The organism is Streptomyces sp. NPDC004051 (assembly GCF_053604275.1).
Genome location: NZ_JBSGHG010000004.1, coordinates 230,023 through 285,603 on the forward strand (window position 1 = coordinate 230,023; position 55,581 = coordinate 285,603).

Below are 55,581 nucleotides of genomic sequence, written 5' to 3' on the forward strand. Positions count from 1 at the left end.
ACGGTGTCAGACATCCGGTGGAACGGTGCATACGACAACGTGCGACTGACTCTTTGTCGACTCTCGGTAGTTCGGCATCAAGTGTCTCCGCCGATCAGGGGGCTTCGTCGAGCTGCTGAGGCCTGCCCGTACGGACGGGCCACAGGCCGCCCGCGCCGGATCGCTCGGTGGCCGTGAGGGCGTTGAACAACAGGGGGGTACATGATTCATCAGTGCGATCCGCGTGAGCAGGCGCTGTCCGCCGGACAGGCTTCCGCAGCGCGAGGAGGGGCACCGTGCCGGTGAACCTCCCTGCCCGCATCGGCCCTTACCGGCCGACCCGTCACCTCGGAACCGGCGGCATGGGCACGGTCTACTACGCGACCGACCCCGAGAGCGGACTCTCCCTCGCCGTCAAGGTCCTGCACCAGGACTTCGCCGCCGACCCCGCCCACCGGGCCCGCTTCCGGCGCGAGACCACCACGCTCCGCAAGGTCACGGGCCCCTATCTCGTCCCGCTGGTCGACGCCGACCCCGATGCCCCCCTGCCCTGGCTGGCGACCGCCTACGTCCACGGCAACACCCTGCACCAGCACGTCCGGGACACCGGGGCCATGAGCCCGGACAACCTGCTGACCTTCGCGGCGGCCGTCGCCCACGCCCTGGCCTGCATCCATGACGCGGGGGTCGCCCACCGCGACCTGAAGCCGACGAACGTGCTCCTCGCCGCCGACGGACCGCGCGTCGTGGACTTCGGCATCGCCCACCACCTGGACGCCACCGCGATCACCGCGACCTCGGTGATGACCGGCACCCCCGGCTGGATGGCGCCGGAGCAGCTCACCGACGGCACCACCCTCCCGGCCTGCGACATCTTCACCTGGGGCCTGCTCGTCGCCTATGCCGCAGCTGCCTCCCACCCCTTCGGGGCGCCCACGGGCATCACACACCGCATCGTCAGCGCCAAGCCCTCGCTCAGGGGTGTGCCCGACGCCCTGCTGCCCCTCGTGCGCGAAGCCCTGCACAAGGAGCCCGGACGGCGCCCGAGCGCGGCGGAGGTCGCCGAGCGGACGGCCGCCGTGTACGGGCCGACGGGCACCGCGGTCTTCCCGACCATCGCCTACACGCGATCCCTCGCCCGCACCCCGGGGCAGACCGGCGTCGACATCGGCACCGGTGTCACCGTGCCCCTGGACCGCGAGCGATGGAACGTCCCCCTGCCCGCCGGGCATCCCGTCGAGGAGGCGCCTGCCGACGGAGGGCCCGCGGGTGACGCCCCCGCTGTTCCGCCGGTGTCCCCGGGACCTTCGCCTTCGGCCCGTTCGGAGGTGTTCGGAGAACCGACGCCGCCGGTGACCGCGCGGACCGGACCGCCGGTTCCCCCGGCTCCCCTCCACTCACCGGTTCCCGCACCGCTTTCGGCCCCCGTGGCGTTTCCTGCTGGGCCCTCACCCGTCAGGCGCCGTACACGACGGCGGTTCCTCTATGTGCTGGCCGCCGCGGTCGTGAGTTTCACCGTCGGGGGCCTAACGGCCGTCGTGACCGCCGGCGACACCGGGACGGGAGCCGCCGACCGGAACACTGTCACCGACACGACGGCCGAGCCGGAACGGACGGCACCGAGCCCGGACGCGACCACCGCGACTCCCGCCGCGGACGAGGCGCCGAGCGCGCAGGAGGCCACTGCAGAAGAGGAGCAGGAACCTGTGCCGGTGGACGTCTTCGGCGGCCTGCGCATCACCGTTCCCGCCGACTCGGAGCTGATGCTCCAGTCGAGCGACGAAGAGGCGGACCCCGGATACGGCTGGCCCTCGGGACCGACCGTCGCGACCAGGGTCGACTTCTCCCTGCAGGACGACCCCGATACCGGCGTACGCATCCTCTACTCCCCGGCCCTGACCCTCGACCAGATCCGCGAGGGCCAGCTCGACTCCGGCCCCATGTGGTCCACCGAGAGCGAGGACGGCTTCAGCTCCACCGAGGAGTCGGTGATCTCGGTGAAGGAGCGGGCACTGGCCGGCATCGGCGGCAAGAAGGCCATGCACTGGACCATCGGCACCGACGTGCTCCCCGACTACGACGGCTCCCGCAGGAACAGCCACCGCGTGTGGTGGCTGCCGTACAGCAAGTACCTCCTCTACACCTACGGCAAGCACGACAAGTCCACCGACGCGGCAGTGGACGAACTGACCGAGGGGATCGGCTTCGAGGCGACGAAGATGCCGCGCGACTGCGCGGACGCCGTCGTGGCCCTGGACCAGGCCGCAAGGAGCGGTGAGACGGCGGACGACCACGGCAGTCTCGCCAACTGCCGGGAGGCCGCGGTGAACGGGGCCGAGCAACTGGACCCGGGGACGGTGGACACCGAGAGCGAGGCCGCGTGCGTCGCCCTTGCCGAGGCGCACAGCGGATACGGAGCCAACCTCTACTACGACCAGGCCAAGGCGTACAAGGAACTGCGCCCGTGGTGCGACCTCCCCGGAGCCGTGGGCAACCCGCGCCTGCCGGCCTACTGAGGGCAAGGACGAGGTTGCCGGTCCGCAGTCTCCCGTTACCGGGCGTCTCCGGGCTGCACCCGGTGCCGCGCCGCCCCGGGCCCAGGCGCGAAGGCTTGCGTCGGTGGGGGTCCGGGAGTTCACCGAGGCGCGTCCCGCGTCGCTTCTCCGCCCGCCGGAGAGGACCCCGGCCGCCGTCCCGCTCCGCCTGTCACACCTCGCTGGCCCGGTCCCCGGACCGCGCGCCCGTATCACAACCAGTCGTCGTACGCCTCATCATCCGCACCGGGCTCACGAAGCACCACGACGAGTTGCACCGGAGTATCGGTGTCGTCCTGTTTCACGCCCACGAGGAGTTCTTTGCCGGTGACCATCCATGCACGGTGCTCGATGTAGGAGTCCGCGTCCGTGACCTCGCCCTCCGGTTCCTCCAGTCGCTCCCCGAGGACTCCGGACCGGAGCTGTGCCGCGACCTCCGGGATCTTCGCGACGGCGATGGCATAGAGGTCGTCCAGGTAGGCGTCCGGGTCCGGCCTGTCGTCCTCGACCTCCTGGAACCACAGGGTGAACTCCACCTCGACCGGATTCTCGCCCTGAATCCACGCGCGGGCGTCATCACACTGCCACGTGGTGGCCCAGCTCTTCGACGCCTGGAACCGCTGCCACGGCAGGCGTGGCGCTCGACGTGTGATGTCGCGCCGGATACGGAGCTCAGCGGCCCGTGCCCTGCTCGCCGCTTTCGTCCCCTCGGGGGTGGAAGCGGCGGACAGGCCGGTCACAGGCCCATGACGACCACACGGTCCCCGCACAGCTTGCGCAGGTCGTCCTCGTCGGAGGTGAAGACCGTGACCGGCCCCGGCTGCCGCAGGGCGACGGCGGCCAGGGCCGCGTCGATGGCGTACTTGTGGCCGTGGAGGCCGGCTTCCTTGAGGAGCTCGACGGCGTCCTTGGCGATCTCCTCGGTCACCGGCTCGACGTAGATCCGGGACAGCGCCCAGTGCCAGGCCGGAAGGTAGGTCCGCACGTCGTACGCCTCGATCAAGGTCATGGACGTGGTCATCACGCGGATGCCGGAGAGGTGGGCCGTTTTGAGGCGCCCCTTCATCGCGGTGGCCCCCCGCACGGTCTGGGACAGGCCCTCGGAGTCGAGCAGATAGACGATGCGGTTCTTCACGCGACGTGCCGCTCCTGCCCGGCCTGCTGCTGCTCGGTGACACGCTCCGCACGAGCCCTCTCCGCATGGGCGTGCTCGATCTCCTTGCGTTCGGCCTCGGCTGCGGCCAGTTCCTCCTCGGTGACAGGGCCGTATTCCGTCTCCAGCCAGTCGACGAGTTCGCCGAGCCGGTCCTGCTCCCGCCGCCGCTCTATGGCCTGCGTGACATAGCGGCTGAACCCACCGGGGCCCACCTCTGCCCGGATGGCCTCGGCCAGCTCCTCGGGGAGCGTGACGGTGTACTTCTTGGTTGCCATACCGTCGACCATACTGCTCGCGTTCCTGAGGGGAGACCCGAACGACGGCGCCTCACCCCATCGAGTACATCGGTGAACATGACGGCGCTCAGCACGCGCACTCGGCCCACACGGTCTTGCCGCCGGGTGGATACGACTCAGTGCCCCAGCGGTCGGCTAGGGCGGCGACGATGAGCAGGCCGCGGCCCGACTCGTCGTCCGGCGGTGTGACGACGTCCGTCACGGGGGAGGGGAGCCGGTCCCCGCGAGCGTCGGTGACCGCGATGCGCAGGACGCCGGCGGCCGGATCGTGGGTGAGAGTGAGGCGGAAGTCGCGGCCCCGGACCCGGCCGTGCAGCGCCGCGTTGGCGGCGAGCTCCGCGACGATCTGCTCCGCGCGGTCGGTGACGCCGGGTGACGTCTGCCAGGTACGCAACTGCTCGTAGGCGAGCAGTCGGGCGAGGCGGGCACCGCGGCGGGTGGACGACAACTGCTGCGTGAACGACCGTGCGGCGGCGGGGAGCTGGGGGATGGTTGTGCTCATGGGACCACGGTGGCGGGTGCGCGGGGGCACGTTCCAGAGGTGCGGCCCGTACGCAGCGTGACCGTACGGGAGCATTCTGTGGGCGACGTGCGGATGGGGTGTCACTTTGAGTACGGATCGGCGACCGCTGCCCGCCCGGGCAACACGCGCCCGTGCCCGCCGGTCGCCCCGGCTCGACAGGAGAGTGCACGAGATGGGCGGCACCACACAACTGCGTACGTACACCGTCCGCGACGGGCTGCTCGACGAGTGGGTCGAGCGGTGGCGCAGCGACATCGTGCCGTTGCGGCTGGAGTTGGGCTTCGAGATCGGAGGGGCCTGGACGGACCGGGAGCGCAACCAGTTCGTCTGGTTGATCTCCTACGAGGGTCCGGAGACCTTCGCGGAGCGCAACGCGCTGTACTGGGCGTCGCCCGAGCGCGAGGCGATGGGCCTCGACCCGGACGACTACCTCGTGCGCACCGAGGACCGTACGGTCGAGCGACGCTACTGACCCCTGTCGGACCCGGCGGCCGGCGAACCCCTTCCGGGAGCGCGGCCCGTACGCCGTGTCAGCGTACGGGCACGTTCGGTGGACGGCTCGGATCCGCGTCGGCCACGCTGGGTGCCGGCGATCACAGGGCAGGGCCCCGCATGCACCTGAAGGTGGTTCCGAGTGCCGGGGCCGGAGGTGCGCGACTGTGTCCGGTGCGGTCGCCGCAGTGTCGACGAGAAAGAGGTGCCCGATGACGACGCCGACCACGAGGCCGTGGGGCCTGACCCGGATGAAGCCGTTTCCCGCAACGGCCGTACTGACCGCAGCGACGGTCGTGCTCGATGCGGACCGTCAGGTCGGGCGGTGGGTCGGGCCCGACGGCCTGGACGTTCCGGAGCTGGACCGGCACAAGCGCAGTGAGACCTGCAAGGAGACCAAGACGAAGACGTCCATGGACGGCAACAAGGACGAGGGAAGCGACCAGCAGGGAGACAGCGATTGAGCGGGGCATCACCGGTTCTCGTCGTCACACGGCTGGACGACGCGACGGCGGACGTCGTCATCGAGGAGTTGAACAGGCGCTCGGTGCCGGTGGTCCGACTCGACCCGGGCGACTTCCCGCAGACGGTCACCATGTCAGCGCGCGTGGAGAGTTCGTGGCTTACCGGTGAGGTGCGGACGGAGACCCGGGCCGTGGCGCTGGACGCGGTCCGGTCCGTGTACTGGCGCCGTCCGCGCCCCTACTCCGCGTCCGAGGGGCTGAACGGACCGGATGCCGACTGGTGCGCCCAGCAGGCACGCCATGGCTTCGGGGGAATCCTGACGTCTCTGCCGGGAGCGCACTACGTCAACCACCCGTGGTGCAACCGGGCCGCCGAGTACAAGCCGGCCCAGCTCACGACCGCGGCGCGGTGCGGGCTGCGCGTACCGCCGACGCTCCTCACCAACGACGCCGAGCGGGCGCGGCGGTTCATCCGTGATCATGGCCCGGCCGTCTACAAGCCGCTGTGCAACAGTGACTACACCGATCGAGACGGCCAAGGCCTGACGGTGTGGGTCGAAGAAGTCGCCACGGCGGACCTCGACGCCGGGATCGGCCACACGATGCACCTGTTCCAGAGCCGCGTGGACAAGGTCGCGGACGTACGGCTCACCGCAGTGGGGAACCGGCTGTTCGCCGTGCGGATCGACGGGTCTCCGGGCCTGGACTGGCGTCGGCACTATGACGACCTCCACTACACCCTCATCGACACACCGCCCGACGTGGCGAAGGGCGTCCACCAGTACCTCGACGCGTTCGGCCTGGCTTACGGCGCCTTCGACTTCGGGCTCGACGCCGCCGGACGGTGGCACTGGTACGAGTGCAATCCGAACGGGCAGTTCGCATGGTTCCCCGATCCCGTCACCGACCGGATCACCGCAGCCCTCGCCGACCGACTCCAGTACTCCGACCGCCGGGACCGCCGATGACCAGCAGCACGATCATCCGCCAGAGCCTCGCCGGCGAACTCGCCGCACAGGGCCTGCTCACCGATCCGGCATGGCGCGCCGCCGTCGAGGCCGTGCCCCGCGAGCTGTTCCTGGGAGGTGCCGTGTTCCGTTCCGACGGCGCCCGGTGGGAGCCCGTACGCCGTGAGCGACTCGGTGACGACGAGTGGCTCCGGACGGTCTACTCGGACACCACCTGGGTGACGCAGGTCGACGGCATCAGCGCCCAGGAAGCCGCGGGCCCCGTGTCGGGGCGGCCGACCTCCTCCAGCACCCTGCCGTCGCTCGTCGTGCGGATGCTCGAACTCGCCGATGTCCAAGACGGTGACAGGGTCCTCGAGATCGGCACGGGCACGGGCTACTCCACCGCCGTGCTCTGTCACCGGCTCGGGGATGAGACGGTGTACTCCGTCGAGTACGACGAGGAGGTGGCAGCCGCTGCCGCACAACACCTCCGAGCCGCCGGCTGCTCCCCGCACCTCGTCGTCGGTGACGGCCTGCGCGGGCACCAGGACGGCGCGGAGTACGACGCGGTGATCGCGACGTGCGCCGTGCGCACCATCCCGCCCTCGTGGCTGTGGCAGCTCCGTGACGGAGGCAGCATCACCACGACGATCAGCGGCTGGATGCTGGGCTCGGGCCTGATCCGGCTCGTCCTCGATGAGGAGGGCGTCGCGCACGGCCGTTTCGCCGCCGACCCGGTGTCGTACATGCTCGCCCGGCCGCACGAACGGCCGCCTCGCCCCACGTTCTACACCCATCCGGGCAGCACGCGGGACTCGTGGGTGAGCCCGGGCCTGCTGGACGACTGGACCGGGCTGTTCGTCGCGCAACTCGGCGCGCCATCCGCCGAGTTGGTTCGCACGGGGGACGGCCTCGCCCTGGTCGACGCTGCAACCGGATCGCAGGCATGGACCGAGCGTGACGGCGACGGCTGGACGGTGCACCAGGACGGACCCCTGCGACTGTGGGACCAGGTCGAGGACGCGCTCGACGTCTGGCAGAAAGCGGGCTCGCCCGACCAGTCCGCGTTCGGTATGACGGTCACCGAGTGGGACCAGGTCGTCTGGCTGGGCGATCCGGAGGGCCCTCGCTGGCGACTGCCGACCTGAGAAGGCCCGTAGCGAGCCTCGCCCTGGAAGAACGTGTGGCACGCCCTCTGGGTCCGCTCACCCCGTACGCTGCGTCAGCGTACGGGCACGTTCGGCGGGCTGTGCGAATTTGTTCCGGCCACTCTGGCGTTCTGAGAGTTGCGGGCTCCACCAAGGCGATCAGGAACCCAGCGTGATCACGTTGCCGCGTGAGACCGCCCCAGGCCGGCACTCTCCAAGAGAGCGCCGGCCTCGCCTCTGTCAGCGGCCCGCAGTGTGCTGCGCAGGTGATCCATGCCTCCCACCGCCCAGGCTCAGACCGCGTTTGAGATCTCGCCATAGGACAATCGATCGGTGACGCGACCCCTGAATCGTGACCGCTCCCTTGAAGAGCTTGACCGCGACCGCTGGCCGGACCCGTCAGCCGACGCCACCCGTCTTGTCGCTACCGCACACGCCTTGCGGCGTCGGCCGATCGGCGAGCTGACCGTCGAGGACATGCGCTTGTTGATCGGGCAGGACGTAGGACTGCCCCATCTCCTGCCACTGGCACTGGAGGTGCTGCGGGAGAACCCGATGGCAGAGGGGCACATGTACGAAGGTGATCTGCTGTCCGCGGTCCTCACCAGGAACCCAGTGGTCTGGACCGAGTCTTCCGGACTCGGCCGAGAGCTTCGCGCGATCGTCTCGGAGTTGACCGACCTGCCGCCTGACCTGCAACGGAAGGTCGAGCGGTTCCTGGCTCCCTAGAGCACTGACGCAGGACGTTTCCCATGGAAGGGAAGGCCGGCGTATCTATGGAACGTCTCGCCGGAGCAAGCGCGGGCCCGGCCGCGTCGCCGGTCGGCCGCGGGGAGTCGGCGGCCCATGATGCCGATCATTGCCCAGCGGATCATGGTCTCGGAGCGGGCCGGGCTGGTCTCGTAAGTCCCGCGCGAGGCGGCGGTGGGCGATGAGCCAGGAGAAGGTGCGCTCGATCGCCCATCGCTTGGGCTGGACCTGGAATCCGCGCCGGCCCGGGGCCTTGCGCACGATCTCCAGCTCGCGGCCGGGGATTGTGCGTGGCCACTCCACGAGGCGGCCGGCGAAGCCCCGGTCCGCCCAGATCTTCTGCACGCCCGGATGGTCCAGACGGGTCCACAGCAACGAACGCTTCGCGCCGTCGTCATGCCACCAGGTGAAGTCTCCGTACACAGTGGGCCAGGGCGGGAAGTCCTTCGGCGGCCAGTGCCAGGCGCACCCGGTCCATACCACGTAGAAGATCGCATCCACGATCCGCCGCCGTGGGTGCTTCTCCCGTGTGGACGGTCACGTAATTCCCCAGGCCCGCGGTCACGAAATTTCCCAGCCTCCCGTCTGTTGAGCGAGCTCGCGTCCAGGTCCTCGCGGGTCTGCTCCTTCCTCAGAGGTCCATGCGATGTCCGACCGCCGAAGGATCGGCTGCCGCTCCGTAGCACAACACGACGTGCGCAGCCGGGCCGGATCCGGTGGACGTGGAGATGCCGTTCGCCAGCGTCGAGATCGACCAGCGGCTGGCCCGCAGCGCCTGGGGACACGGGTACGTGACGGAGGCGGCCCGGGCTGTGCTGAAGTTCGGCTTCGGCGATCTCGCCCTGCCGGAGATCGCCGGTTCACGCATGGCATGGACCTCGCCGTCCAGCAGCCGGCGCGCCCGAACTTCGTCCGCCGCGACCTGGTGGCCGGGTCAGTTGCAGTCGGCGGTGGTCGTCGTGCCGGTGACGGCGGCGGCGAGCGGGATCTCCAGCGGCGTGTCCTTGCCCGTCCACGGAGATCCTCAGCAGCCTGCCGTCGGCCGTCGGCAGGCTGCCGCAGGAGTGTCCGGGCCGTGCGTCACCCGCGGTTCACCGGTTACGCTCCGGGTGCCCACCAGGTGAGGGCTGTTCCGATGAACAGGCAGGCCAGCGCCAGCGCGACGGCGCGGCGGGCGAGCGTCAGCCGGCGCGCAGCCCGGATCGCGGTGGCGAGCTCGAAGCCGTCCACCGAACCGTACTCGCGGTGGATGTCAGCCAGCGTGACCGCCAGCGGCTTCGTCCCGGACTGCGCGGCCAGGGCGTGCCACAGGCCCGTCACGGCGAGGGCGAGACCGCCGCCGATCATCACGGTGACGGCCAGCCGCCACAGCGGTGGAAGGTCGGCTGTGGTGGTCCGGCCCTTGATCACGACCGCGGCGCTGACCAGGGTTACAAAGGCCGCCAGGCCGTTGCGCCATGCCTCCGCGCTGGCCCGCACGCTCGGCAGCGACTCGCGCACCAACGCCTGGAACCGGTCGCGCTCCGCCAGATCGTTCTCGGTGGGCGGCCGCGCCGGCAGGCGGGGCACCAGGTTCATCCGGCGACCACTTCAATCCGGAAGCTGACCCCGCAACCGATCGCCCCCGCCGGGGCGTTCCCGTGCTCGCTGCCGCAGCCGCAGGTCACATCCAGCATCACGACGGCCGGCTGCTCGCCGTCCTCACCGCGGCTGGGCCCGGACAGGCCGGCGAGCGCAGTGGTCACCTGACGGTCCACCAGGTGGTGGTCACAGCGGGGGCACCGACCGGAGACCACGAAGCAGGGCGCGCCGCCCCCTGCGTACGGGGTGACGGTGAGTTCGCGCGTCCCCAGGAGTTCAAAGGCGCGTTCGGTCCACCTGTAGTCGGTGGTGGGCAGGTAGTCGAGGGCGGCTGCTTCGAACATGGCATCACTGTAGTGAGCGGCGGCCTACGCTGGGGCCGCATCGAACCATCTGCTGCGGCGAGGGGGCCATGCCGGTCGACGAGGGGGAGTACGGCGGTTTCCACCGGAGCGGCGTGCGCGCGTTGGGACGGCAGCAGTACGCGGAGGCGTTCTACTGGTTCTCCCGCGCGCATGCCACCGGGCATCCGGAGGCAGCCAACCAGATCTACCGGCTGGTCCACACTGCGGGCGAGCCGGGCGAGCCCTTCTTCGTCTGGCAGCCGATGACCGAGCCGGTGGTGCTCTTCGCGGCCGCGGCGCGCTCGTACCGCGAGTTCACGGCCACAGGCGACGTCGACCTGCTGGACCGGGCGGTCACCCTCAACCGGGAGAGCGTGCGGTCGGCGCCGTCCGACCTCCCCGCCCGTGCCCTCATGTTGGCCTCACTGCGTGACGTGCTGAGAGACCGGTACGACCACCGGGGACGGACCGCGGACCTGGCCGAGGCGCTCGGCGTCGCCCACGAGGCACTGAACGTCCTGCCGACCGGTCACTACGCACGGCTGAGGGCCACTCAGCTCCTGATCGCCCTGGAGCACGAGCGGTACCGGGCCACCGGAGACGCGGACCCGCTCCGCACTGCCGTAGAGGCAATCGGCAGACCGGCCCTGACACAGCCCGGCGGCGCCCCGGAGGACCGGGCGGCACTGGAGTCCAGCCTCTGCGGGGCGCTGCTGTCCCTGGCCCGGAACGCCGACGAGGCCCCGCTCCTGGAGGAGGCCGTCGACCTGGGCCGGGCGGCGGTCGGACGCACCACCTCCGCCAACCTCGACGTGGTGTCACGGAACAACCTGGCAGCCGCACTGATCACCCGCGGCACACGGCGCGGTTCACTGGACGATCTGAACTCCGCGGTCGAGGTGTTGCTCGCGGCAAGGGAAGCGGATGACCCCATGCATGTCTCCGAGGCGGCGACAACGCTCATAGCGGCGTTGCATGCGCGGGCCGGTATGACCGGACGGGCCACGGACAGGCGGGGCGCCGAGGCGGTCGGGGAACACCTGCAGAAGGCTCTGCGGGGCGTGCCGGCGGGCCACCCGCAGAGACTGCTGCAGGAGATAGCCGCCGTTCACGGCGAGGCCGCCGTGGACGCGGCCCGTCGCGCGCTGGACGCCCTGCCGCCGGCCCATGTGGAGCGGCCGTTCGTCGCAGTGCTGCTGGCCCAAGAACTCAATTCCGCCGGGCGGCGGAGCGAGGCTGTCGAGGTGGCGCGACAGGCGGCTGCTCTGGCGACCGGCGGCAGGCTGGCGGTCGATGCGAACCGGGTGCTGGGCAAGCTGCTGCTGGGCGCCGACGAGCACGGGGTCGTCGTCCGCGAAGGCGAGATGCTGGCCGCCTTCACGGCGGCCGCCGCGGCGTGTGACGAGACGGACGTCGTCTATGCCGAGGTGAAGACGGGCCAAGCCGCAGCGCTGATCAACCGGTTCCTCCGCGACGAGGACGAATCGGACCGCCGGGCAGCTGTGGCAGCTTTCCGGGCCGCGACGGAAGCGACGGGCTCCCCCGTCCAGGAGCGGCTGTTCGCGGCGCAATGCTGGGCCGGGACCGCGCTGGAAGCCAACGACCGGGCCAACGCCCTGGTGGCGGCCTGCACCGCGGTCGCGCTGCTGCGCGAGTTCGGCTGGGCGGGCCTGGACCGGGACGACCAAGTGCAGAGCATCCAGGACGGCAAGGCGATGCCGCGCGAGGCGGCGGCCCTGGCGATCGCCACCGGGCAGCCCGAGCTGGCGGTGGAACTGCTCGAACAGGGGCGGTCGGTGCTGTGGGGCTCGACCCTGCACCTGCGCGCGGACCTCGCCGCCCTCGCCGCCTACGACCCCGCTCGCGCCGCCGAGCTGGAGCAGGTCCGCGCAGCGCTCAACGAGGACGGCGGACTCGACCAGGAAGAACGTCTGCGGCTGGCCCGGCACTGGCAGCAACTGGTGTGCGAGGTAAGGGAGCTGCCCGGGTTCGCCAGGTTCCTCGGCCCGGCCACGTTCGGCGAGCTCGCTCCCGCCGCGGCGGAAGGGCCCGTCGTCATCGTCAACATCAGCACCATCCGCTGCGACGCGATCCTCGTGCTACCGGGCGGAGGGATCGACGTCGTGGAACTGCCCGACGTGAACGTACCGGGCATCGACGCGGTCGCCAACACCTACCTGAGCCACCTGGCGGCCGCGACGGAGCCGGGCGCGACAAGCCTGACACGCGAACGTGCCCGGCATACCGTGCACGACACGCTGGAGTGGCTGTGGAAACACATCGCCCGGCCGGTCCTCGACCGGCTGACCTGGCCGCCCGAGTCGACGACCCCGCCCCGGCTGTGGTGGTGCCCCACGGCGTCCCTCACCGTTCTGCCGCTGCATGCCGCCGGACGCTACCCGCGCGGCGCCCACGACCGCACCGAACCGGTCGGCCTGCCGTACGCGGCTGTGTCCTCGTACACCACCACGCTGTCCGCCCTCGTCGACGCCCGGCGGCGGCCCGCGCCCGCGGATCCCACGCTGCTGGCGGTCGCGCTGACCGACACCGAACGCGGCCACGCCGTGCTGCCCGGAGTGGCGACGGAACTCCGGGCGCTCGACGAGATCCTTGGCCGCCGCCGGCTGACGGTTCTTGCCGAGGACGCGGCCACTTCGGCGGCGGTACGGCGACAGCTGCCCGCGCATGCCTGGGCGCACTTCGCCTGCCACGGCTGGCTCGACATGGCGGCACCCGCCGGCTCGGGCCTCTGCCTGTGGGATGGCGACCTCAACCTCCTCGACATCGCGGACCTGCGACTCGACACGGCTGACCTCGCGTTCCTGTCCGCCTGCCACACCCGTCTGGGCGCCGGGCAGCTCCCGGACGAGGCCGTGCACACCGCCGCCGCACTGCGCATCGCGGGATTCCGGCACGTCGTGGCGACCCTGTGGTCTATTAACGACCAGGCCGCACCCCAGGTGGCCGCCGCCTTCTACCGCCATCTCGCCGGCCCGGACGGTCCGACCTCCGCCGACGCCGCCCGGGCCCTCCACCGCGCCGTCGGTGAACTCCGCGCCCGGCACCCCACCGACCCGACGCTCTGGGTCCCCTTCGTCCACGACGGCCCGTAAGCGAGACTGCGGGTCGGTCAGGTGGTTCGTCGCGGGCCAGAAGCCTGCGGCCATGAGCGACTGATCGACCCCCGCCGGGGGCGGCGTCAGCCCGGCACGCGGAACCGACGACGCCGGGCGGAGAGTGCGAGCGGGAGCCGGATCCGTCGGACAGTCTGCGGACGTTCGGGGCCGTCGTCCAGGCGCTGCGCGAGCACGCGGGGCTGAGCCGGGCGCAGTTCGGGGAGCTGGTGCGGTTCTCCAAGCACACGGTGGAGTCGGTGGAGTTGGGGCGGCGGATGCCGGACGCGTCGTTCGTCGAGCGGGCGGAGGAGGCGTTGGGGAACACGGGGGCGCTGCGGCACTCGGCGCGTTTTCTGACGCGGGGGGAGGCGGGGTTGGCGGCCTGGTTCCGGCGGTGGGCGAGGCTGGAGCGGGTGGCGGTGAGCCTGTGCACATACGAGTGCCGACTGATTCCCGGGTTGTTGCAGTCGGAGGGCTACATGCGGGCTCTTTGCGAAAATGACATCCCGCCCATGGCCGACGATGACTTGGAAGCTACGGTGCAGGCGCGCTTGGAGCGCCAACGCCTGCTCAAGGAGCGGCCCAACACGGCGTTCGACTTCATCGTGGAAGAGTCCGTGTTCATGCGACGTCTCGGTGGTACCGAGGTGACGCGTGAGCTGATCGACTACGTGCTGGAGCTCGTCGCGCCCAGGAACGTCACACTTCAGGTCATGCCGGCGGACAGTGAGTATCACGCTTGCATGGCTGGACCGATCCAACTGTTGGAAACCCCGGACGGTAGCTGGCGTGGGTATGCGGAAGGGCAGGAGAGCGGTCGCTTGATTGCTGACCCGAAACAGGTCAGCAGGCTCCACATGCGCTATGCGAGACTGCGCTCACAGGCCCTCACCCCGAAGGACTCCAGGGGCCTGCTGGAGCGGATGCGAGGAGCGCTATGAGCACGCCTGAACTTAACTGGTTCAAGTCCAGCTACAGCAGTGCACAAGGTGACAGCTGCATCGAGGTCGCCGTCACTGAACAGGCCATTTATGTAAGGGACTCCAAGGACGTGACGCGTCGACCCTTCACCGTGGGACGGGATGGCTGGACGAAGTTCGTGACGTTCCTCGGTCGCATCTGATATGCCCAGGACCACGCAGTTGCGTACGTACACCGTCCGCGACGGGCTGCTCGACGAGTGGGTGGAGCGGTGGCGCAACGACATCGTGCCGTTGCGGCTGAAGTTGGGTTTCGAGATCGGCGGGGCTTGGACGGATCGGGAGCGCAACCAGTTCGTCTGGCTGATCTCCTACGAGGGTCCCGAGACCTTCGCGGAGCGCAACGCGCTGTACTGGGCGTCGCCCGAGCGTGAGGCGATGGGCCTCGACCCGGACGATTACCTCCTGCACACCGACGACCGTACGGTCGAGCAGCGCTACTGACCGTTCGCAGGGTCCGGCGGCAGCAGGTGCTGTCGCCGTTCCTCCGCGTCCAGGGTGCGGAAGACCCGCCCGCGCGCCCGTGCCTCCAGCCGGTCGTAGTCGGGGTCCGCCGGCCACACCCGCGCGGTGCCGTCGGCGGACGCGGTGAGCAGCCGCGTACCGTCCCCGGACCACTCCACCGACATCACTTTGTCCCGGTGGACGCCGATGACGGCGATTTCCTCGAACGTGGTGGAGGACCAGAGCCGTACCGTCCGGTCGTCCGACCCGGTCGCGATGCGACGGCCGTCCGGTGACCAGGCGACGGCCCGGACCCGCCCCTCGTGGCCCTTCAGCACGTCGATGCGGCGACCGGTCACCGCGTCCCACACGGCGGCCGTCCAGTCACCGGAGGCCGTGGCCACACGCTCCTCGTCGGGGGACCAGGCCGCGTCCTCCACGTAGTTGCCGTGCCCGCGCAGCACGGTCAGCTGGGTGCCGTCAGAGGTGTCCCACAGACGGCAGGTGCGGTCGTCGGAGCAACTGGCCAGCCTTCGCCCGCTCGGTGACCACGCCACGCGTCCCACCCAGTCCTGGTGCCCGGTCAGTTTCCGCAGCTCGGTACCGTCGACGGCGGACACGAGGCGTACGGTGCCGTCGTGTCCGCCGGTCGCGATCCGTCGGGCGTCCGGGGACCACGAGCAGCCCTCGACGGGCTCACCGCGCAGGTCGAACACCGTGCTGCCGGAGCCGTCCACCACACGCACCAGTCCGTCCGCGGTGCTGAGGGCGAGACGGTCGCCGTGCGGCGCCCACGCCACGCTCCACACCCGCTCGCCTGGCGCCGTCACCGGACCCGCGGGCGCACCGGAGTCCGCGCTCCAGATCCGTGCCGTCCCGTCGTCCGAGGCGGTGGCGAGGCGGGTTCCGTCGCCGGACCACACCGCCTGGTTCACCGGCCCGTCGTGCCCCTGCACCAGGACGGACTCGGCTCCCCGCGGCCGGAGGTCCCACACCCGGCCGGTGCCGTCCGTCGACGCGGTGGCCAGCCGGGTGCCCGACGGCGACCAGGTGACGGCCCACACCGTGTCGGTGTGGCCGCGCAGTACCGCGACCTCCTTCGCGTCCTCGGTGCTGACGACGCGCACCGTCCGGTCGGACGACGGGGAGGCGAGCAGTCGGCCGTCCGGCGAGAAGGCCGGGTTCCACACGTAGTCCGTGTGGCCGCGCAGCAGCAGTCGCAGCGCGCCCGTGCGGGCGTCCCAGATCCGGGCGGTGTGGTCACCGGACCCGGTGGCCAGCGACTCGCCGTCCGGTGACCACGTGACGCCCTCGACGAACTCGGTGTGCCCGGTCAGGGTCGTCGTGGCCGCTCCCGTCGCCGCGTCCCAGACGATCACCGTCCGGTCGTGCGACGCGGTGGCCAGACGCGAGCCGTCCGGCGCCCAGGCCACACCCCAGACGTCGCCGGTGTGGCCGCGCAGTTCGTGCACGAGCCGACCGCTGTTGGCCTCCCACACCCGAGCCACCTGGTCCTTGAAGGTGGCGGCGATCCGCGTCCCGTCCGGCGACCACGCCACCCGCCGGCCGATGTCCCCGGCGCCGGTGAGCTGCCGGACCGGTTCGCCGGACACGGCGTCCCAGACGCGTACGACCTGGTCGCGTCCGGCGGTGGCCAGCCGTGTCGCGTCGGGGGAGAAGGACACCGACTCGACCATGGCGCCGTCGCACGGCAGCACCCGCAGCGAACGCCCCGACTCCGCGTCGTACACGCGGGCCGTCCCGTCCCTGGACGCGGTCGCCAGCAGCTGTCCGTCGGCGGACCAGGCGACATCCCGCACCGTGTCGGTGTGCCCGTCCAGCCGGGTCCGCAGATGACTCGCGGCCAGCGCCGTCATCAGTCCGCGCCGTGCGGCCGGTGTCGGTGCGCACTCGCCGAGCGCGGCCAGGGAGAGCAGCAGTGCCCGCTCCGGCTCGGTCTCCGCGCTCGCGAGCACCTGCCGGCCGATGCTGTCGGAGACACGGCCGAGGAAGGCCAGGTCCCGGCGCTGCGAGGCGTCGACGAGCGCACGGGCGGGAGCCGACGCCTGCCCGGCCTCCTCCAACGCGGCCAGCCACCGCTGGGCGACGGTGAGGCGCTCGCCGGTGAGGAGGTAGTCCGCGCTGCGCCCGGACCGCTCCCAGTCGGCAGCCCACCGTTCCAACTCGGCCCGCTCCCGCAGCCGTTCCGCCCGCGCTTCCGCCTCCTGGCGCAGAGGCGCCCACTGCCGGAACAGCGCCTCGTGCGTCACCTCCGCGTACGCGTCCCGGTGGCCGTCCGGGTTCCCCGCGGTTCCTTCCATGGCGTAGGACCGGATCAGGCGCGCCTCGATGAACGCGTCCACCACGTACCGCTCCCGGTCGGTCAGCTCGGACAACCGCACCGGACGGCGGGCGAGGTCCCGTTCCTCGACGGTGACGAACTTCAGCAGCACCCGCAGCGCGAAGTCGATGCCGCTCGGAGTGCCGAGGGCAGCCACCGTGTTGTCCGCCTGCCGGGCCAGTGCCCCCGCCACGCCTCCGAGTTGCCGATACATCTCCTCGGTGATCGTGCCACCGGGGCCGCAGACGAAGTACAGCTCCTGGAGGAGGTAGGCGAGCAGGGGCAGCGCGTCGTCCGTGCCCGTGTCGTTCACGATGCTCTCGACGAGACCGGGCTCGAACGAGATGCCTACCAGCGCACCCGGCCGCTCCACCACCTGGACGAGCTGCGCACGGCTCAAGGTGCCGATGGCGACCGGGTGTTGCAGGAACGGCGCGTGACCGGTCCCGAGCAGTCGTCCCAGAAGGTCCACCCGGCACGTGGCCAGGACCCGGACGGAGGGCTCCTGCCGCAGGCACGCGTGCAGCGCTTCCAGGAACTGGGCCTGTTCCCGCTCACCCGCGAGGGTGACCAGTTCCTCGAACTGGTCGATGACCAGCAGCACCCGCTGGAACTGCCCGGCCCGCAGCCGCGACAACTCGGCCGCCAGACTCTCCGGCCCCTGCCGCAGCCGCCGCAGCACCGCGTCGGCCGTCTCCCTTCCGCCACCGGCCACGGCCAGGGACGCGGCCAGTGCGTGCAGGGGGTTCGACCCCGGTGAGAACGTCGGCACGATCGTCCACCGGCGTCGGCGCAGCCGGGGCATCACCCCGGCCCGGACGAGTGACGACTTGCCGCTGCCGGACGCTCCCGTCAGCATCAGGAACCGGTCGGCGGGGCGGGTCGCGGAGGCGTGCAGCCGACGCGTTAGCTCGGCGGCCTGCGCCTCCCGGCCGAAGTAGACGGCCGCCTCGTCCTCGCCGAACGCGTCCAGCCCCGGGTACGGAATCCGGTCACGCGGCCACTCCGACGGCGCGGGCGCCGGGTTCTCCAGCCGGTACACGACGACCTGACCGACCACCATGGCGACGACCAGCAGCCCGATGGCCGGAACGGACCATTGCTGGATCATCTCCAGTGCCCAAGGCGCGTCGTCCTTGCTGGTGGCGTAGTTGGTGACGATGCCGAGAAGGCAGGCGACCAGTGCCAGCAGAATCTGCAACACGACTTGGAGGCGTTGCCTCATACGGCACCGGCCCGCTGCCGACCGGCTCGATACCTGCGCGGCACTATCACGCCCCCGTTCCGTTCAGCAGTCAGTGCTCCTTCGTGCACCGGGGCGGTGCCCTGCCCGCACGTCGGTTGGTGCACGAGGAAGCGTGAGCATCATCTGCGGATGCAAGGGTGGTTTCAAGAACACCTGTGGTTATCAGCCATGCCCCCTCCGTCAGGGACGCCTGGGTAGAGCGGGGGCACGGGTGGACGCTGCAGCCCCTCCGCAGATCAGAAGATTGGAGTATCAGGCGACTGCTGCTGTGGGGTCTGTGGGGAGTAGGAGATCACCTTCGGCCTCTTCTTCGTGGTGCGCTGACGGACGCGTACGGACCGGTCACGAGGCGTCTCCTCGCTCGTTTCGACCCCCAGTACGACGCTGTATCCCTCGCGGGCACGCTCCAGACCGAAGTCCCGCAACTGTTCGACGCTGGTTCCCACAGTCCCGACCAGGCCGAGCTTTACCAACTCCGCGAACTCTGAGGCCACGAGATAGCGGCCCACTCTTTCGTAGCTGAAGAGGCGCCCACCCCTCCTCCCGAGCGTGCAGTCGTCGTCCAGAAGGACGCGGGCATAGGAGAGGGGGATGTACATGCCGCGCGCCAACTCGGAGGTGGGGACTGCTCCGTCCCGCCAGTGTGCGAACTTCAGGAAGCACGCGTCCTGTGAGAGGCGCCACTCGTGGGGATGCACAGGCTTCGAACTGAGTTCTGCAACCCGCTCCAAACGGTCCATCTGGTCCAGGAGTTGCTTGTTCACCCGGTACTCCTTGTCCCGAGAGCCCAGGCGTTTGTACTGGACGAGGACGAAGCTGTGGGTGGGGTGGTGGTAGTAGATCATGTCCGTGCCCAGTCGGCTCTCGACCGGAGTGGCATTGACGTTGACGACCTCGAGGCGGCGTCCAGCGGTGTCCTCCAGCACGTGGATGTCACATCGCACGTCATCGAGTCCTGGCCAGTCATCGAAGAAAAGAGGGGCCTCGCTGCCCAGGCCGGCGCGCACATCGTGGTCGATCAGGCTGTTCTCTACCGGGTCCGGGACAAGTCCCGCGAGGTATGGCGCATTGCGTGAGTCGGGGCGTCTCCAGGCAGACAGGGCGGAGTGAGGGAAGTCGGTCACCCGAGTCAGGGACTGGGCGGCGTCCCGCTGTTCCTGCCATGCCCGGTCCGCTGCGTCGTCTACGTCGAAGATGACCGGGTTGAGATTGGCGAGCAGCCACTCGATGTACCGGGCCAACTCGGGGTGGCTCCGAAGGAGCGCTTCCTGGAGCGCCTGCCAGGTTCTTACGCCGACGTGTCCTGCGCTTCCGGTTAGGGCCTGCTCCACGTGTGCTCGGTGCGTCGAGGAAAGGGAGGCGAGGATTCCGCCGGGGCCGTCCAAAGCTACCGGCTCCGGGCATCTGCGCATGGGTTCAATGGTGATGCTGCTGTCGACCGGCCCTACGGTGTTGAAGCGCTGTACCGATCCGATCCAGGTGATGAAGCGGCCGTGTTCGGAGAACTCCCTGCGGCTGTTGTTGGAGGGATGCGCCCTGTTGTCGCACACCAGCAAAGCTAACCGGGTGCCGGTGTCGGACGTGTCGAGCCCTGTAGGCAGCCCTTTTGTGAAGCGCTCCGTGATGAGCCAGTCGCCTTCGTTCTCGGCCATTTGAAGCGAGGTGAGGGTCACTATGTACGTCACAGGCTGACCTTATCGGCACCGTCGGCACGTGCAGGGGGTTCGGCCCGGTGAGAACGTCGGCACAACCGTCCACCGAGGCTCACGTAACCGGGGCGTCATCTCAAGCCAGCGGCCCGTACGCTGCGTCAGCGTACGGGCATGTTCGGTGGAACGTACGAATGCCTTCCGGCCACTCTGGGCGTTCTCAGGGAGAGGGGCCTGGCGTGTGAGCACCTGGAGGTGGGCCGCGAATGACGACCGATCACGTGGAACCGGCAGTGCCGGGCGGGGAGTGCGAACGGGAACCGGATCCGTCGGACAGCCTGCGGACGTTCGGGGCCGTCGTCCAGGCGCTGCGTGAGCATGCGGGGTTGAGTCGGATGCAGTTCGGGGAGCTGGTGCGGTTCTCCAAGCACACGGTGGAGTCCGTGGAGTTGGGGCGGCGGATGCCGGACAGCTCCTTCGTCGAGCGGGCGGAGGAGGCGTTGGGCAACACGGGGGCGCTGCGGCACTCGGCGCGGTTTCTGACGCGGGGGGAGGCGGGGTTGGCGGCTTGGTTTCGGCGGTGGGCTCGGCTGGAGCGGGTGGCGGTGAGCCTGTGCACGTATGAGTGTCGGCTGGTGCCGGGGTTGTTGCAGTCGGAGGGGTATGCACGGGCACTCTTCGAGAACCGGATTCCGCTGCTGACGGATGAGCAGTTGGAGGCCCAGGTTGCGGCGAGGATGGAGAGGCAACGGATGCTGTGTGAGCGTCCAACCGTTCCGTTCCACTTCATCGTTGAGGAAGCTGTCTTGCGACGCAGGCTGGGTGGAGCCGAGGTGCGACGTGAGCAACTGAACCACGTTCTGGAGCGCACGTTGCCTCGCAACGTGACGTTGCAAATCATGCCGCTGGAAGCCGAGTACCACTCGTGCATGGATGGGCCTCTGCGCCTGCTGGAGACCCCGGAGGGGCGTCGACTTGCATACTCGGAGGGCCAGGAGAGCGGGCGGCTGATTGGTGACCCGAAAGACGTGAGAGTTCTCCAGCAGCGCTATGACACACTGCGGTCGCAGGCCCTGCACCCCAAAGATTCTCGGGCCTTGCTGGAGCGACTGCGAGGAGAGACATGAGCACGACGGAACTCGCCTGGTTCAAGTCAAGCCACAGCGGTAGCTCGGGCGACGACTGTGTGGAGGTCGCCGTCACCGAGCGGACCATCCACGTACGCGACTCCAAGGAGCTGTCACGTGCCCCCTTCGCTGTGGGCCGGGACGGATGGTTGCGATTCGTGGCCTTTGCAGCGGAGGCATGACAGTGGTGTGTCACGGTGGCGGGGGCTGAGGCCCCCGACGCCGTGACACGTAGACCTCCAGTTGGGAGCAATGCTCAAGACCTGTGGATCGGCCTCGGGAGGGGTGCTTCGCGAAACGCGGAGGGCGTACCTTCCCGAGTGATCGATTGATGGTCACCGAGTAGACCCGCGTTGCTACGCGGGTTGGGAAGGCACGCCCGTGCTCAGCGTAGTCAACAACGACGGAACCACCGAGACCGGATCACTGATGGACGACATCGTCCGCGAGGGTGCCCGGCGGATGCTCGCCGCGGCCCTGGAGGCCGAAGTCAACCATTACGTAGCCGAGTTGGCTGGTGAGCGGGACGAGGTCGGCCGCCGTCTGGTGGTCCGCAACGGCCATCACCGCGAGCGGACGGTGACCACCGCCGCCGGGCCGGTCACGGTGAAGGCGCCCGCATGAACGACAAGCGCGTCGACGTGGCCACCGGTGAGCGCAAGCGGTTCTCGTCGAAGATCCTCGCGCCGTGGTGCCGCAAGTCCCCGAAGATCAGCGAGGTGCTGCCCCTGCTCTACCTGCACGGACTGTCGTCGGGGGACTTCGTGCCCGCACTCGAGCAGTTCCTGGGCTCCGCGGCCGGCCTGTCGGCGGCGACGGTGACCCGGCTGACGAAGCAGTGGAGCGACGACCACGCCGCCTTCCAAGCCCGTGACCTGTCGGATTGCGACTACGTCTACGTGTGGGCCGACGGTGTCCACCCCAAGGTCCGTCTCGGGCAGGCCCACGCCTGCGTCCTGGTCCTCATGGGCGTGCGCCCCGACGGCCGCAAGGAACTCATCGCACTGGCCGAGGGGCTGCGTGAATCGACCGAGTCGTGGGCGGATCTGCTGCGGGACTGCCGCCGACGCGGCCTGCGCGATCCCGAACTCGCGGTCGGTGACGGCGCGATGGGCCTGTGGCGGGCCCTCGCAGAGGTGTTTCCGCAGGCCAGGCACCAAAGGTGCTGGGTTCACAAGGTCCGTAATGTCATGAACGCACTGCCGAAGTCGGCTCAGCCCGGCGCGAAGAAGGCCTTGCAAGAGATTTACAACGCCGAGGACCGCGACCACGCCGAGAAGGCGATCAAGGACTTCGAGCGCGCCTACGGCGCGAAGTGGCCGAAAGCGGCCAAGAAGGTCACCGGCGAGGCCGACGAGCTCCTCGCGTTCTACGACTTCCCCGCCAAGCACTGGGTGCACCTGCGCACGACCGACCCCATCGAGTCCACCTTCAGCACCGTGAAACTCCGGACCAAGGACACCCGCGGGACCGGCAGCCCGGCCGCCGCGCTCGCGATGGTGTTCAAGCTCGTCGAGTCCGCCCAGGCCCGCTGGCGCGCGATCACCGCACCCCACCTCGTCGCCCTCGTCCGCAACGGCGCCCGCTTCGAGAACGGTCACCTCGTCGAACGCCCCGAGGCGGTGGCCGCGTGAGCCGACCGACCAGCGGCACGCTGCATCACATCGAACTCTGGGTGCCGGACCTCGACCGCGCACTCACCTCTCTCGGCTGGCTGCTGGAGGCACTGGGCTACACCCTCACCCAGAGCTGGGACAACGGCCGCAGCTGGCACCTCGGGCCGACCTACCTGGTCATCGAGCAGTCCCCGGCCCTCACCGCCGACCGGCACGACCGCTGCCGACCAGGACTGAACCACCTGGCCTTCCATGTCGAAGACGCCGCCACCTTGGAAAAGTTGGCTGCCAGGGCCGTTCAGCACGGCTGGCATCTGATGTTCCCCGAGCGGCATCCATACGCCGGCGGCAGGCAGCACTATGCCGCCTACCTGGAAAACGACGACGGCTTCGAGGTCGAACTCGTCGCGATCAAGTCACCCGAACAAAACTGAGCCCCCGGCGGCATGACGCAGAAAGGAGGAGCGTCCGCGATGGCAGCACACAGCCGACAGGTCTTGCTCGACCTCATCCGGTGGAACGGCCGGATCAGCGACCTGATCGCAGCGGCCCGCAAAATTCCGGAGGGGGAGTTTCCCGCGGTGGTACTGGACCTCGGGAGTGCCCAGGCCGCTCTGCGCAAGGTGCTCGCCGGGGAAGCGCTCCTCGGCGAGCTCACCGCGTGGACCGAGCAGCTGCACATGCGCGAGGACATCGACATCGAGCCGGGACACGAGGACCTGCTGACCCAGTTCCTGTTCGAGATGTCGACACCCGAACTCTTCGAGCCGATCACCCGCGAACTCTGCAGCCGGTGGCTCAACGAACTATGCGCAACCACATAGTCGCCCACCAGCCAGCCACCCACAGGTATTGACAATTACTCCTCCAGTTGCTATGCCTCCGTGCGGTTCGCCGACCACGCGTATGCGGCAAACGCGCGGGCCTGTTCCACCTTGCGGATGCGGCTGAGTTCGATCGGAAACGATGAGTAGGGGCGGCCCAAGTACTTCAGGATGTCCGCGAAGTACGGGACAGGCAGGTTCCCCGAGGAGACCACAAGGGACGACAGCAGTACGCCGTCAGGACCAGCGGCGCGATCCACGTCGATCAGGATTGATGCACGTGTCGGGTCGCGGAGAGCTTCCGGACTGACACCTGCCGCTGATGCCAGAGTCTGCCAGCTGACCCTCATCTGGCGCTCCGCCGCCGAGACAAGTGCCCTGCGCACAGCCTTCACCACGGTCTTTCTCTTGATGCCCAGAGCGGCCCAGAGGCCGTGGTCGTCGCTGAAAGGAGAAGGGGGGTTCTTCGAGGCGGATGCCGTTTTGGCCACCAGAGCGTACGCACGGTCACGCTCTGCCGACCACGCTGCTTCGGGAGAACGTGAGGTGGAGCCGGATGTCCAGCCGAGTCCCTTGAGGACTTCACCGAAGAACGGAGCGGGTCCGGTCGCCTGACCATCCAGCTTCACCAGAGACGACAGGACGGGACGCTTGCTGCTGTACGACCCGTCCACCGCTACAAGGAGCCGGACACGGGCGCTGGGGGTGATACCGGCTGAGCGGGCGTCCGTCAGTTTTACCAAGGTCGACCAGTTGATGAGGGTGCGTCGGAACGCGACGCGTTCCAGTTCCGTGCGGAACCGGCTGATCAGGTCGCTGTCGGCCGGCGCGGTGCCCACGGTGGAAGCGATGTTCTTGGACGGCGTTTCCCCGCGCACCAGGTCGTACGCGGTTTTCCGCTGACGTTCCCAGATGTCGCGGACCTTTTCCGGCGAGAGGTCGGCACTCCAGCCGAGACCGGCCAGGACTTCATGGAAGCGAGCCGCGGGCCCCGGCTCTTGATGAGCCAGTCTCACCAAAGAGGAGAGCACCGGCTTGTCGCTCGACCGGGGATGGTCGACTGCCACGAGGAGACGGACCCGGTCCTGCGGGGTGAAGTCTCCGGGCGCGTATCCCTTGTAACGGAGGAGGGTTTCCCAGTTGATGACACCGCGCGAGTGAGCGGTCTGCATGAGCTTGTGGCGCAGGAACTTCACCAGCGCCTCGTCCTTGGCAGGTGCGGTCTCTTCCGGGGCCGGCGGTGTCCGGGGTTCGGGCGCGGGACGCAGGTCCGGCCAGCGCGGATCACTCTGCGCGGGGAGAGGGGAGAAGCCGACGGCCTCGATGAGCCAGCTCGGCCGCTCGGTGCCGGAGTCGGGCAGGGGGATGAGGTGGGCGGTGCTCTCAATGACGTTGAGTCGGTGAGGGGAGGGTGGCACGGAATGGAGCGGCAGCGCGATCCGCATACGGGTCATCACTGACCCGGCGGGCTGGACGTCCGCTTCGTAAAGGCGGCGTGCCGTGACGTTCTGTTCCTCGGTGGGGACGGCTGCGGTGAAAGCGAGTCGACCGGGGACGATGGGGAAGGCGAGCTCGATCGTCGTATCCGTGCCACCGTCCGCCTCTGCGGCCGTGGACGGCTCGTCGGGAAGGTGTGGAGTGACGATCCCCTCGTCCGTCAGGTGGCACTCGTCCAGAGTGGTCAGCTTGACGCTGTGGTCAGGGCCCTGAGTGCCGACGTAGACCTTGCGTGCCCCACCCTCGGTGCGACAGGTGAAGCGGATGGCATGTCCCTCGGCCTTCACTTCGTTGTGCGTGATCCCGCTGTTCGGCCCGTAGACCCACTGGACGCGCACGTTGCCTGCTGCGAGCTGAGCGCGGGTCGCCTCCCATCGCTTGAGAGACATGCGGTCCATCTGCACCCGAATGAGCCGTGTGCCGGAACCGAAGCGGACTTCCACGGCTCCGCCCGGCCCCGAACCGAGGTCGGGGTACGACACCCTGACCTTCTGGTGTCCCTGTCGGCGCAGCCAGTGCTGGAGCACCTGACCGATGTAGAGGTGGTCGGCGCTGTCCTCGCCGGTCTGCGTACGGCGGCAGTGCACCGGCGGCCGGTGGGCGAAGTGGCACTTCTTGTGGAGGTACCGCTTCGCGGTGAGCTTCTTGCCGCAACCGCCCAGCAAGGTGCCGCAGTAGAAGTCGTCACGACTGCGGCCGAGCATGAACCGGTCGAAGTCGTCATGGTCGAACGGCAGAAAGGCGGGCCAGTCGGAACCGGGCTGGCCTATGACTGCGGTCTGGACCTTACGGGTGTCTTCCTCGTAGGGAGGCATCGGGTCTCCGGGCGGGGATGTGGTGCAGTGGGGCAATTGCCGACCCTGTCGGGTCCTCAGGAAGAACTTCAGTGAGGGGCGCAGCGACAGGGCCGGCTGGGGGTACAGGTCAGGAGGAGCGCCAGCGGTTACGTGCCGTCGGACCCGGAGCCGCAGACCGTGGGGGTTCCCGCCTTGGTCACGCCGGTGGCGCCGAGCTGGGAGCAGAAGGATCCGGGGTGCACGGTGCCGGCGTAGTTGCCGCCCTCGGACTCAGCCTTCCTCGGCGCGTTGCTCCTCCCCGCGCCGGCGGCGCGTTCGCTCGGCGATCTCGCTGGAGAGCCTGCCCTTGACCGAGCTGGCCCGGTCGAGGGTCTCGTTGCCGAGGCTTCTGGCGGCACTGACGCCCTTCGCTCCTGTCTCGAACGCCTTGTCCTTCACCTCCGCCGCCGCTTCCACCCATCGTCTCGCCTCCGATGACTGGCGACCGGACTCGATCCCGAGCCGCGCGTGGAAGTCATGGACGCCGGTCACGACATGGTTGCTCGACTGGACCACAACTGGGGACTTGGTCGGGTGCAGCAACACCTTCGCGTTGGCCGCGTCGGCAGCCGATTTCATCCGGGCCACCAGACGCTCGGTGCTCCGCGAGATGAGATCCAGCCGGTTCTGCCGGGCAGTCCGAAGCCCGAGGCGATGTTGGTCCAGCTGATCCGGATGCGCGTCCAGTACTCGGTCGAGTTCGAGCACGGCGATTGTGTCCTGCAGTTGGAAGCAGCGAGCCAGAACAGCTAGCCACTCCCGAACCTTGGGCTCAATCATCTTGACCGTCGTGGCGAGATCACCGATCTTAGGCTTGCTTTCCAACTTCTCCGCGAGGGAGTCGAGTTGACGCAATGCGTACGCCTGGGTTTCCGCGATCGTCGTCGGCGCTGTCTGTACCTTCGACCACGTGACCTCGGAGACTCGGCCCACCTGCTCTCGGATGGTCATGGTCTCCTCGATCACGAGGTCCATTCCGATCATGCGGGACAACACAGCGTCCTTCTGGGCGCGGAGTACGTCGTCGACCTTCTCGTCGATCGTGGCGAGGTAGTCGGTGATTTCGTCCATGGTCTGCTGCATCGAGAGCTGTGCCATGAGCCCTGCGGCACCAGCCAGACGCGCAGGGTTGGTCAGGAACGAGCCGGCCCCCTTCTCGACCTGGAGCCAATTCTTGATCGAGCCAGGTTTCCCCACCATCGCATGGCTGATTCCTGGCGTCTTGCTTTCCATTAGCCCGAACTTCTTGACACGCTCCGAGGACTCCTTGGTCAGCTTCACCCAGCGACCGGAGTTGGCGGCAATCTCCGAACCTACTTGCGCGACTGCAGCCCCGGTGCCGAAGACGGACTTGAGCCGTTGCACTCCGAGGCCCTTCGACGGCAATCCCTCCGAGGCGAGGAAGCGTTCGACGTCCGTCGCATTCCCGATGACCGCCAGTCCATCACCGTCACTGATCAGCTGAATCTCGTTGTCCATTGCCCGCTCCTGAAGTGGCTTCTCGCAGTTGAGGGTGATCGGGGTGCGCGCGGCGACCGTCGGGCGGTCAGGCGGGGTGCCGGGGGCCGTGGCCCGGGGGCGGGGTAAGGGCGGAGGTGTAGTTCTCGCCGTCCACCAACGGGTTCTCCAGACTGACGCCGGCTGCGGCCATGCGGTCGTACTCGGCGAGGATCAGGTCCTTGGTGTGGTAAGTGCCGTACTTGGCCTCGTCCTTACGGCGGACGATGGAGAAGGTGTCGAGGATGTAGTCCACGTCGTCGTGGGAGATGCCGTAGAGATGGAAGAAGAGGGCGTCGAGTTCGGCCCGGATTACTTGACGGCGAGTTTCGTTCCATCGGAAGGGCGCGCCGGTGACACCAAGATCGGAGGCGAAGCCCGCCATGTCGTAAGCGGTGTATGTAAGTTCCGCTACACGGGGAACGATAAACGAAGTATGGTGCTGTGCCTGAATTGGGGTAACTACCGGAAGTTGATGGAGGATGAAAGTGTTCACGTGTGTACCCGAAACGCTCTGTCGAGCGACATAATCGGCCGCGAATGATGACAGGTTTGCAAGTAGGGCAGCGGAAGAGGTGCAGTGGGTATTAGGTAGGGCCAGAGGGAGAGTGTTTCCTACTGCGGCAATTGGCGTGATTGCCGGGATGAGAGTGCGTTCGTTGGTTGCGTTAGTGATGGAGCGCCAACCGAACAGCCATTTACGCTGCCATCGGCCCTTGAGTCGCTCGGAGACATCTTGGGATTTGACTACCGAATCACTGTAAACCGGTGTGGCGACTTCTTTCTCTTCATTCGTCAAGTCTGCCCAAGAGTTTCCTGTGTACCCACACCAGCGGTGATCATAGAGGTGCACCATTTTGCCGAGATAGAGAGGGGCGGTGTCCACTTCAAGGTCGGAATCGAATGGCATGAATTTGGCGGAGTCGTGGGTTATGTCGAACATCTGCATGTGGTCCAGCGACCACAAATTTCCGCCAGCTACCGCCTTGTTCCATAGGACAGGAAGGCGGCGGTAGATCGAAAGGGTCAATTCGGCGTCACGGCGCGACCGGAAGATTGGACAAGTTCCGGTGTTGGGGTTGAGGAGAGTGATCTCCTCCGGAGCGAGCGTGAAGGTCTTCTCTGCGTCGTCCAATTCTGAAGGGTCGTGAAGGAAGAAGGCGAACCGTGCAGCTGATTCGCGCATGGCGTGGCCGGTGAGGGATAGGATGCTGAACTTGAATGAACGATGAACGCCTGGAAAGAGCGGTGTTGAGTTCTCAAAGTCGTACAGCGCTGCAATCGATCCGTTCTGCACCAGGTCCTTGAAGAAGAACTGCGTCGTTGCGTCTGTCGCGATGCCTGTCGGCACAATGACGCCCATGCGGCCGCTCGGACCTGTCAGCATACGGTCAGTTTCGGCGAAGACGGCATACGTGTTGATGTCGCCTCGACCCGTTAGCGGGAAGCGGCCGGCGGAGCGGAGGAATTGGCTCTGGCACTCGGCCTTACGCTTTTCTGCCTCGAACTCATTGTACAGTTCTGCTCCCTCGTCCGAGTCTCTGAGAGCGGCGATCAACCTCTTGCGTGCGGCGGCGCTCTTTGCTGTGGCTATGGCGATGTCGCGCTGAGCGAAAAACTCCTGCTCCTTGACCCGGATTCGTTCCCACGGTGGATTCCCAACCACACAGTCGAAGCCGCCATCCCAGCCCGTCGTTCCGCCTGCTTTAATTCCAGAGTCAGTTACCGAGAAGACCTCCGGAAACTCCAAATGCCAGTGGAAGAACCTGTACTGCTGGGCGAGGCGGATGATCTCCTCGTTCGTGCTCACCGGGATGCCCGCACCCGCGCTCTGGAGGTCCCGGAAGACGCCCTCGGTGATAGGGGTCGGTGCGCCTTGGACCTTGGGCCAGACGAAGGCGGCGCACCAGGCGTCGCTGATGTGCAGGGCCTGGAGGTAGTCCGCCGACTGTTCCAGGTCACGGAAGCGGCTGGACTGGAGCCGGACGTCGCGCAAGGTGTCGGCCGAGACGGCGGTGATGTTGCGCAGGCTGGCCGCGAAGGCCGCGTTGGACACCCAGATGCGTTCCTCGGTGTGGAAGCTCAATTGGCCGCCGCGCTCGGCCGCGTTCCGCTTCCTGATGGCCGTCGCGACCTTCTTGTCGTCGCCCTCGATCGGCTTGAAGGCGTCGTCCGGGATGCCCTTGGCCAGCAGCGCCGGCGTCGCCCCGATCAGCGCGTTGCCGTGCTTGATGTGGGCGTCCAGGAAGCCCAAGGGCTTGCCCGGCTCCAGGGCCTCCAGCCACAGGGACACCTTGGCCAGCTCGACCGCCATCGGGTTGAGGTCCACGCCGTAGATGCACCGCGCGACCACCTCGTGCAGCGCGTGCCGCACCGCGTCGATCGTCGGTTCGGGGTTCTGCTCGCGCACCGCTGCCACGCGCTTCGCGATGCGCCGTGACGCAGCGACCAGGAAGTGGCCGGAGCCGCACGCCGGGTCACAGACCGTCAGGTTCAACAGTTCCTCGACGATGGCCGGGCCCGGGTCCGGCTGGCCCGAGCGCGTCGCGCGGATCTCGCCGCGCTTCACCGCGTCGTCGATCACCGGGTCCAGCGCCGAGTCCAGCAGGCACTCGATCAGCGAGGACGGGGTGTAGTACGAGCCCGTCGTCTTCCTCGCGTTGCCCGCCAGCTCGACGAGCTCGAAGGTGCGCTCGGTCGCGTCGTGCTTCGGGACCAGCTCCAGCAGGGACTCGTAGATGGAGCCCAGCTCCTCCGCGTCCAGGTGCCGGTAGTCCACCACCCGGTTCCGCTTGCTGCTAGGGTCCCGGACGATCGACAGCGCGCGCACCGCCTCCAGCAGGGGCTCGTTCGACAGAGACAGGGCGTGCAGGAGCTTGTCCGCCTCCGTGTCGTCGAAGATGCCGCCCAGGCCGGGCAGGCCCAGCTCCGGGAGACCGTCGTCGTTGCCCAGGCCCGACAGCACGAAGCGCAGGGCCTGGTACAGGTCACCGTGGGCCGTACCGCGACGCCGCTGGGCGTGCCGACGCAGACGGGCCGAGGAGAAGTACGTGGCGTACCGCTCCTTCGCGGTCTCGTCCGCCGACGGGGACAGCAGCACCTCCCGGTCCTCGGCGACGAAGAGGAACAGCAGGCGGTAGACCAGGCGCAGGAGCGCGTAGTGGAAGGTCTTGACCTCCAGGCTCTCGCGCAGCTCCCGGTTGTCCGGGTGCTTCAGGAAGCCCGTGCCCAGGGTCGTGATCGCCCGCTGGACACCCTTGCGGAGCTGGTCCAGGGCGCGCGTGCCCTGCGCGATCGCCTCCGTGCGCCACTTCTCCAGCCAGCACGTCGACGGTGCCGCGTCCTCCGCGACCTCGAAGCGGGACACGTGCAGCAGCCGGTACAGCAGCACGAACTCGCTGAACAGCTCGCCGTCGAAGATGGCCTCGAGGTCGAACTCGACGTACGAGGCCGTGGCCAGCGCGCTGGAGTCGCGCAGCAGGCGTATCTGGCGGCCGTTGGTGAGGACGCCCCACAGATGGGCCTCGGTCCGGTTCAGGCACTCCTGGAGCATCGACTGCGGCGGCACCGTGCCCGCGCCGCCCGGACGCTTGTCCAGGTTGGCGTTCCACGGCGTCTGGTGGATGAGTGCGTGCTGCCAGCGGTGCGAGACCTCGAACCGCTTCTCCGTGTCCGAGTCGGCCCGGACGCCCTCCGTGCCGATCGGGGTCAGGCGGCCGAAGCCCAGCTCACGCCAGAGCGGCGCCAGCCAGTCGGCACCGGCGCGGCCCGTGGGGTCCGTGGCGGGCAGGCCCGTCTCCCGGTCCTCGGGGAGGTGCTTGCGCAGCTCGCGCCAGAGCGGCTTCAGGTACTCCCAGCTGCGCTCCGCCTCGTCGCGGACCGAGCGGGACGAGGGCAGGCCGTAGTCGGCGGGCTTCGAGCCGGGGACGTCCTTGCCCTCGGAGATGCGCAGCAGCATGTCGGCCGGCAGCAGGCCCCCGACGGTGTGGACGGCGGTGAACACCTGGTGGCGGGTCGTGGCGGACATCAGGCGGACGCTCCAGAGACAGCAGCAGGGGCAGGGGAGGAAGCAGCGGGGTCGGCGGGCAGGTAGAGGTACGCGCCGAGGACGTCGGCCGGCTTCTGGGCCGTCACCGACAGGCCGCGGACGATCTCGCCGGAGGCCTGACGCACCCTGCGGTGCGAGGCGTCCAGCTCGGCGGCCAGGTCGTCGCCGTACGACTCCAGGTGGGCGTTGGTCTCGGGGAGTTGGCCGAGGATGCGCTTGATCATGCGCTCGCCGAAGTGCGGGTCGGTGTTCTGGGACGCCGTCGCCTCCAGCAGCGCCGCCGCGCGCTCCGGCGGCAGCCACACCGCGTTCTTCGGGGAGCCCTCGAAGGCAAGCAGCCGCGCGTCCTCCGCGACCAGCTGCTTCTCGCCGCTCCGCGACGGCAGGGTCAGGTGGAACCGGTAGCGGACCAGGAGCAGCGTCGTGCCCGTCGTCACCGCGTCCGTCGTGATCACCCCGCAGCGGCGTGCCGGGCGGGCGCCGGCCGCCTGCGTGTCCAGGGCGGCGTCCAGCACGTGCGATGCCAGCGCGCCGACCACCGGGTCCGTGCGGACCAGCGCTGCCTCGCCGCGCGCCACCGCCGGGTCGTTCCGGAACGGGATCGGGCGGTCCCGCTCGATCGCCTCCGCGCCCACGACCGTGGCGAGGGCGTCCCGCAGGCCCGCGGGCGTGCCGCCGACCTGGGCGGTGAAGTCCTCCGCCTCGTCCGTGCCGCGCAGCACCGCGCCCAGCGCGCCCAGGGACTCCCGCACGAACGACGTCACCTCGCCCGTGCCGCCCAGCGCCTCCCGGACCGCGGCGACCTCGCGGGCCACCTCCTCCGGGTGGATCGCACGCTGCGCGAACCGGGATTGGGACCGCTTCTCGCGCTCGGCCGCCGAGTTCCAGTCACTGTCCAGCTTGGCCGTGCTCACCTTGAACGCGTCCGCGCTGAACAGGGCGCCGTCGTCCTCCCGACCGCGCATCAGCAGCCACTCGACGATCGCGTCCGTCACGCCCGTCGACAGCTCGTCCGGGACGGACACCGAGATGCCGAGGTCCTTCTTGATCTGGCGGTGCTTCTTGATGAGGACCTCGAGGACCTTGCCGTCGATGCCGTTGTCGTCGCCGTACAGGGTGATGACGCGGACCTCGTCCCGCTTCTGGCCGTAGCGGTCGACGCGGCCCTCGCGCTGGTCGTGGCGGGTGGGGTTCCACGCCAGGTCGTAGTGGACCACGGCGTCGAAGTGGTGCTGGAGGTTCACGCCCTCCGACAGGCAGTCGGTGGCGATCAGCACGCGGCGCGCGGCGGCGTCCTCGCCGGCCTCGGTGGCCAGCGCCTCGATGTTGTCGATGCGCTGCTGCGGCGAGAGTTCGCCGGTGACCGCCTTGACGACCGTCTTCGCGCCCAGCGGGCCGCGCTTCTTCGTCTCGGGGTCGTTCGCCAGCTGCTCGGCCAGGTACTTGGCGGTGGGGATGTAGCGGCAGAAGACGATCGGGTGGTAGCCGTCGGCGAGCAGCGCCTTGAGGTGCTTGATCAGGGACTTCAGCTTGAGGTCCTGCGCCGGGCCCTCCAGCTCCTGGGCCCGGTCGGCGAGTTCGGCCAGCCGCGAGCGCGGGTCGTCCTCCGCGATCTCCGCGCCCGGCGCGACGTCCATGCCCTCCATCGAGTCGCTGTCGGCCGCGTCGCTGTTCAGCGGGGCGCCCAGCTTGTCAGCCTCCTCCGCCGACGACGCGACCGCCGCGGCCGACCGCGTCCGCAGGGTCTGCGCCGCCGCCCGGGGGGAGGACACCAGCGAGCGCAGCAGCGCGATCGCCGACCACCAGGCTATTCGGGCCTCGCGCCGGCCCCGGCTGTCCGCCTCCTCGACGCGCTCGCTCGCGTACGCGATCGCGTCGTCCAGCAGCGCCCGGTACTCCGGGGACAGCTTGTACGTCTCGTCCTTGAAGTAGCGGTCCGAGGGGAACGCGGTGCGCTCGGCGAGGGAGTCGTCGGCCAGGCCGTCCTCCTTGGTGAGGTACTGGCGCACGTCCGCGCGCTTGCGGGCCACGAAGTGCCGGGCCAGCAGCTTCCTGCCCGACTCCGACTCCAGGTCCACGTGGGCCAGTTCGGGCTTGACCAGGCCCAGCAGGTTGCGGAACGCGGACTCCTTGCCGCTGTGCGGGGTCGCCGTCACCAGCAGCAAATGCCGGTCGGCGTCCTCGGCGACGCGGCGCAGCAGCTCGTAGCGGAGCTGGTTCTGCGAGCCGGTCGTCGTGTCGTCGGCGGCCACGCAGGTGTGCGCCTCGTCGACGATCACCAGGTCGGGGCAGTGGCGCACGAAGTCGTCGCGGTGGCGCGGGGACTTGATGAAGTCCGTGGAGACGATGACGTGCGGGTGGCGGTCGAAGAGGGACTGGCCCAGGTCCAGTCCGCGCTCCAGACGGGTGACCGTCGAGGACAGCACCAGCTCCGCGTCGATGCCGAACTTGCTGCGCAGCTCCTGCTGCCACTGCTCCGCCAGCGCGGGGGAGCACAGCACCGCCAGGCCCGACGCCTCGCCCTGCGCGAGCAGTTCGCTGGCGATCAGACCGGACTCGACGGTCTTGCCGATGCCGACGTCGTCGGAGATCAGCATGCGGACCGTCTTCTGACGCAGCGCCATCAGCAGGGGGACGAGCTGGTAGGCGCGCGGCTCCACCGCGATGCCGGCGAGCGAGCGGAAGGGGCCCGCGCCCGAGCGGAAGCCGATCCGCAGGGCCGTGCGCAGCAGGCCGGCCGCGCGCTGGTCGCCCAGGTCGCTCGGCTCCGGCGCGGCGAACCGGGCCTCCTCGACCGTCTCGAACGCCGGGAAGACGGCGGCGATGTCGTCGTCCGAGCCGCCGAGCGGCCGCAGGACGAGCAGGTCGGGCTTGCTCTCGGGGAGCACCACCCATTCACGACTGCGGGCCTTCACCAGGGAGCCGGCGGAGTACGTCAGTGCCATGTGTGTCGTCCAGTCCTCAGGAACGAGTGGTCAGTTGGCGGCGGAGGAGCCGAAGTAGCGGGGGTTGGCGGCGGCGATGGCGTCCCAGTCCTCGCCCTGCGGGAAGCGGACGACGTCCCAGCTCGCGCCGAAGAGGCGGTCCTCGGCGTCCTCGTCCCGGAAGGTGTCCTGCTCCTTGTCGGGCGTGTCCACGAACACGGCCACCTTCGCGCCCGGCAACCGGTACACGAAGTCAGGCATCGCGTTCGCCTCGGTGAGGAACGGGCCGGCCTCGTCCGGCAGGTTGAGGCCCCGGGCCTTCGCCCAGCCCAGGAAGTCGCCTCGCGCGGCCAGTTCGGCGGCGGTCGCCGCCTCGACCGCGGTCGGCGTCTCGGCTGCGGTCGGTGTCTCGGTCTCGGTCGGTGCCGACGGAGCCCGGTCGAGCAGCCGCCGGTACTGCTCCGACCGCGACTCGCCGCGCCCCTCGCGCCGTGCCGTCGCCGAGGCGAACCGCACCAGCAGGTGCCGCGCCGCATGGCGGTTGATCAGCGCGTGGTCGAGCTGGTTGCCGTAGGTCAGCAGGCACTCGTAGCAGCCCAGCGCGCAGGGCCGGTCGGGGTGCGGGCCGCCCAGGTCGGTGCCGTCCTCCTCGAAGTGGCAGATCGCCAGGGCGTACCGGGCGGCCTTCGCCAGCGCGTCCTCCTCCGCCTGGAGGCGGCGCAGCACGCCGGCCCCGCCCTCGGCCGCCTCCGTGAACAGCAGCCGGTCGCGGGGGCCGCCGTCCGGCGGCAGCAGTTCGCTGGACAGCTCGGCGTCCTCCAGCTCGAACGCGGCCTCGATGCCCCGCTCCAGCGCGTACATCAGGGACAGCGCCTCCGGCTCGGGCAGGGCCTCGTCGAGGGTGACGACGAGGATGTTGCGCCGGTCCTCCACGTAGGGGATGACCCGCGCCTTGCGGCGGCGCTCCTTGCCGTCCTCGTCGACCACCGGCAGCTCGCTGGAGTCGCCGGACGCCTCGGCGGCGTCCTTGTCGTTCATCCAGCGGCCGTCGGCGAGGTCGAGCCAGTAGCCCGCCGGTTCGTCCTTCTTGGCCCGGACCCGGCCGAGGTTGGTGATGCGGACGGTCGCCGAGTCGCCGTACGCCAGCTCGGCCAGCGGCGCGCCCGCCGTGTCCGCGACGGACGCGTTCAGGCGGCCCTTGCGGGCGCCGTGGTCCTGGAAGCGGTACGACGTCTCCAGGCGGTAGCCGGCCCGGCGCCGCTCCTCCTCGTCGGAGGAGATCCGCTCCCTGCGCGTGGTGTACACGGTGTGGAGCTGGAGCAGGCCGTGGGTCGCCGCGCCCAGCGGCTCGTCGCACATCTGGCAGCGGTCCTGGCGTTCCTCCGGGTCGTGGTGGTAGCCGCACCGGGCGCAGCGGGACGCCCGGCTGGTCGCCAGGTCTCCGGAGGAGTCCGGCGGCAACTGGATGCGGGTCACCTGGTAGCGGGCGCCCTCGTGGTAGATGAGCGCGCCTGGCCCGAACTCCCGGATGGCGAGGAAGCGGGGCCGCTGGAGGTAGTCGCCCTCGCCGCGGCGGCGGCCGACCGTCGGGATGTACGCGGCCAGCGGCAGGCGCGGGAAGCTGTAGCCGGGCAGGAAGCCCTCGGAGGCGAGGTAGCGGTAGGGGTTGAAGTCGGAGAGGACCGACTTGCTGTCGACGCTCTCGTTCATCAGCAGGTTTAGCTGTGTCTCCGCCTCGCGGCGGCGGGCGTTGGCGCGGTTGCGGTCGGTCTCGGTGAGGCTGTAGTCCAGGCGCCGTTTGTTCTGGATGTACTGGTCGTCGAGCGCGGCGCGGAACAGCTGCCGCCACCGGTCGAAGGCCCGGTCGAACCGCTCCGGCACCGTGCGCACGCGGTCCTGGATCCAGTCGTCGTGCCACCACGTCGTGTCGGCGAAGTCCGGCAGCAGTGGGCCCAGCACCCGCAGCGCCGCGTCCACCGTGCGGTGCCGCGCGCCCTCGTCCAGGGAGGCGTCGAGGATGTCGGGCAGCAGCTCCAGGGCGGGGTTCGGGCGGTCGCCGGTGTCCGGGTACGACACGTCCAGGACCTCGGGTATCGCGCGGCCCAGCTTCAGGCCGGCCTCGGCTATCCAGATGCCCTGGAGGTGCGAGAGGACCAGGTCCTCGTTGGCGAGATCCAGGCGCGGCGGGGCCACCGCGCCCGCCACCATCCGCTCCGAGCGGCGGAAGTAGTACTGGTCGTGGCTGTTGCCCGTCGCGCAGTACGTCGTCACCAGCGCGGGCTGCCCGCTGCGGCCCGCGCGGCCGGAACGCTGGGCGTAGTTGGCGGGGGTGGGCGGCACGTTGCGCATCATCACCGCGTTGAGGGAGGAGATGTCGACGCCCAGCTCCATCGTGGGGGAGCAGTACAGCAGCTTCAGCTCCGCCTTGCGGAACGCCTCCTCGCGCTTCTCCCGCTCCTCCGGGGCGACCTGGGCGGTGTGCTCGCGGGCGAACAGCCCGGACAGCGCACTGGCCGCCTCCTTGTACAGGTCCCGGAAGAACGTGTTCACCCGCGGGCCGTCGCCGCTCGGGTAGGTACGCGTCAACGGGTCGTGCGTCCCCGTGTCGCCCTTGCCCGCGCGCCAGACGAGCGACTGGGCGGCCACCCGGTAGCCGGTCGCGGCCGGGGTGCTCGTCCTGCGGTAGCGGCCCGTGCGCTGCGGGGCCTCGGAGACCTCCTTCACCAGGCCGTTGGCGGCCAGGACCTTCAGCAGCTCCGCGATGATCAGCTGGAGGTCGTCGGGAGGCAGCTCCTTGAAGGAGGGGGCGGCGCGCTTGAGGTACTTGCCGAACTTGCCGCGCGCCGACAGGAAGAGCCCGGAGCGGTCCAGGCCCCGGCCCGACGACGGGTGCGGGTAGGCGGTGCCGATGTTCGGCCGGTCGGAGGCCGACAGCACCCACGGGTCCACCAGCCGCTCCTCGCTCGCCCGCTGCAACGCGTCGAAGTCGTCGCGGAAGTACGACACGTCGATGGCGAGCGACCGGCGCATCTCGTTGAGCAGCGCCTTCATGATCTCGGCGCGCAGGGCGGGGTCGGCGTCCCGCAGCGCCGCGTGGGTATCAGCCCAGCGGTCCTGCTTGTCGGCGACCCACTGCAGGTCCGCGTAGTCGATCTCCAGCAGGCCCGTCTGCTCCAGGTTCGGCATGGTGATGCGCCAGCCGCGCTCCAGGTCCAGGTAGAGCCGGAAGGCGACCACGTCGCGCAGCGTCTTGGCCGCGGCCTTGGCGAGCGTCGGGGGCTGATCGCGCTCACCCGTGTAGTCGACGGGGTCGAACGCGAGCGCGTTCGTCACCGCGGAGGCCAACTCCTCGTGGGTGAGGCCGTCCGCGCCCGCGTCCAGGGCGGCCCGGTACAGGGCCCCGCGCAACTGCGTGATCTGCACGAAGTCGTTGAAGTGACCGGCCTGGAGGGAGGCGTCCTGACGGTTGTCGACGAACGTCAGGAGCTTGCGTGCCTCCGCGTCCAGGGCCTCCTCCGGCACGGACTTCAATGACCGCACCACGGAAGCGGAGATGAGCGAGGTCGCCGACGACCGGCCCTCCTGGTCCAGCGTCGCCAGCTTCGCGAAGTCCCGGCCGCGCGTCTGCTCGTAGGCCACACCGCAGTGCAGGCAGAACAGGAACGGCGACGGGACGAACGCGGCCTGCAGCTCGCCCCGGCCCTCGTGACCGAGCGGGTCCACCGTGACGGCGCGCGGCACCCGGTCGCGGAACGTCTTCCTGACGACCTCCTGGCCCCGGTCGTCCAACTCCAGCCAGGACTCCGGCAGCCTGCGGTCGTCGACGGCGTACTGGGTGCTCGACGGCCAGGGCCGCTCGTGGTCGACGAAGAGGTAACCGTCGCCCTGGCGTCCGCCCGTGGCGGAGGTGTCCCGGCGGGCCTCGTAGCGGACCTCGCCGTCCTTCTCGGTGCGCCAGACGGTCAGGTACTCCTGGCCGCACTCGCGGCAGAACGCCAGCGGCATCAGCAGCTTGCCGCCGCTGCCCGGCTGCTCCAGCTGGTAGGAGCGGGTCAGGTGGCGGGAGAGCTTGTCCTCCAGGGTGACGTACACGGTGTCGCCCTTGGAGAGGAACTGGTGCAGCCGGAACGCGAACAGCGGGCGGTCGGTGACCGGGTGCCGGGCCTGCGAGCCGGCCTCCAGGGTCGCCTCGATGGCCCTGACGCAGTCCTCCTTGGCGACCCCCGACCGTCCCGCCAGTTCGCGCGCTGCCGCGTCGATCGTCGTCGGCCGCCGGCGCACCAGGCGACCCGTCGCCCCGTCCGTGGCCAGGCCGAAGCGCGTCTCGATCCAGCGGGCCAGCGGGTCGCGCACCAGATCGGCGTACGCGCGCGGCGCGGCCGGCGAGGTCAGCCGCTCGGCGGGGACGGCGCCGGGCGCCTCGTCGGTGGCGCGCACCAGCGTCTCGCCGATGACGTGTTCGGGGCTGACCGGCGTACCGAACAGCGCGCTCGCGACGCCGGCGACGACCTTCTTCTGGTCCTCGACGGTGCCCTCGGTCGACATGGTCGCCGAGGTGCCGATGCACTGCACGTCGGGCGCCTGGCAGGCCTCCCGGACCCGGCGGATCAGCAGGGCCACGTCGGCACCCTGCCGGCCGCGGTAGGTGTGCAGCTCGTCGAAGACCAGGAACTCCAGGTCCTTGGCCATCTCGATGAGGCTGGCCCGGTCGGCGGGCCGGGTCAGCATCAGCTCCAGCATCACGTAGTTGGTGAGCAGGATGTCCGGCGGGTTGTCGCGGATCTCCTTGCGCCGCTGGTCGTCCTCCTGACCCGTGTAGCGGGCGAAGGTGACCGGCTCACGGCCCTCGCCGTAGCCGTCACGGAGGTACTTCTCCAGCTCCTTGAGCTGGCTGTTGGCCAGCGCGTTCATCGGGTACACGATGACGGCGCGCACCCGCTTCTTGGCCTTGGGGCCCTCGGCGTCCCGCTCGTGCAGGACGCGGTTGACGATCGGGACGATGTAGGAGAGCGACTTGCCGGAACCGGTGCCCGTCGTCAGCACGTACGAGGCGCCGCGCGCGGCGGCGTCGATGGCCTCGCGCTGGTGGCGGTGGAGGGTGAGCGGCCGGCCGTCCGGGACCGTGCCGCCCTCCGTCTTCCCGGCCTGGAAGATGCGGGCGCACTCCGGGTGCAGCACCTTCTCCCCGACCAGTTCGGCGACCGTGCCGCCGCTCTGGAAGAACGGATTGAGGGACAGCCACGGGTCAGGCCACTGCGCCTTGTCGTCGAGGTCCTTCTCCACGAACGCGGCGACACGGTCGTCGCGGATGACGGTGCCGCCCTCGGTGAAGTCGCGGTAGTCCTTGATGAGCGCGCGGTGCACACCGAAGACGTCCATCGCCGTGCCGGAGGCGGTGACCGGCGCCGGTCGCGGGGCGGCGGGCTCGGAGGGGGAGGTGACGGTGCGGGCGCCTGCGGCGACCAGGGGCCGCGTCGGGTCGAGGGCGCTCCAGTGGGGGAGCCGGGAGGTGTCGCCGTCCCGCACGGCCAGCGGGTGCAGGGCGTCGCGGACCTCGGCCGCGCTCGCCGGACGGTCGGCCGGGTCCTTCTCGAGCAGTCGGCCGACGAGGCGGATCAGCTCGGCGGGGATCTCGCTGCGGATGACGCCGAGGGGCGTCGGCTCCGCCTCCAGGTGCTTGCGGGCGAGTTCGAAGGGCGACTCGCTGGTGAACGGGGGTACGGCGACGAGCATTTCGTACAGCACGCAGCCGAGCGCGTACAGGTCGGCGGCCTGGGTGACCTGACGGGCCTCGAACTGCTCGGGCGCCATGTAGCGGGCGGTGCCGACGCTGACGCCGGTGCTGGTCAACCGGGCCTCGTCCGGATCGTCGACGATGCGGCCCATGCCGAAGTCGAGGACCTTGACCGTGCCGCCGCGGGTCAGCATGACGTTCGCGGGCTTCAGGTCGCGGTGCACCACGTCGGCCGCGTGGGCGGCGGAGAGGCCGTCGGCGATCTGGGCGCCGATCGCGGCCACCCAGGAGACGGGAAGCTGGTGTTCCTCCTCGATGAGGTCGCGCAGCGTCTCGCCGTCCAGGAACTCCATCGCCAGGTACGGCAGTCCGCCGTCCTCGCTGACCCCGCCGGCGATGAGCCGGGTCAGGTTGGGGTGTTCGAGGCGGCGCATGATGCGGACCTCGCGGGCGAAGCGCTCCACCGCCTTGGTGTCCGCGCCGGTGTCGATCAGCGCGCCCGAGCGGCGGCGCAGGATCGTCTTCACGGCGACCGGGCGTTCGGCGCTGCCCTCCGGGGCCCGGAGGTCCTCGGCCCGGTGGACTTCCCCCATGTTGCCCTTGCCGATGACCTGTCCGACGCGGAACCTGTCGTCGATCAGCCCCTGCCCCACAACCGCCCCTTTTCCCTCACTACTTCGTCACCCTGTGCGAGGACTCGTCCGCGACCTTCGACGGGTACTCGCGCTTATTGACACCGTTTCAGGCGCACGGTCTCCAGTAACGTACACGAGAGCGGTCGTTTTAACTAGGCCCTAGCTCCGTTGACGACGCTAACGTGCTGGCGGTAGCTTTCCATGTGTCGCCGGGTTGGGAGTGAAGGCCGTGGAGCGTCGAGCGTTCGGGGAATCTGGTGCGTCCGTGTCGACGGCCGCGCTGGGGGAGCTGCTGAAGCGACTGCGTCGCGCTGCGGTCGACGGAGTGGTGCCGGAGCGTGAGTTCGTTCAGGGCGTGCGCGCGCTCGCCGTGGACGACGCCGCGCGGGACCGGTTGCGCGACGAACTGGCCCGGCTGGGTCTGCGTGTGGGGGACTTGCACGTACACGCCGACATTGACTCACACTTCGGTGAAAAGGTTGTAGGAGGAAGTGAAAAAAGCGTGAATCCGCGTGTCGTGCTGGCGCGAGGGCTGCTGGCGAGATACGCGGACACCGAGGGCTGTGTGACGTCCCGAGTCGTGGAGGGTGTCGTACGGCTGTCGGGACTGGACGCCAGGGAGGCGGCCGAGCTGCTGGCGGGAACAGGTGTCCGGCCGGACGCGGGCAGTGTGGCAAAGGAAGACTCCGGGCCCTCCGGAACGTCCGGGAAGTCTCCGGAGGATGCGTCCGCCGCGGCTGCGGTGGACGGTCCTGCCCCGGCGGACGAGGTCACGGCCGCGACGGGCGGCGACCTCTCCGACGCCGTGGCCGCCGCGTTGGCCGTACTGGAGGCGGACCGGTTCGAGCGACGGCCGGGCAAAAGGCTGCTGACCGCCCAGGCCGAGGTGGGACTGACCGTTCTGGTCCGGGGCGGAGCCGACCGGGTCACCCGGGAACCCGACGAGGAGGAACTGAAGGCGCTGCCGAGGGACGACCTCCGGATCCGCGCCCGCGACTGCCTGATCGTCCACAACCAGGGACTGGTGCACTCCCTCGTCCGGACCGTGCTGGAACAGGGCCTGGAATACGAGGATCTGTTCCAGCACGGCGCGCTCGGGCTGATGCGGGCGACGCGGAAGTTCGACCCGATGATGGGCAACAAGTTCTCCACGTACGCGACTTGGTGGATCCGGCAGTCCCTCACCCGGGCCATCGCGGACGAGGGCGCGCTGATCCGCGTCCCCGTGCACATGCACGAACAGATGCGGAAGGTGGCCAGGGCCGAACGCGCCCTCGCAGCCGAGGGGCGGCGCGCGGGCGACCCCGACATCGCGGTGCGGTGCGACATGACCCTGCAGAAGGTGCAGGAGATCCGACGCCTCACCCGGCGCACGGATTCCCTGGACCGTGTCATCGGCGACGGCGCGACCCTGGCGGACTTCGTGGCGGAGACCCACGTCCTGCCGTCGGTGGAGCAGCAGGTGGTGGGAGCCCTGTTCGCGGAGGACGTCCTGGCCGTGGTGGACACGTTCACCGAACGGGAGGCGCGGATCCTCGTGCGGCGGCTCGGGCTGGACGGGGACGAACCCTCGACACTGGACGACCTCGGACGTGAGTTCGGCGTCACCCGGGAACGCATCCGGCAGATCGAGGTCAAGGCCCGACCCGTGCTGCGGCAGCGGGTGCGTGAGGCGGGCCTCGTCGGCCTGGACGCCGTGTGCGAGAAGGCCGAGCTGGCGGCGGAACGCGCCGCCGAGGCCAAGGAGGCGGCGCGGTTCGCCCGCGCCACTCACGCGGTCCGGACCGCCCTCCGCGAGGCCAGGGCGGAGCGCCTCGCACGGCGAACCGAGGCGGTTGTCGCTCCTCCGGTGGCGGAGAGTCCGGAAGGGGACGGCGACACGCCGATCGCCGAGGCGGAACCCGCGGTGACGACGAACGCGCGGGAAAGCACCCGCGCCGACGCGGTGACGGACGCCGATCAGGCCGTCGACGCCGGGGCGCCTAATGTGGTCGCCGCTGACTGGGAGCGTGCCCGCCGGCTGTCCGCAGCGCCCGTCGACCAGGTATGGTGGCTCGCCGACTACGCGAGGGCGGCGCTGGGGGAGGACGGTCTGGCGGCCCTGTTGGGGCAGCCGGCTGCCGACGTGGTGGTGCGGGACGCCCGTGAGGACAAGCGCCTTTCACGTCCGGTGCTGACCGCGTTGGAAGTGTTGCGCCGGGTTCTCGACGCTCTGGTGGAGGCCGGGCAGCGGCCCGGTGACTTCTTCGACCGTCCCGCCGAAGCACTCGCCGGGACAACGCCCCGTGACTATCTCGTGCGCAGGCCCCTGGTGAACCGCGAGTCACGGCTGGCCGTACGGGACACCCTGCGGGAATTCCTCGCCGACGCGCCCACCGGGTACCAGGACACGGCCGACTCGGAGCAGGCACAAGAGGTGCGGACGGAAGAAGTTCCCGAGACGCCGCCGCCCGGTGCGGAAGCAGACACGGAATCAGAGACGATCGAGGAGGACGTCCCTCTCGTCGAGGCCGACACCCCCGTCGCGCCACCGCAGGCCACCGCCGACTGGGACAAGGCCCTGGCGCTGACGGAGCCGCCGTTGGGCGGGAACGTGACCTGGCTCGCGGAGTACGCACTGCTGGCCCTGGGGCACCTGCAGTTGTCCGTGCTGCTCGGCCCGGCCGCCGCCGATGCCGTGGTGCGGGCCGCTCGGCAGCGGGGCACGCTCGACCGCCATGTCGTCCAGACTCTGGAAGTGCTCGAGGGTGTCCTCGCCGCGGTCAAGCGGCTGGGACTCCGGCCCGAGCACTTCTTCGAGTCGCCGACCGAGGCGCTGGCCGGGGCGACGCCCCGCGCGTACCTGACCGCCAAGCCCCTGGTGCACGCCGAGTCGCGCCTCGCCATCCGTGACGCGCTCCAGGGCTTCGGGGCGGCGCCCCCGGAAGGGACCGAGCCCACAGCCGTCAGTGGCGACGACGACATGAGCGCGCCCGAGGACCCGGCGGCCGGTCCAGGGGACGGGGACCCTGCACCGTCTCCCGCGGACGCCGCTCCGGTCGTACCACCACCGGTCGATGCCGAGCGGCTGCTTGCCGAGGCCCGAGCCCGGTACGAGGCGGAGATCGCCTCGCTGACGAGGGAACACGAACTCAGGCTGGGCCAGGAGCGGAGTGCTGCCGACGAGCGGGTCGCGGCCGTCCGGGCGGAAGCCGAGCGTGAACTCCATGCATGGGAAGACACACTGCTCGCGCGCATGGACGTTCTCCTGCTCCGACGCGAGCGGCGCGTGCGTGCCGAGGCCGAGGAGCGCATCGCACAGCTGGAAGCGCAGCATCACGCGGCGTACGGGGCGGCGCTGAGCAGGGCCGAGAAGGCCGAGGAATCCGCCCGATCGGCGCAGGAGAAGCGGGACCGGACCCGCATCCTGGAACTGCGTCTGCGTCAGTACCGCGAGGATGCCGAGACACGCATCAAGGATCTCGAGTCGCGCCTGAGCGAAGCTCAGAAGGCCACCGTCGAACTGGAAGCCCGAGCACAGCGGGCGGAGGCCACCGTCGACGAACGGATGCGTGCCGTCGCGTCGGCGCGGGAGGAGTACCGCCAGGGCGCCCGACTGCGGATCGCCGAGGTGGAGGCACGCCTGCGGGAGGCCGAGGCGGCTGTAGCCCAGCGGGACCTGTTCGTCGAAGCGGCACGCCGGAGCGCCCAGGAGACCGAGCAGCAGGCGGCACAACGCATCGCCCAGAGCGAGCACAACTCCTGGCTCCGCATCACCGACTTGCAGACGCAGCTCAGCGAGGCGCAGGCACAACTGGTCACGGCCCAGGAAGCGGAACGGAGCCGCGGCTCCCTCCGGGACCGCTGGCGCCGGACCTGAGCCCGCCGGTCGCCCACTCGCCCCCTCTCTCAAGAACACCAGGAATGCCATGGACCCCAGACAGGAACTCGTCTCCTACCTGCGCCGGCAACTCGTCGGCCCGGCCGGTGGCGACGACGAGACGCTCGACGCACCACCCGACCGGCAGTACCTCATGGGCACGCTCTACCCGCAGGAAGCCGACCTGCAGGGGCAGTTGGACCTTGCCAAGGAGGAGTTCGAGGGGACCGGCACCGAGCGGGGGGCCGAGGACACCGCACCGGCGAGCGACCCCGTGCCGGAGTCGAACTCCTGGCTGCCGTCGTCCCTCGGATTCAGCTTCTACACCGACGCCGAGACCCTCGAGGTCGAGTGCTCCGCCGCCCGTTACCGCACCCAGTCGCGCAGCGGCCAGCGTGGCCGGACATGGCAGCGGATCGCGATACCGGCCGAGACACACCTCCTCGGCCCGGACCGGGACCAGGTCTCCGTGCTGGACGCCCGAGCGGAACTCCGGGTCACACGAAGGGACTTCGGCAGCGGGAAACTCGTCACCGTCGCCCTCGTCAACGCGGCCCGGCACGACCCCGCCCTCGGCAGGAGCGCCCACTGGGACGGGATGCTGTTCCAGGTGGGCCTGCGGGCCCGGCCCGTCGACGGGCAGGTGCTCCAGTACCCGAGCGTGAGCCTGGCCAGCAGGGACGAGGAGGAGCAGGAACTGCGCCTGCAGTACCGGCACGTGCGGACGCACGCGGTCGGCCACGGGTGCGCCGTCGAGGAGCTCCGGGACGACGACGGCCGGGCGGTGACCTGGCTCCGTGCCGCCGTCATGCCCGAGGCCGAGGTCACCGGCGTACGGGCCGCCGGCCTGACCGACACCCCGGTGCTCAGGCTCACCCACCTCGCCGACCCCGCCGTCTCCGCCGACCAACTGAGGGAGGAACTGGCCGAGTTCGCCGCCGCCTACCGCGCCTGGTACGTGGGACAGCTCAACCAACTCGACACCGAGGTGCCCGAGTGGGGCAGGGAAGCCGCCCGGCGCGTCCTCGACCGCATCAGCGCCGCCGTCACCCGTATCGAGTCCGGTGTGCGGACCCTCTGCGACCCGCGGCGCCCCGAACTGCTGCACGCCTTCCGCGCCGCCAACCGCGCCATGGCACTGCAGATGCGCCACTCCGCCGCCGACCTCGCCGGCACCCGGCGCCCCCGCCGGGACGACGGCGTGCCGCCGGACCCGCAGCCGTACGCGGACGCCACCTGGCGCCCCTTCCAGCTCGCGTTCTTCCTGCTGGCCGTCGACGGGACCGCCGACCCCCGCCACCCGGACCGCGCCGTGACGGACCTGATCTGGTTCCCGACCGGTGGCGGCAAGACCGAGGCGTACCTGCTGCTCGCCGCGTTCGTGATGGTGCTGCGCCGTGGCGAGCGCGACGGCGGCGGGACGGCCGTGCTCAGCCGGTACACCCTCAGCCTGCTCACCACGCAGCAGTTCCAGCGCGCCGCCACGACCGTGTGCGCACTGGAGTCCATGCGCCGCGCTGACCCGGCCACGTACGGCGAGGAGCCCTTCTCCATCGGTCTGTGGGTCGGCGAGACCACCACCGCGAACAGCTACGACAAGGCGCGCCGCGACTTCGACGACGCACGCCAGGCCGCTACCCCCGACGACGTGTTCATCCTGGACCGCTGCCCCTGGTGCGGCACGCGCATCCTGCCCGCCCACAAGTCGCCCGACATCGACGACTACGGAGTGCGCGCGGGCGCCGACTCCTTCGCCTTCTTCTGCCCGAGGGACGCGTGCCTCTTCCACGACGAACTGCCCGTCGCCGTCGTGGACGAGCACCTGTACGACAGGCCGCCCACCTTCGTCCTCGGCACCGTCGACAAGTTCGCCCGGCTCGCCTGGGAACAGCGGGCGGGACGGCTCTTCGGAGCCGGGACCGGCCATCTGCCGCCGTCCCTCGTCATCCAGGACGAGCTCCACCTGCTCACCGGCCCGCTCGGCACCACCGTAGGTTTGTACGAGGCCGCCGTCCTCGGACTGTGCACCGCACCGGACGGAACCGGCCCCAAGGTGGTGGCGTCCACGGCGACCATCCGCCGCTCCGGCGAACAGGTCCGCGCCCTGTACGGGGGAGACGTCCAGCTCTTCCCGCCCGCCGGACTCGACGCCCGCCACTCCTACTTCGCCGAGCCCGACACCTCCCGCCCCGGCCGCCGCTACCTCGGCGTCATGGCCCAGGGACACACCGCCGGCCGCGCCTCCGTGGCCACCGCGGCCGCCCTGCTCCAGGGGGCGTGGCAGCTCCCGGAGGAACACCGCGACGCCTACTGGACCCTGGTCGCCTACCACCACAGCCTGCGTGAACTCGGCCGCACCGTCACCGCCGCCGCCGACGACATCCCCGCCCAGCTCGCCGGGCTCGACTCCGGGGCCGGAGTGCGTCCGTTGCCGGACGCCCAGGTGGAGGAGCTGACCAGCAACCTGCCCCGGGCCGAGCAGCCCGTGCTGTTGGACCGGCTGGAGAAGAGCTGGGACGACCCGAAGTCGGTGTCCTTCCTGCCCTGCACGAACATGCTGTCCGTGGGCGTCGACGTCAAACGGCTCGCCCTGATGCTGATGCAGGGCCAGCCCAAGACGACCGCCGAGTACATCCAGGCCACCAGCCGCGTGGGCCGGCACGCCGTTCCCGGGCTCGTGGTGACCTTCTTCAACGCCACCCGCCCCAGGGACCGTTCGCACTACGAGACCTTCGACGTGTACCACCGTGCCCTCTACCGGCACGTCGAGCCGACCAGCGTCACGCCCTGGTCGGTTCCCTCCCGCCGCCGCGCCCTGCACGCCGTGCTCGTCGTCCTCGTACGGCACCGGCTCGGGCTGGCGGCCGAGAACCAGGCCGGACGGATCCTCGACCGGCTGCCCGAAGTGGAAAAGCTGATCGAAGAGTTGGCGCAGCGGGCGGAGACCGCCGAGCCGACTGCCGGGGACGCGGTCCGCAAGGAACTCGCCGGGCTGGTCGCGGACTGGGAGGACCTCGCACGCCAGGCCCGCAAGGACGGCCGCGAGCTGTACTACCGCAGCCAGGGCAAGGGCCAGTCCAACCTCATCAAGAGCTTCGAACAGCTCTACGGCCTGTGGGAGACACCCAACTCCATGCGCAACGTCGACCGGGAATGCCAGGTGACAGTGAAGGGAGCCGACCTGTGAGCCGCACACTCCGGGTACGCCAGTCGCAGACCGTGGTGCCCTTCGGGGTCGGGGCCGTCTTCGACATCCAGGGCGAGTCGTTCGTGGCCGCCGGTATCGGCGACTGGCCGGCCCGCGCCAAGCAGCGGATCGACTCGCCCCGGCTCGCCGACCGGCTCGGCGTCACCGGCTTCCACGCCGCACCCGCCACCGCCAACGACCGCTTCGACGTCGCCGACGCGCCCGGAGCACCGTACATCCGCTTCCCCTCCTGGTTGTTCTGCGGTGCCTGCCGGCGCATGAAGCGCTGGCGGATCGCCGACGAGAAGCACGGCCAGGCGCCGCGCTGCCCGTCCTGCACCCCCGCGCGGACCCTGGCACCGATGCGGTTCGTGCAGATCTGCCAGGCCGGGCACCTCGGCGACGTCGACTGGTGGTTCTGGGCGCACTCGCGGCGCGACGGTGGCGAGCGGCGACGCTGTGAGGAACGCGAGAGGCTGCGGTTCCTCGTCTCGGAACGGGCCTCCGGCCTCGAAGCGCTCTCCGTCGCCTGCACGGCCAAGGGATGCGGCGCCACCCGGGACCTGCTCGACATCCTCGGCACCCACGGCATGCGCTGCTCGGGACGGAACCCGTGGCAGCGGGCGAGCGAGGCTGTCGCATGCCCGCGTCCGGTGCAGATCGTGCAGCGCACGGCGGGCAACCTCTACTACCCCGTCGTGCACTCGGCACTGGACATCCCCGAGACCGACCTCCCCGCGCACACCGACGACGCGCACGCGGCCCAGGTCCGTGAACACCATCTATGGGTCCTGCTGTGCAGGGACCCCGCCTCGCCGCGCGCCGCCGCCTTCCGGGAGATGATCCAGGAGGACACCGGAGCCGACGACAGCCTGCTGGACACCCTCCTGGCGGAGGAGACGGGACAAGCGGCCCCCGCCGTGGCCGCCTCACCGGGGCAGCCGCCCACCGGCCCCGCCCGCCCCGACCTGAGCCGGGAGGAATGGGCCGCGTTCACGTCACCCGCCCCGCCCGCCACCCGTGACTTCGCCCTGCGCGAGACCACGCTCGGACTGGCGGGGGAGACGGACGAACCGTGGGCCGGGCTCGCCCGCCGCTTCGGCCGCATCGTGCTCGCCGACCGCCTCCGCGAGGTCCGGGCCCTGTCCGGCTTCACCCGGGTCTCCCCGGACGCCACCGTCGTCCCCGCCGACACGTCCCGCCGTCTGAAGTGGCTGCCCGCCGTCGAGGTCTTCGGCGAGGGCGTCTTCCTCACCCTGGACCACGACGCGCTCCGGGAATGGGAGCAGGACGCGGAGGTCCGCCGGCGGGTCGAAGGCATGCGGGCCGACCTCGACCGCTCGTTCCAGAAGGACCGTCTGGAGAGTGTGACCGGACCCGAACTCGCCCCCCGCTTCGTCCTCCTGCACACCCTCGCCCACCTCCTCATCCGCCAGCTGTCCTTCGAATCCGGGTACACGACCGCGAGCCTGCGCGAGCGGATCTACGCCCGCCCCGAGCAGGACCAGTACGGCATCCTCGTCTACACCGCCGCCGGAGACGCCGAGGGCACCCTGGGCGGACTCGTCCGCCAGGGCGAACCCCCGCGGCTGGCCGAGACACTGCTGCGGATGACCGAGTCGGCAGCCTGGTGCTCGGCCGACCCCCTGTGTGCCGAACACAGCGGCCAGGGCTTCGGCAACCTCAACAGGGCCGCCTGCCACGCCTGCGCCCTGCTCCCGGAGACCAGCTGCGAGACCGGCAACTCCCTCCTGGACCGTGCCCTCGTCGTCGGAGGCGAACGCGTCCCCGGGTACCTGCAGTCCATCGTCGCCGCGGCGCGCACCGCCGCGGCCACCGCCCTGGAGCAGTCGTGACCGTCACCTACCTCGACCTCGACCCCGACCAGCGGGCCGGCCTCGACGAGCTGCCCTTCGACGGCAACCATCTGATCAGCGGACCACCGGGCAGCGGCAAGAGCGTCCTGGCGGCCCAGCGGGCCGTCATGCTGGCCCTCACCGGCACACCGGTGGTCCTGCTGACCTACTCCAACCTGCTGCGGCAGTCGCTTTCCGGCACGGTGCACGCACTGGGGCCCGCGGACCGCTCGATCCGTGTCATGACCGTCCACAGCTGGCTCGCCGAGTGGTACGGAACCATCCCACCGGCCGGCGGCGACGGCTGGTACGACTGGCACGCCCTCTTCGACCGGGCCGCCGAACCGGCGGGAGCCGTCGGCGCCGCCCTGGTCGTCGACGAAGGCCAGGACCTCCCCCCGGAGTTCTACCTGCTCGTCCGCATGCTCAAGGCGCGCACGACCGTCTACGCGGACGAGTGCCAGCGGCTCACCGACACCAACTCCACCCTCGACGAGATCGCCCGGAACCTGGGCAAGTGCACCCGCCACGATGTCGCCGGCAACCACCGCAACACCGAGCAGATCGCGTCCTTCGCCGCGCACTTCCACACCGGTACCGACACCCCGGACCTGCCGGTCCGGCAAGGCCCGCCGCCACGCCTGCACCGCTTCCACGAGCGGGGCGTCGCGGACCTGCTCGTCCTGCTGGCCGAGAAGCAGCCCAAGAAGAGCATCGGGGTGATCGCCGCCTCCAAGCACACCCAGTTCTCCCTGCTCGGCAGCATCCAGAAACGGGCGCCGCGGCTCAAGCCCCAGCTGTACACGTCGCAGTCGAGGGGCGGACAGTACCGCAACCTCGACCTCGGTCGGCCCGGCATCGTGATCGTGCACCGCCGCAGCGCCAAGGGACTGGGGTTCGACACGGTCGTCATCCCCGACACCCACGAGGACGCCGCGACCGACCCGACCTCCGCCGCACTGCGGATGTCCTACTACGTCATGGCCACCCGGGCACGGCGGGAACTCCACCTCGGTTACGAAGGGGAGTCCGAACCACCGCTCCTCGCCCAGGTGAACCGTGGAGATCTGCAACGAGGGTAGAGCGGTACCGGGCAGTCCGCCCGGCACGTCGCACAGACGGACACGACGCGGGGTGCCCCCCCCGGACCGGGACGGCCCCGTGTCCGGTCCGACCACGTCATCGGCCACACATCCGCAGACCTCAGGCCGTCCCGCGCTTGCTGGACGTGGGTCTTGACGCGTCAGTGCGACCCGTCGATATTCATGCAGCGCACACCGATGGGTTGTCAGCGACGAACCGATCCCGCAGGGAGCCGCCGTGATCGCGACCGTGACCGCCATCCTGACCCTTCGAGCCCGCGTTCCCCTCGTCCTCGCCATACTGCTGTTCACCCTCGCCCCCACCGCACCGGCACTCGCCGCCGTCCCACCGACGGGATCCCCCGTCACCGGCGTCCGGACGGCGACGGACAGGTTGCGTCCCGGGGCGTCACGAGGCGCCGAGGTCGTCGCGGTCACCCGGGTCGCCGACCGACAGGTCGACCTGTCGGTCCGCTCACGGGCCCTGGGCGGCCGTACGGTCGAGGTCCGTCTGCTCACCCCCAACGGCTGGAACCCGGACGCACGACGCCGGCAGCGCTGGCCGACCCTCTGGCTGCTGCACGGTTGCTGCGGCGACTACACCTCGTGGACCACGATGACCGACGTCGCGCAGACCGACAGCCTGCGCGACGTCCTCGTGGTGATGCCGGAGGCGGGCTGGAACGGCTGGTACAGCGACTGGTGGAACCACGGCCGAGGCGGCGACCCGGCCTGGGAGACGTTCCACACCGTGGAGCTGCGACACCTCCTGGAGCGTGACTGGGGCGCCGGCGCCGACCGTGTCGTGGCCGGTCTGTCGATGGGGGGCCAGGGCGCCCTGCAGTACGCCGCCCGGCACCCCGGCATGTTCAAGGCGGCCGCCGCGTACTCCGGTTCGGTCCACCCGCTCCTGGACGACGAGTCGGTCGACCGCATCATGGGTTTCTTCGCCGGTCAGGGCGACGACCCGCTGCGAGTCTGGGGCGACCCGGTCGCGCAGCGCCGGATCTGGCAGGCCCACGACCCGTTCCACCTGGCCGAGCGGCTCCGGTCGATCCCCGTGTACCTGTCGTGCGGTGACGGCACCACCGGCCCGCTGGACCCGCCGGGCGGCACGAGCGCGCTCGAGGCCGACTTCAACCGGCAGAACCACGCTCTCGCCGCCGAGTTGAAGAGGGTGGGCGCGAAGCACGTGACCACCCACTTCTACGGGCCGGGAACCCATGGCTGGGCGTACTGGGAACGCGAACTGCACGCGTCGCTCCCGATGCTGCTCGGCGCCCTGCGGGTGCCGTGACCTCACCCGCGTTCGCGCGGGCGCCGCCGGAACGGTGATGCGCCGGGTCAGTTGGCCAGTGGCGTGCGTTCGGCGTGGGCGACCTTCACGGACGCGATGTCGGACAGCTCGCGGTCGTCCTCGAGCGTGCTGTACTCGCTGAACTCGCCCTTGTCGGACTCGGTCCTGCCGGACTTCAGGTGGGTCGCACCGACGTAGGTCTGGCCGACGAAGTCTCCGTCGTCGTCGAAGGCGTTGACGATGACGGAGTAGTTGGCGGGCCCGTCCCCCTTGTTGGTGATCTCGTAGGTGAACGTGTAGATCTCGTCGGAGTCCGTGTCGCAGTCGTTGTACGAGTAGATGTCGGTGTCGTCGCAGTACTCGCTGTCGCTCTCGTCGACGGTGAGTTTGCCGCCCGAGATGTCGACGTGCTCCAGCGGGTCACCGCCTCCCCCTTCGTCGTCCTTGCCCAGCGCCCACCAGGCGGTGGCGCCGGCCAGCAGGAGGGCGAGGACGGCGAGGGCGGCGACGACCGCCAGAGCGCGCCGTCCCGCCCGGTCCCGGCGATCGGCGGTCGTCACCGGCGCCGGGAAAGCGGTGGGCGGCACGGCGGGATACGGGGGTGCGGGGGCCGGCTCCGGTCTGTCGGGCGTGCTGTTGTCGGTCATGCGGTGACCACTCCTTGTCGGGAGGCGCGCACGGGGGGACAGGTTCGAGTGAGCGGTCGATCGGGCCGTACGTGGGGTTGGGCGCAGGCGCCGGTGCCCCTTCGCGGGACCTGGGCCGCGTGCAGGCGGAGCCCGGCGCGGCCGGCGACGGAGGAGCAGGGGCGCGGAGGTGCGGAGGTGCGGAGCGGCGCGGGCAGGCGTGGAGGTGGAGGACTTCTTGGATTTGAACATACCGGCGGTGGCCAACTCGAGGAATATCTGGATGACTTGGGAGTGGGCAGCAGTTGACCGGGAGCCGGGGAGCAGGAGGGCGCCGCCCCACGCTGAAGGGGCACGGCACCGTGCGCGGGGCCGTCATGCCGGACAGGGAAGCGAGAGCCCTCGGGAACGGGAAGCTGCGGATGTCGGAGCGACTTGGCACCATGTGGCCTGACGATCGCTGTATGAGCGGTGCGTGACGTGCACGCAGGGCCCGGTGGCGGGCCGCTGCTGACCGAGGGGGAGGCCGTGGCGGACTGGATCTACATTCTCGATCCGAAGAGAGACACGCTGGACGGGGAGCCGTCCGACAGGGAGGCGATACGTCGGTTGGCGGAGGAGGAGCCCGAGCTCGAACTCTGGCTCAGCCGTCGCAACCGGATGAAGCAGGGCGAACGCCTGTGGTTCTTCTTCACCCACCCGGAGCCGGTGGTCGCCGCGGTGGCCGAGGTCGACCAGGAGCCCTGGAACGACCCGGACGCCCCCGACATCCCCTACCTGGTCGGGGTGACTCTGCTCCCCGAGGCGACGAAGGCGCTGTACCGCGAGCCCGTGGGCCGGGACGAACTGGGGCTCGGGCAGGTGAGGTCGGTGCAGAAGGTGAAGCCGGAGGCGCTGCCGGTGCTGCTGGCACGGGCGGGTCTCTGACCGGTACGGCGGCGGCCGCGCGCCCGGTGCCTCGGTAGGGTGACCGGCATGTCGTCCGCGCACCTGCTGATCATCGGAGACCGAGCCGCCCTGAGCTGGGTGGTGACCGGGCAGCGGACGGCCTTTCCGCCCGGGCGGGCCAAGGCGGCGCGGACGCTGGCAGAGGGCGACGAGATCTTCCTCTACACCACCCGCGGCTGCTTCCGGAACCCGGCCCGTGACCTGGGCCGGGTGATCGCTCGGGCCTCGGTCGCCACCCCCGTACGGGCCCTGGACGAGCCGGTCGTCTTCGGCGACCGCTCCTTCACGGAGGGCTGCCGCCTCGAGGTGTCCGGCTTGGCTCCCTTCCGCGACGGGCTCGTCCTGCGCGACCTGGTGCCCCGGCTGTCGGTCTTCCCGGACCCGGCGACGTGGAGCGTGCGCATGCGGCGGGCGTCACTGGCGCTGCCGCCGGGGGACGCGGACCTGGTGCGCGCGGAACTGGAGCCACTGCTGCGTCCGTACGACGAGGTCGCCGACACCTACCGCCGGGAACCGGCGCCGCCCTGACAGGACTGTAGGCGGGTGTGCCTCCGATGTTCCCGCGGGGAAGAACCGGACGTCCCTCACGGCGACCGGCGCCACCGGAACCGGGTCGGCGGCTGCTTCACGGCACCTCAGGACGCACGAGTGCCTTGGCGAAGGGCTCGCCGGTGCGGCGGGCGTGGGCTATCCGCTCGCGCACCTCGCGCAGGGTGCGCGGCCGGTAACCGGGGCCGCCGCAGCAGCTCTTGTGGAAGCGGACCCCTGCGTGCAGCAGGACCGACAGGGTGCGCCAGGCCGCGACGTCCCGACGCGGTGGCGCGGCGAAGGCCGAGCCGACGTGGACGAGCGGCTCCGCGCAGCGGGGGCAGATCCGCTGCGGCCTGTCCCCGCCGTGGGGCTGCTTGTACGAGGCCCGGCAGGGCAGGCAGACGTAGGAGGTCTTCGAGGGAGGCATGCCGGCAGAGTATGCGGCCACCGGGCCGATCTCCACGGGATTGGCCAGAGCGTCCGGTTCGCCGTCCGCCACGTCGTCGACCACCGGCGTGGTGATCAGGCCCAGGCAGGCACTTGCGGCTGCGCCCTCCGCGAGGGATACGCCGGACTACGTTAGTCGACTACCTGCTTCGGCCGGTTTCGGAGCGACGGAACCCGTCCCAGGCTGCGCGCACGGCGGTCCGGAGTTCGGCATTATCGAGATCGCCCGGTTCCGCGAAGTCGGGATCGACCGAGTAGTCCTCGAGGACCATGAACACCTGGTCGAAGAGAGCGCCGAGTGTTCCCTGAACCCGCTCCCCGTTCGCCTGGGATGCGCGTCGGATCTCCCACCAGCCATGCGCGAAGTCCGGTGCGCTGCAGGTGCCGTCGGTGAACGCTTTCAGCAGTGCCAGTTGCCGCGCCGCCGCACTGGTGGGCTCGACGTCGCCGAGGTGGGACCAGGCCCTGGCGTTCCGAGAGGGCGCGCGCGGAACGGCCGAAACGTGCGCGCGCCGTGTCGGCCCCTTCACCGACGGCCGCTGTAAGTGGAAATCCCTGAGGGCACGTCAGAGTCGTCGACCCCACGGCTGAGGGCGGTTGTCGTTCCGCGGGAACGAGGACCTCCTCCAGTTCCGCCGCGCGCCTCTTGAGGTCCTGGGCGAATGCGTCCCAGTCGGGTCCGAAGGACAGCAGGTCTGCTGCCGCCTCCCGGAGCAACTGCGAGTCGTCGGGGCGTTGCAGGCAGGCCAGGCGGTAGGCGAGGTTCCGGGCCCCAGGGGGCAGAGCCATCCAGTCTTCGGCGAGGACGCCCCGGAGCATGGTGAGGATCTCGTCGGCCGTCGCGAAGGTGAGCTTCTCGACGAACTCACGGGCCGCTTCATTGACCTGCCGGCTGTCGGCGCCATCGATCGCCTGGCTGAGGCTTAGAGCTCGTAACACGATCTTGTTGAAGTGGCCTGGTAGGCCGTGACCGATGTGAGGATTCGGCCGTTCGGGAGGGTGTGAGTACCCGGCCGT

The 55,581-nt window shown here is 70.0% G+C and carries 38 protein-coding genes and 3 pseudogenes; 23 read left to right on the plus strand and 18 right to left on the minus strand.

Going from position 1 to position 55,581, the window contains the following annotated elements; genetic code table 11:
- The first annotated feature begins 275 nt into the window (after positions 1-275).
- Positions 276-2,495: a serine/threonine protein kinase gene (locus tag ACWEQO_RS08020; protein ID WP_452980158.1), complete on the plus strand. Its 2,220-nt coding sequence runs from the start codon at positions 276-278 to the stop codon at positions 2,493-2,495.
- 230 nt (positions 2,496-2,725) lie between these two features.
- On the opposite strand, the gene ACWEQO_RS08025 is transcribed toward ACWEQO_RS08020, so the two are convergent.
- The 4 genes from ACWEQO_RS08025 to ACWEQO_RS08040 form a co-directional block, all read right to left on the minus strand.
- Positions 2,726-3,049, minus strand: coding sequence for a hypothetical protein (locus ACWEQO_RS08025; protein ID WP_452980161.1), 324 nt, complete (start codon positions 3,047-3,049; stop codon positions 2,726-2,728).
- Between the two features lie 200 nt (positions 3,050-3,249).
- The gene (locus ACWEQO_RS08030; protein WP_452980164.1) at positions 3,250-3,648 is read right to left on the minus strand and encodes a PIN domain-containing protein; all 399 of its coding nucleotides are present in this window, start codon (positions 3,646-3,648) and stop codon (positions 3,250-3,252) included.
- Positions 3,645-3,944: a hypothetical protein gene (locus ACWEQO_RS08035; RefSeq protein ID WP_452980167.1), complete on the minus strand. Its 300-nt coding sequence runs from the start codon at positions 3,942-3,944 to the stop codon at positions 3,645-3,647. The genes ACWEQO_RS08030 and ACWEQO_RS08035 overlap by 4 nt, the downstream gene beginning before the upstream one ends.
- 88 nt (positions 3,945-4,032) lie before the next feature.
- A complete protein-coding gene (locus tag ACWEQO_RS08040; protein WP_452980169.1) occupies positions 4,033-4,467 on the minus strand; it encodes an ATP-binding protein in 435 nt (144 codons plus the stop codon).
- Between the two features lie 193 nt (positions 4,468-4,660).
- On the opposite strand from ACWEQO_RS08040, the gene ACWEQO_RS08045 reads away from it, so the two are divergent.
- The 5 genes from ACWEQO_RS08045 to ACWEQO_RS08065 all read left to right on the plus strand — a co-directional run bounded on the left by ACWEQO_RS08045 (position 4,661) and on the right by ACWEQO_RS08065 (position 8,271).
- On the plus strand, positions 4,661-4,960 hold the full coding sequence (locus tag ACWEQO_RS08045; protein WP_452980172.1) for an NIPSNAP family protein: 300 nt from the start codon (positions 4,661-4,663) through the stop codon (positions 4,958-4,960).
- A 232-nt stretch (positions 4,961-5,192) separates the two neighbouring features.
- Positions 5,193-5,444, plus strand: coding sequence for a putative ATP-grasp-modified RiPP (gene tgmA, locus ACWEQO_RS08050; RefSeq protein ID WP_388285287.1), 252 nt, complete (start codon positions 5,193-5,195; stop codon positions 5,442-5,444).
- Entirely contained in the window at positions 5,441-6,412 is a 972-nt protein-coding gene (gene tgmB / locus ACWEQO_RS08055; RefSeq protein ID WP_452980176.1) for an ATP-grasp ribosomal peptide maturase, read from the plus strand. Before tgmA ends, tgmB begins: the two co-directional genes overlap by 4 nt.
- Positions 6,409-7,542: an ATP-grasp peptide maturase system methyltransferase gene (tgmC, locus tag ACWEQO_RS08060; RefSeq protein ID WP_452980179.1), complete on the plus strand. Its 1,134-nt coding sequence runs from the start codon at positions 6,409-6,411 to the stop codon at positions 7,540-7,542. Before tgmB ends, tgmC begins: the two co-directional genes overlap by 4 nt.
- Before the next feature lie 333 nt (positions 7,543-7,875).
- The gene (locus tag ACWEQO_RS08065) at positions 7,876-8,271 is read left to right on the plus strand and encodes a contact-dependent growth inhibition system immunity protein (protein ID WP_452980182.1); all 396 of its coding nucleotides are present in this window, start codon (positions 7,876-7,878) and stop codon (positions 8,269-8,271) included.
- Positions 8,272-8,316: 45 nt separating this feature from the next.
- On the opposite strand, the gene ACWEQO_RS08070 is transcribed toward ACWEQO_RS08065, so the two are convergent.
- Together ACWEQO_RS08070 and ACWEQO_RS08075 are read right to left on the minus strand one after the other, a co-directional pair.
- Entirely contained in the window at positions 8,317-8,715 is a 399-nt protein-coding gene (locus ACWEQO_RS08070; protein WP_452980281.1) for a transposase, read from the minus strand.
- Positions 8,689-8,808, minus strand: a pseudogene (locus ACWEQO_RS08075) (transposase); the annotation flags it as partial. The pseudogene ACWEQO_RS08075 and the gene ACWEQO_RS08070, both read right to left, overlap by 27 nt.
- Positions 8,809-9,020: 212 nt before the next feature.
- Here ACWEQO_RS08075 and ACWEQO_RS08080 point away from each other — a divergent pair.
- Positions 9,021-9,416: a GNAT family N-acetyltransferase gene (locus ACWEQO_RS08080; RefSeq protein ID WP_452980185.1), complete on the plus strand. Its 396-nt coding sequence runs from the start codon at positions 9,021-9,023 to the stop codon at positions 9,414-9,416.
- Here ACWEQO_RS08080 and ACWEQO_RS08085 read toward each other — a convergent pair.
- Together ACWEQO_RS08085 and ACWEQO_RS08090 are read right to left on the minus strand one after the other, a co-directional pair.
- A complete protein-coding gene (locus tag ACWEQO_RS08085) occupies positions 9,391-9,870 on the minus strand; it encodes a hypothetical protein (protein ID WP_381027556.1) in 480 nt (159 codons plus the stop codon). The genes ACWEQO_RS08080 and ACWEQO_RS08085 overlap by 26 nt on opposite strands.
- Positions 9,867-10,217, minus strand: coding sequence for a hypothetical protein (locus tag ACWEQO_RS08090; RefSeq protein WP_452980188.1), 351 nt, complete (start codon positions 10,215-10,217; stop codon positions 9,867-9,869). The genes ACWEQO_RS08085 and ACWEQO_RS08090 overlap by 4 nt, the downstream gene beginning before the upstream one ends.
- Before the next feature lie 68 nt (positions 10,218-10,285).
- Between ACWEQO_RS08090 and ACWEQO_RS08095 the strand changes: the two genes are divergently transcribed.
- From ACWEQO_RS08095 to ACWEQO_RS08110, 4 genes and pseudogenes are all read left to right on the plus strand, one after another.
- On the plus strand, positions 10,286-13,330 hold the full coding sequence (locus ACWEQO_RS08095) for a CHAT domain-containing protein (RefSeq protein WP_452980191.1): 3,045 nt from the start codon (positions 10,286-10,288) through the stop codon (positions 13,328-13,330).
- 113 nt (positions 13,331-13,443) lie between these two features.
- Positions 13,444-14,274, plus strand: a pseudogene (locus ACWEQO_RS08100) (helix-turn-helix domain-containing protein); the annotation flags it as partial.
- The gene (locus tag ACWEQO_RS08105; protein ID WP_452980194.1) at positions 14,271-14,456 is read left to right on the plus strand and encodes a DUF397 domain-containing protein; all 186 of its coding nucleotides are present in this window, start codon (positions 14,271-14,273) and stop codon (positions 14,454-14,456) included. The pseudogene ACWEQO_RS08100 and the gene ACWEQO_RS08105, both read left to right, overlap by 4 nt.
- A 1-nt stretch (position 14,457) precedes the next feature.
- Entirely contained in the window at positions 14,458-14,757 is a 300-nt protein-coding gene (locus ACWEQO_RS08110) for an NIPSNAP family protein (protein WP_452980197.1), read from the plus strand.
- Here ACWEQO_RS08110 and ACWEQO_RS08115 read toward each other — a convergent pair.
- Both ACWEQO_RS08115 and ACWEQO_RS08120 read right to left on the minus strand, forming a co-directional pair.
- Positions 14,751-18,302 (minus strand): nSTAND1 domain-containing NTPase, encoded by a 3,552-nt coding sequence (locus ACWEQO_RS08115; RefSeq protein WP_452980200.1) that lies wholly within the window; start codon positions 18,300-18,302, stop codon positions 14,751-14,753. The genes ACWEQO_RS08110 and ACWEQO_RS08115 overlap by 7 nt on opposite strands.
- A gap of 278 nt (positions 18,303-18,580) precedes the next feature.
- On the minus strand, positions 18,581-20,029 hold the full coding sequence (locus ACWEQO_RS08120) for a hypothetical protein (protein WP_452980203.1): 1,449 nt from the start codon (positions 20,027-20,029) through the stop codon (positions 18,581-18,583).
- Between the two features lie 230 nt (positions 20,030-20,259).
- Between ACWEQO_RS08120 and ACWEQO_RS08125 the strand changes: the two genes are divergently transcribed.
- The 5 genes and pseudogenes from ACWEQO_RS08125 (at position 20,260) to ACWEQO_RS08145 (ending at position 23,560) form a co-directional block, all read left to right on the plus strand.
- Positions 20,260-21,120, plus strand: coding sequence for a helix-turn-helix domain-containing protein (locus ACWEQO_RS08125; RefSeq protein WP_452980206.1), 861 nt, complete (start codon positions 20,260-20,262; stop codon positions 21,118-21,120).
- On the plus strand, positions 21,117-21,302 hold the full coding sequence (locus ACWEQO_RS08130; RefSeq protein ID WP_452980209.1) for a DUF397 domain-containing protein: 186 nt from the start codon (positions 21,117-21,119) through the stop codon (positions 21,300-21,302). The genes ACWEQO_RS08125 and ACWEQO_RS08130 overlap by 4 nt, the downstream gene beginning before the upstream one ends.
- A 199-nt stretch (positions 21,303-21,501) precedes the next feature.
- Positions 21,502-22,754 (plus strand): annotated as a pseudogene (locus tag ACWEQO_RS08135) (IS256 family transposase).
- On the plus strand, positions 22,751-23,170 hold the full coding sequence (locus ACWEQO_RS08140) for a VOC family protein (RefSeq protein WP_452980212.1): 420 nt from the start codon (positions 22,751-22,753) through the stop codon (positions 23,168-23,170). The pseudogene ACWEQO_RS08135 and the gene ACWEQO_RS08140 overlap by 4 nt, the downstream one beginning before the upstream one ends.
- 39 nt (positions 23,171-23,209) lie before the next feature.
- Positions 23,210-23,560: a hypothetical protein gene (locus ACWEQO_RS08145; protein WP_452980215.1), complete on the plus strand. Its 351-nt coding sequence runs from the start codon at positions 23,210-23,212 to the stop codon at positions 23,558-23,560.
- 50 nt (positions 23,561-23,610) lie between these two features.
- On the opposite strand, the gene ACWEQO_RS08150 is transcribed toward ACWEQO_RS08145, so the two are convergent.
- From ACWEQO_RS08150 to ACWEQO_RS08170, 5 genes are all read right to left on the minus strand, one after another.
- On the minus strand, positions 23,611-25,872 hold the full coding sequence (locus ACWEQO_RS08150) for a hypothetical protein (RefSeq protein WP_452980218.1): 2,262 nt from the start codon (positions 25,870-25,872) through the stop codon (positions 23,611-23,613).
- Positions 25,873-26,124: 252 nt separating this feature from the next.
- The gene (locus ACWEQO_RS08155; RefSeq protein ID WP_452980221.1) at positions 26,125-27,372 is read right to left on the minus strand and encodes a hypothetical protein; all 1,248 of its coding nucleotides are present in this window, start codon (positions 27,370-27,372) and stop codon (positions 26,125-26,127) included.
- Between the two features lie 67 nt (positions 27,373-27,439).
- Positions 27,440-31,417: an Eco57I restriction-modification methylase domain-containing protein gene (locus ACWEQO_RS08160; protein ID WP_452980224.1), complete on the minus strand. Its 3,978-nt coding sequence runs from the start codon at positions 31,415-31,417 to the stop codon at positions 27,440-27,442.
- Positions 31,417-34,383, minus strand: coding sequence for a helicase-related protein (locus ACWEQO_RS08165; RefSeq protein ID WP_452980227.1), 2,967 nt, complete (start codon positions 34,381-34,383; stop codon positions 31,417-31,419). The genes ACWEQO_RS08160 and ACWEQO_RS08165 overlap by 1 nt, the downstream gene beginning before the upstream one ends.
- A 30-nt stretch (positions 34,384-34,413) precedes the next feature.
- The gene (locus tag ACWEQO_RS08170; protein ID WP_452980284.1) at positions 34,414-40,689 is read right to left on the minus strand and encodes a protein kinase domain-containing protein; all 6,276 of its coding nucleotides are present in this window, start codon (positions 40,687-40,689) and stop codon (positions 34,414-34,416) included.
- 544 nt (positions 40,690-41,233) lie between these two features.
- Here ACWEQO_RS08170 and ACWEQO_RS08175 point away from each other — a divergent pair.
- From ACWEQO_RS08175 to ACWEQO_RS08195, 5 genes are all read left to right on the plus strand, one after another.
- Positions 41,234-44,590 carry a sigma-70 family RNA polymerase sigma factor gene (locus tag ACWEQO_RS08175; RefSeq protein ID WP_452980230.1) on the plus strand — a complete coding sequence of 1,119 codons (3,357 nt, stop codon included), beginning with the start codon at positions 41,234-41,236 and terminating at the stop codon, positions 44,588-44,590.
- A gap of 49 nt (positions 44,591-44,639) precedes the next feature.
- Positions 44,640-47,777, plus strand: coding sequence for a helicase-related protein (locus tag ACWEQO_RS08180; protein ID WP_452980233.1), 3,138 nt, complete (start codon positions 44,640-44,642; stop codon positions 47,775-47,777).
- Positions 47,774-49,633: a DrmB family protein gene (gene drmB / locus ACWEQO_RS08185; RefSeq protein ID WP_452980236.1), complete on the plus strand. Its 1,860-nt coding sequence runs from the start codon at positions 47,774-47,776 to the stop codon at positions 49,631-49,633. Before ACWEQO_RS08180 ends, drmB begins: the two co-directional genes overlap by 4 nt.
- Positions 49,630-50,715 carry a DNA helicase gene (locus ACWEQO_RS08190; protein WP_452980239.1) on the plus strand — a complete coding sequence of 362 codons (1,086 nt, stop codon included), beginning with the start codon at positions 49,630-49,632 and terminating at the stop codon, positions 50,713-50,715. The genes drmB and ACWEQO_RS08190 overlap by 4 nt, the downstream gene beginning before the upstream one ends.
- Before the next feature lie 238 nt (positions 50,716-50,953).
- A complete protein-coding gene (locus ACWEQO_RS08195; protein ID WP_452980242.1) occupies positions 50,954-52,012 on the plus strand; it encodes an alpha/beta hydrolase in 1,059 nt (352 codons plus the stop codon).
- A 47-nt stretch (positions 52,013-52,059) separates the two neighbouring features.
- Here the strand turns inward: ACWEQO_RS08195 and ACWEQO_RS08200 are convergent, their stop codons facing one another.
- The gene (locus ACWEQO_RS08200) at positions 52,060-52,659 is read right to left on the minus strand and encodes a hypothetical protein (protein WP_452980245.1); all 600 of its coding nucleotides are present in this window, start codon (positions 52,657-52,659) and stop codon (positions 52,060-52,062) included.
- A gap of 459 nt (positions 52,660-53,118) precedes the next feature.
- Here ACWEQO_RS08200 and ACWEQO_RS08205 point away from each other — a divergent pair, with 459 nt between their 5' ends.
- Positions 53,119-53,565, plus strand: a complete 447-nt coding sequence (locus tag ACWEQO_RS08205; RefSeq protein ID WP_452980248.1) for a hypothetical protein — start codon at positions 53,119-53,121, stop codon at positions 53,563-53,565.
- Between the two features lie 48 nt (positions 53,566-53,613).
- On the plus strand, positions 53,614-54,114 hold the full coding sequence (locus ACWEQO_RS08210) for a hypothetical protein (RefSeq protein ID WP_452980251.1): 501 nt from the start codon (positions 53,614-53,616) through the stop codon (positions 54,112-54,114).
- 97 nt (positions 54,115-54,211) lie between these two features.
- Here the strand turns inward: ACWEQO_RS08210 and ACWEQO_RS08215 are convergent, their stop codons facing one another.
- Together ACWEQO_RS08215 and ACWEQO_RS08220 are read right to left on the minus strand one after the other, a co-directional pair.
- Positions 54,212-54,544 carry a deoxyxylulose-5-phosphate synthase gene (locus ACWEQO_RS08215; protein ID WP_452980254.1) on the minus strand — a complete coding sequence of 111 codons (333 nt, stop codon included), beginning with the start codon at positions 54,542-54,544 and terminating at the stop codon, positions 54,212-54,214.
- A 160-nt stretch (positions 54,545-54,704) separates the two neighbouring features.
- Positions 54,705-55,094 carry a colicin immunity domain-containing protein gene (locus ACWEQO_RS08220; protein ID WP_452980256.1) on the minus strand — a complete coding sequence of 130 codons (390 nt, stop codon included), beginning with the start codon at positions 55,092-55,094 and terminating at the stop codon, positions 54,705-54,707.
- Positions 55,095-55,581 lie beyond the last annotated feature (487 nt).

Coding starts and splice junctions, on each gene's coding strand:
- ACWEQO_RS08035 (WP_452980167.1), bottom strand. CDS start 3,944: ATGGCAACCAAGAAGTACACCGTCACGCTCCCCGAGGAGCTGGCCGAG.
- ACWEQO_RS08040 (WP_452980169.1), bottom strand. CDS start 4,467: ATGAGCACAACCATCCCCCAGCTCCCCGCCGCCGCACGGTCGTTCACG.
- ACWEQO_RS08045 (WP_452980172.1), top strand. CDS start 4,661: ATGGGCGGCACCACACAACTGCGTACGTACACCGTCCGCGACGGGCTG.
- tgmA (WP_388285287.1), top strand. CDS start 5,193: ATGACGACGCCGACCACGAGGCCGTGGGGCCTGACCCGGATGAAGCCG.
- tgmC (WP_452980179.1), top strand. CDS start 6,409: ATGACCAGCAGCACGATCATCCGCCAGAGCCTCGCCGGCGAACTCGCC.
- ACWEQO_RS08080 (WP_452980185.1), top strand. CDS start 9,021: ATGCCGTTCGCCAGCGTCGAGATCGACCAGCGGCTGGCCCGCAGCGCC.
- ACWEQO_RS08085 (WP_381027556.1), bottom strand. CDS start 9,870: ATGAACCTGGTGCCCCGCCTGCCGGCGCGGCCGCCCACCGAGAACGAT.
- ACWEQO_RS08090 (WP_452980188.1), bottom strand. CDS start 10,217: ATGTTCGAAGCAGCCGCCCTCGACTACCTGCCCACCACCGACTACAGG.
- ACWEQO_RS08095 (WP_452980191.1), top strand. CDS start 10,286: ATGCCGGTCGACGAGGGGGAGTACGGCGGTTTCCACCGGAGCGGCGTG.
- ACWEQO_RS08105 (WP_452980194.1), top strand. CDS start 14,271: ATGAGCACGCCTGAACTTAACTGGTTCAAGTCCAGCTACAGCAGTGCA.
- ACWEQO_RS08110 (WP_452980197.1), top strand. CDS start 14,458: ATGCCCAGGACCACGCAGTTGCGTACGTACACCGTCCGCGACGGGCTG.
- ACWEQO_RS08125 (WP_452980206.1), top strand. CDS start 20,260: ATGACGACCGATCACGTGGAACCGGCAGTGCCGGGCGGGGAGTGCGAA.
- ACWEQO_RS08130 (WP_452980209.1), top strand. CDS start 21,117: ATGAGCACGACGGAACTCGCCTGGTTCAAGTCAAGCCACAGCGGTAGC.
- ACWEQO_RS08145 (WP_452980215.1), top strand. CDS start 23,210: ATGGCAGCACACAGCCGACAGGTCTTGCTCGACCTCATCCGGTGGAAC.
- ACWEQO_RS08150 (WP_452980218.1), bottom strand. CDS start 25,872: ATGCCTCCCTACGAGGAAGACACCCGTAAGGTCCAGACCGCAGTCATA.
- ACWEQO_RS08155 (WP_452980221.1), bottom strand. CDS start 27,372: ATGGACAACGAGATTCAGCTGATCAGTGACGGTGATGGACTGGCGGTC.
- ACWEQO_RS08160 (WP_452980224.1), bottom strand. CDS start 31,417: ATGTCCGCCACGACCCGCCACCAGGTGTTCACCGCCGTCCACACCGTC.
- ACWEQO_RS08165 (WP_452980227.1), bottom strand. CDS start 34,383: ATGGCACTGACGTACTCCGCCGGCTCCCTGGTGAAGGCCCGCAGTCGT.
- ACWEQO_RS08170 (WP_452980284.1), bottom strand. CDS start 40,689: ATGGGGGAAGTCCACCGGGCCGAGGACCTCCGGGCCCCGGAGGGCAGC.
- ACWEQO_RS08180 (WP_452980233.1), top strand. CDS start 44,640: ATGGACCCCAGACAGGAACTCGTCTCCTACCTGCGCCGGCAACTCGTC.
- ACWEQO_RS08200 (WP_452980245.1), bottom strand. CDS start 52,659: ATGACCGACAACAGCACGCCCGACAGACCGGAGCCGGCCCCCGCACCC.
- ACWEQO_RS08210 (WP_452980251.1), top strand. CDS start 53,614: ATGTCGTCCGCGCACCTGCTGATCATCGGAGACCGAGCCGCCCTGAGC.
- ACWEQO_RS08215 (WP_452980254.1), bottom strand. CDS start 54,544: ATGCCTCCCTCGAAGACCTCCTACGTCTGCCTGCCCTGCCGGGCCTCG.